Here is a 57,671-nt window from a genome sequence, read left to right as displayed (position 1 = left end):
CGGTGGTCCCCACGGGACAGGACGACGAGGACGAGCACCGCCCACTTGGACGTCACGTGGTCGAGGACGGACCGCGACGGACAGCTGCTGTTGAACGCGTCACCCGAGAACAGACCCGTGCGCCGTTCCACCTGCGTGCTCACCGTGCATCCACCTACTTACCCCTAGGTACGTACTTACCGATCGAAAGCATATCCGGCAGTGTGGCCACCGTCCACGACGAGATGGGGAGACAGCAATGATCATCGTGACCGGGGCGAGCGGGAAGCTGGGCGGCGCGGCCGTGCGGGCGCTGCTGGAGACCGTGCCGGCGGAGCGGGTGGGCGTGCTCGCCCGGTCCGCGGAGAAGGTCGCCGACCTGGCCGCGGCCGGGGTCCGGGTGCACGTCGGCGACTACGAGGACCCGGCCTCGCTGAAGGCGGCGTTCGCCGGTGCCGACGGTCTGCTCTTCGTGTCCGGCTCCGACGTGACCCCCGGGGTACGCGAGCGCCAGCACGGCAACGTGGTCCGGGCCGCGGCCGAGGCCGGCGTCGGGCACGTCGTCTACACCAGCGCCGTCGGGGCCGACCGGCCCGACGCGCCCGGCTTCCTCGCCGACCACACCGTGACCGAGGGCCTGCTGCGCGACTCCGGACTGCCGGTGACACCGCTGCGCAACAGCTTCTACTCCGACTCGTTCGTCAATCCGGCCGTGGTCGGGGCAGCGATCGAGGCCGGGGAGACGGTCGCCGCGGACGGCGGCAGGCCGCTGAACACCGCCACGATCGCGGACCTGGCGCGGGCGGCCGCCGTCGTCGTGGCGGGTGGGCCGGGCGAGCACGCCGGGCGCGCCTACGAACTGCGCGGTCCGCTGTGGACCTACGACGAGCTGGCCGCGACCATCGCCGCGGAGTCCGGGCGGCCGGTGACCCACCGCCGGATCCCGCTCGACGAGGCAGGTGACCTGGCCTTCCTGGGCGGACTCATCTCGTCGGGACTGTTCGCCGAGCCGTCGGACGATCTCGCGGCGCTGCTCGGCCGTCCGGCGACCGGGATGCCCGAGCTGGTCCGCGCCGCCCTGGCCTGAGCCGGGAACAGAACGACCGGCGCCGCGGTTGTGGTTGACGTATCAACCGAACGGGCCGGAAGGAGGCCGCACCGATGAGGATCGATGCGCTGTCCTGGATGACCGGGACGGAAGCAGGGCCTGCCGACCGGTGGGAGCACGCCGGGTACCTGTTCGACTCCGGCGACCCCGCGGGGGCCGCGACGGTGCTCGCCGAGCTCGTCGCCGAGCAGCCCGAGGCCACCGCGGTCCGGCTGCTGCTGGCCCGCGCGTACTACCACTCCGCACAGCTCGGCCGGGCCGAGACCGAGCTCCGCGAGCTGGTGGAGCGCGAGCCCACCGACGGTTACGCCCACCTGCTCCTGGGGCGCACCCTGCAGCGCCGTTCGCGTCACGACGAGGCCGCGCCGCACCTGCGGCTGGCCGAGGCGATGGGCGTCAGCGCCGGGTGACCGTGCTCGGCAGCGCCGGCTCCGACCGGCGCTGCTGGGGCACCACGACCGGGCCGGTGAGCCCGTCGACGACCGGGACACGGTCGACGAACAGCAGGTAGCCGCCGCAGGTGAGGGTGGCGAACAGCCCGAGCTCGACCGCGGCGTGCACCCCGTCGGACAGCATCACGATCATGCCGAGGTGCAGCCCGAGCCCGGCGACGACGGCGACCGGCCGCAGGCGCGACGACCACAGGCCGAACGCCACGAACAGCTCGGCGAGCACCGCACCGAAGGCCATCGGGACCAGGAACAGCGGGATCAGGACCGCCGACGGGACCAGCACCGAGTCCCACGCCCAGGACGCCAACCCGTTGCCGGACAGGAAGTCCGGGCGGATCTTCGAGAGCGCGGCGTAGACGTAGACGATCGTGATCTGCGCCCGCAGCACCAGCACCGGCGCCGCCCACACCCGGCCGGTCCCCTGGTCACGCCACGAGCGGACCGACCAGGCCGCGTCGGAGTCGGTGAACGACAGCAGGACCGCCACGGTGAACAGCAGGTAGGTGTGGTTGGAGTAGTAGCCCGCGCCCCAGACGAAGCCCGCGGTGCACGACCCGACCACCAGGGCCGCCACCCGCGCGTTCCACCCGACGACGAGGGCCAGCGCCGCCAGCCCCATCACCGCGCCGAGTGCGAGCCAGACCGGTGCGGGCAGCACCGGGCCGACCCCGAAGAGCGGCCCGGCCCGGGTCCCGAGCAGCGGGCTCACGCCGAGCTCCAGCGCCTTCGCCCCGGCGACGAGCCCGACCAGGATGCGGTACCCGGCCAGCGGCCGTGCGGGAAGCGTGTCGGGGATCCTCAGCACGACTGCTCCCGCTCCGGACGGCCGTCCCAGGTCCGGGACACCGCGGTGAGGTCGGGGTTCGCCGCGCACAGCAGGTCCGGGACCGTGGACCCGTAGTGGACGGTCCGCTGTGGCCACGGCAGCGCCCCCGTGTCGAGACTCCGGACGGCGCCGTCGGCGGTCCGTCCGGAGTAGGCGTAGTCGGTCGAGGAGGCGACGAACATGCTCCACGAGTAGCGGCGGGGCGGGTCGGTGGTGATCAGACCGACCGCGGGGATCACGGCCTCCACGACGACGACGCCCGCGAGCAGCCATCCCGCGGTCCTGCGCGTGAGTAGCGACACGTCCGTCCCATCGCGCAACGACGTCCGGGCGTTAGCCGGTCACTTCGGGTCGAGGGAGTAGATCCGGACCCAGTCCACCTCGTAGGTCGCCGGCTGCATGTTGCCACCGAAGAAGTTGTCGAGCTGGATCGTCAGGTGCCCGCTCGGCATGGCCTGGATGTTCCTGCGGCCGGACCGGGCGCCGTCGGAGACGGAGAACCACTCCTTGCCGTCGATGAAGCCCTTCACGTGGTCGGGCGTCCATTCGATCGCGACGTTGTGCCACTCGCTCAGCGGTGCGCCGCAGTTCTTCTCCTTGGCGTGCTCCTGCTGGACCGCGCCGCGTCCGTGCGGGTAGTGGATGAACGCCTCGGCGCACCGCTCGCCGGGGGCACCGTTCTCCAGGAAGTCGTACTCGCCGTCCTGGGGCCAGCGGTCCGACTGCGGCCAGATGATCAGCAGCGGGTGGTACTGCCTGCCGTTGTCCGGGCCGGTGCCCTCGGAGCGGACGCGCGCCTCCCAGCGGCCGTACTGCTGGTTGAACTTCGACGAGATCCAGGCCGAGTCGCCGTTGCGGAGCCCGGTCTGGACGAGCTTGCCGTCCTTCACGGTGGACCGGCTGGCGCAGCGGCCGCCGTTGCCGGCGTGACCGGGCCAGCACTCGCCGGCCTGGTTCCACTTCGCCGGGTCGGGCGGTCCGGTGTAGTCGAACTCGTCCGACGCCGGCAGCGGCGCCCCCCAGCCGTAGCGCTCGGCCGCGCTGGTGGCGCCGGGGCGGGGCCTGCTCTGGTCGGCCGGTCGGGCCGAGGGGTCGGTCACGGCGGGCTCCTCCGTGGGGGCAGCCGGGTCTCCCGGCGACGCGGGCTTGTCGACCGGCGGGGTGGCCGGCTCCGTGGACGGAGTCTCCGCCGGGTCGGGGGCGGGCTGCTCGGCCGGGGCCGTGGGGGTGTCACCCGGGGCCGGGGCGGGCGGGGTCGTTGCCGGCGGGGTCGTTGCCGGCGGGGTCGCCGGCTTCTCCACCGGAGCCGGCGTGTCGGCCGGAGCGGGCTTCTCCGCCGGTGCCGGCTTCTCCGCCGGGGCGGGCTTCTCCGCCGGGGCGGGCTTCTCCGCCGGTGCAGGTGTGTCGACCGGGGCCGGCTTCTCCACCGGGGCGGGCTTGTCCGCCGGAGCAGGCTTGGCTGCCGGAGAAGCGGCCGGCGGGCCTGCGGGCCCGGGGGCCGGAGCCGGTGCCGCAGCCGGAGCGGGCTTGGCCGCCGGAGAAGCGGCCGGCGGAGAAGCGGCCGGCGAGCCCGCGGGCCGGGCGGCCGGAGCCGGCGCCGCGGCCGGGGCGGCGGGCTTCCCGGCCGGTGCCGCGGGAACGGTGGGAGCGGTCCCGGCTGCCGGGACGGGCTTCGCCGCCGGGACCACCGCTGCGGCGGCCGGGTCCCGTGGGGCGGGCGCGGTCCCCGGCACGGTCGGAGCCGTGGCCGGAGGAGCCGGAGCGGTGGCTCCGTCCGCGGGCTTGCCGGAGGGCGCGGCGGGAGCGCCCAGGATGGCCCGCGCGGGCGGCACGGATCCGGAAGCGGCGGGACCGGAGCCGCCGGCCGGACCCGCGGGTGTGGCCGAGGTCGTCGTGTCCTCGGCGCCCCGCACGACGGTCTCGCTCGCCGTCGTGGCACCGGCGCCGGCGGCCCAGGACGACGATCGCAGAGCGGAGTCGACCGGGCCCTCCGAGGTCCCCGACGGGCTGGACGTCGGTTCGGCGAGCACTCCGAGTGCCTCCGGCGCCGCGGGCGGCGACGGCTGCGGGGCGACGCCGGACACGACGGGTGCGCTCGCAGCGGGCAGAGGCGCTCCGTCGTTCAACAGGAGCACCCCTCCGGTGAACAAGACAGCACTCACCGTCACCGCCGCCGCCGCGCTCATCACCGTGCGTCGTGCCAGTCCGTGCCTCATGGCCCCGTTCCCGTCCCATCGGTGTCCGCCTTGTCCGATATCGAGGAAACTAGAAGCACACAGTGCACAACAGCCACACCCGCCACTCTTATGAGGGATGAACTCACCCTCACGGCGGTCACCCGAATCCATCCGGCGCGCCGATTGCGCTGTGACACAAGGGAACGGGGGGATAATCGGGATCAGTGGGACGACGGGGATAAGCCCACTGCTCCGTTCGAGCGGTCGACGCGGTCCGCCGCTGGTCAGGGCCGGGTCGGCAGCGTCTCCGGTACGCGCCGCCGACCAGCATCGCGACCGGCGACAGCGCCCCGGTCACGGCGGACGCCGGCCCGTGGCTCCAGCCCACCGCGAGTGCTCCGGCGGTCGGTGGGGCCGTCGGCCGGAGTCGCTCCCGGCGCCGTGGAGACTGGGGTCGTGATCGACGATCCGATCGCCCGGCTGGAGCGGCTCGCCGGGCCGGAGGGCACCGCGCTGCTGAACCGGCTCGCCGTCGCCGACCGGGGCGGCGACGCCGCGCTGCGACTGGGTACCGCGTTGCGCCGCGAGCACGACGCCGAGCTGGTCGCCGACGCGATGGCCCAAGCCGACCTGCGCGACCGGGCGACCCGCAAGTTCGCACGGGCACGGCAGATGTGGTTCACCCGCGACGGGCTCGAGCAGGCGTCGTCGGAGGTGATCGCGCGGCACCGCGCCGCGCGGTTCGCCGGTCGCACGGTCTTCGACCTGTGTTGCGGGATCGGCGGGGACCTGGTGTCGCTCGTCGCCGCGGGGCACGACGTCACCGGCGTCGACCTCGACCCGGTGCACCTGTGGATGGCGACCCGCAACGCCGCGGTACACGGCGGGCGGGCCCGCACGGTGCGTGCCGACGTCCGCGATGTCGAGCTGTCCGGCGCCGACGGTGTCTTCGTCGACCCCGCCCGGCGCGCCGGCGGCGGCCGGCTGCGCACCGGGGAGTCCGAGCCGCCGCTGGAGTGGTGCGTCGGGCTGACCGGCCGGGTCGGCGCGGTGGGGGTCAAGGCGGCCCCGGGCATCGACCACGACACCGTCCCGGCCGGCTGGGAGATCGAGTTCCTCGCGCTCGGGCGCGAGCTGAAGGAGGCGTGCGCCTGGTCGCCGGCGTTGGCCGGGGCCCGCACGCGCGCCACCGTCGTCCACGACGACGGGGTGCACCAGCTCTCCGGCGAACCCGACCCGCCGGACGGGGACACCGGGATCGCGGTCGGCGAGCCGGGCGGGTGGCTGCTGGACCCGAACCCGGCCGTCACCCGCGCCGGACTGGTGTCGGCGCTCGCGCGGGCCACGTCGACGTCGCGGATCGACCCACGGATCGCGTTCCTGACCGGCGACGACGAGCCCCCGCCCACCCCGTTCGCCCGCCCGCTGCGGGTTCTCGACTCCCGCCCGTGGGACCAGAAGCGGCTGCCGCGTCTGCTGCGCGACCTGGACGTCGGAGCGGTCGACGTGCGCCGCCGCGGCCTGGCCGGCGACGTCGAGGCGCTCGCCCGCAGGCTGCGCGGCCGCGGGTCGCGGCACGCGACCGTGGTGATGACCCGGGTCGAGGACCGGCCGTGGGGCCTGGTCTGCGTGGAGCCCGGCAGCGCCTGATCAGGCGCGCCCGGGGAAGTGGATGAACTCCAGCGTGATGCCGTCCGGGTCGCGGAACTCCAGGGTGGCGTAGGCGGTCGGGTCGGTCCGGTCGACGACGCCGCCGTGCGCCACCGTGAGCGTGTCCAGCCAGGCGGCCCAGTCGTCGAGGGTGGCCCGGTCCGCGACGCCGAACGCCAGGTGGTCCAGGGCCCCGCGGACCGGGCTGCCGTCGCCGTCGGCGTGCAGCTCGATCATCACCCCGGTGACCGCGTCGAGCAGCAGGGCCGCCTTCTCCGGGTCGCCACCGCCCGCACCGTGGTGCGGGAAGGTCATCGGCAGCCGTTGAAGCCCGAGGACGCGCTGGTACCACAGCGCACTGGACTCCACGTCGGTCACGACGGCCGACACGTGGTGGAAGCCGGTGACCGCCGGTCGTTCGATGGCCGAACCCATGCGCGTCCTTCTCCTCGCCGGCCACCCGCGGGATGACCGGGCCTGCTCCTCGTCGCGGTGCAGTACACCACCGGCGCCCGCCCGGGGTGCGGACGGCCGCCGGCCCGTGCTCGTCCGCGCGGGTACCGGTACGTCCCGCCCGGTCGATGTGTGTCGCGTTGCCCGCCCCCGGCCGGGCGTGGAACCGTCGGGGCCGTGACGACGATCGCCGAGGTCCCCGAGTCCATGCGGTGCAGCGTGCTGCGTGCCGCCGGAGAGCTGCAGGTCCAGCAGCGCCCGGTCCCCCGCCCCGGCCCGCGCGAGGTGCTGGTGCGGGTCGCCTCGGTCGGCACCTGCGGCTCGGACGTGCACTACTTCCGGCACGGCCGGATCGGGGAGTTCGTGCTGCGTGAGCCGATGGTGCTCGGGCACGAGCCGTCCGGGCGGATCGTCGGCGTCGGCGAGGGCGTCGACACCCGCCGGATCGGCGAGCGGGTCTCGCTGGAGCCGGGCGTGCCGTGCCGGCGCTGCCGCTACTGCCACACCGGCGCCTACAACCTGTGCCCGGACATGGTCTTCTTCGCGACCCCGCCGATCGACGGCGCGTTCGCCGAGTACGTGACGGTCGCCGACGACTTCGCCCACCCCGTCCCCGAGCACGTCTCCGACGACGCCGCCGCGCTCCTCGAACCGCTCTCGGTCGCGCTGTGGGCGCATCACAAGGCGCGCACCGGGGCCGGGTCGCGGGTGCTCGTCGCCGGCGCCGGGCCGATCGGCCTGCTCGTCGCGCAGGTGGCCGCGGTGCTCGGGGCCTCGGAGGTCGTCGTCAGTGACCCGGACCCGGCGCGTGCCGCGCTGGCCCGCGACTTCGGGGCGACCGACGTCGTCGCCCCGGGTACCGACGTGTCCGGGGTGGACGCCTTCGTCGACTGTTCCGGGGTGCCGGCAGCGGTGCTGGGCGGACTGCCCGCGGTCCGCCCCGGCGGCACCGCGGTGCTGGTCGGGATGGGCGCCGACGAGATGACACTGCCGGTGTCGGCGCTGCAGTCCCGCGAGATCACCCTGACCGGCACCTTCCGCTACGCCAACACCTGGCCCACCGCAGTGCGCCTGGCCACCACCGGCGCGGTGGACCTGGACCGGCTGGTCACCGGGCACGTCGACCTCGACCACGTCGGCGACGCGCTGTCCCCCGACCCGTCGCAGGTCAAGGTGGTCGTGCGTCCGTGAGGCTCGCCGCCGGTCCCGGGTGGACCGACGTCGTCGCCGGGCTCGTGGGCGCCGCGCCCGCCGGCCCGGCCGGGAACAGGCTGGTCACCGTCGACGGCTTCTCCGGGGCCGGGAAGTCGACCCGGGCCCGGGAGCTGGCCGACCGGCTCGCCGCCCCGTTGCTCGAGGTCGAGGACCTGTGCCCCGGCTGGGACGGCCTGGCCAGGGTCCCGGCGCTGGCCCGGCGCGGGATCGGGGACCCGCTGGCCGCCGGGACGACGCTGCGCTGGACGTCGTGGGACTGGGTGCACGATCGGCCGGGGCCGGAGCGCACGCTCGCACCGGCACCCGTCGTCGTGCTGGAGGGCTGCGGGAGCGGCGCGGCCGAGCTCGCGCCGGTGACCGCGCTCGCGATCTGGGTGGACGCGCCCGCCGACAAGCGGGAGCGGCGGCTGCGGGATCGGGCGGACTGGCCCGGCTACGCCCCGTTCCGCGACGGCTGGCGCCGGGCCGAGCAGGAGCTGGCCCGCTCCGGGGGTGCCCCGGAGCGGGCCGAGGTCGTGCTGCACGGGTGAGCGCGGACGGGGCCCGGCACCACCCCCCACGAGGGTGCCGGGCCCTGCCGCGCCGTCAGACCCGGGCGCGCCGGACGACGAGGTAGCCGCCGACGGCGGCGAGCACTCCCACCAGCAGTGGGTAGCCGGCGAGCAGCAGCGGCACCGGCGTCCCGGTGAGGAACCGGCCGACCGCCGGCCATGCCTGCTGCAGCGTCACCAGCACCACGGCCACCCCGACGACCAGGCCGGCACCGACGCCCAGCGCCCACACCCCGAGCTGCCCCCAGCGCCGGAAGACCGCCCCGAACAGCAGGAACACCGCACCGATCACGAACATCGGGACCCAGTAGCAGAGCAGCGTCAGCAGTACGTTCTGCCCCGACAGGAACCCCACCGCGAAGAACTGCATCCCGACACCCCAGCCGCCGGTCGCCCCCTCGATCTCCAGCAGCACGGTCAGCAGCACCGAGTGCAGCAGGGTCTCGACGGCGAGCAGGGACAGCACCCCGGTGTAGAAGTGCCGCCGGGTGATGCCCAGGCTCAGCGCGAACGGCATCACCTGCGTCATCGCGATCAGGTACTGCGACCCCACGATGAAGAACATCGCGGTGAGCGCACCGGTGATCCCGCCGTCGGTGGAGCCGACCCCCGCCTGGACGGCCCAGAAGATGGCCAGGTTGATCGCGAAGATGACGGCAAGGATGACCCAGGGGATGCCGACCCGGTTGCGGGCGTCGACGAGGTTCATCCGGAGCACCGCGGCCAGCCTGCTCCCGGTGGTCACGGGACGGTCGACCTCGGCGACGGCAGCGGCGGCGGTCATGACAGGACCTTCCGGTCGGCGCGGGCGGCGGAGTTCTGCTGGGTGGTGCGCACGACGAGCTGCTGCAGCGAGACCGGCTCGAACTGCAGCTCCGGTGGCGTGGGCTCGGACGCGGCGCCGGAGAGCGTCACGCGCAGGAAGCCGCCCATCTGCTCGCGGTGCAGCTCGACGTGCCCGCCGGCGAACCGCTCGACGGCCTCGACCGGACCGGTCACGGTGACGGCGCTCCCCCGCAGGTCCTCGGCGTCGGAGTCGATGAGGATCCGGCCGCCGTCGATCAGGACGACGTGCTCGATCAGGTCGGACACCTCGTCGATGAGGTGCGTGGACAGCACCACGGTGCGCGGGTGCTCGGCGTAGTCGGCGAGCAGGCGGTCGTAGAACAGCTGGCGGGCGACGGCGTCGAGACCGAGGTAGGGCTCGTCGAAGAAGGTCAGCGGGGCCCGCGACGCGAGACCGATGATCACGCCCACCGCGGAGACCTGGCCGCGGGAGAGCTTCTTGGCCCGCCGGGTGCGCGGGAGCGCGAACTCCTCGACCAGCTGGTCGGCGAACGCCTGGTCCCAGTGCGGGTACACGGTCGCGGCGGCGCGCAGTGCGTGCCCGACGGTGTAGGAGTCCGGGTACTTCAGCGACTCGCGGATGAAGCAGGTGCGGGCGAGCACCGGTGCGTTCTCGTAGGGCTGCTCGCCGAAGATCTCGGCACGCCCGGAGGACGCGAAGTTCTGCGCGGTGAGGATCTGCATCGCGGTGGTCTTGCCGGCGCCGTTGCGGCCGAGCAGCCCGTGGATGTGGTTCTCCTCCAGCGCGAACGTCACGTCGTCGAGCGCGGTCACGTCGCTGCCGTAGCGCTTCGTGACGCCGTGCATGGCGATCACGTTCGTACTCATCGGTCGTCCCCCCAGACGTCGATCATCTTCTTGAGCTGCTCGGGGTCGATCCCGAGCTTGCGGGCCTCGGTGACCAGCGGCGCGATGTACTGCCGGGCGAAGTCCTCACGGCGGCTCTCCAACAACCGGGTCCGCGCCCCCTGCGCGACGAACATGCCGATCCCCCGTCTCTTGTAGAGCACACCCCGTGCGACCAGCTGGTTGAGACCCTTCGCCGCGGTGGCCGGGTTGATCCGGTGGAACGCGGCGAGCTCGTTGCTGGACGGAACCTGGGTCTCCTCCGGGTAGGTCCCGTCCACCACGGCGGACGCGATGTCCTCCGCGATCTGCGCGAACAACGGGCGGCCGTCGTCGATCACGGCGGCCTCACGGTGCCGCAGCTCGGTGGTTCATTACTCATGTAATGAACCATAGGACTAACAAGCCACCACGTCCAGGGGCGGCCGCTACTTTCCGCTCGGCAGAGCATTGCTCTCGTCGTCGACCATTGTTCATGCGGTGCTCTACGGTGACCCGGTGAACGCCTCCCGCACCGCCCGCGAGCGGGCCCGCGCCGAGCTCGTCTCCGAGATCACCGCGGCGGCGCGCCGCCAGCTGGCCGAGACCGGCGCGGCCGCGCTGTCCATGCGTGCCGTGTCCCGCGAGATCGGGATGGTGTCCTCGGCGCTGCACCGCTACTTCCCCACCCGCGACGACCTGCTCACTGCGCTGATCGTGCAGAGCTACGACGCCCTCGCCGACGCCCTCGCCGCGGCCGACCCCGGCTCCGGCCCGGCTGAGCACTGGCGGGCGATCGCGCAGGCCCTGCGCAGCTGGGCGCTGGCCAACCCCCACGAGTACGCGTTGATCTACGGCTCCCCCGTGCCGGGCTACCACGCGCCGACCGGCACCGTCCCCGTCGCGTCCCGGGTCCTGGAGCCGCTCGCCGGCGCCCTGGCCACCGCGCACGTCGCGGGGACGCTCGTCGACGCGCCCGAGCCGGACCCCGCGCTCGCCGCCGACGCCGACCGCATCCGCGTCGCACTGGGCCTCCCGGACCTGTCCGACGGGGCCGTGTTCGCCGCCCTCACCGCATGGACCGGGCTGCTCGGGCACCTGTCCTTCGAGCTGTTCGGTCAGTTCGAGAACGCCGTCGACGCCCGTGACGCGCTGTTCGCGGGCACCGTCGAGCGCCTGGGCAGGGTCGCGGGCCTGCTCTGAGCACTCCTCCGGTCCGGGAGCGGCGCCGCCCGATGCCGGTCGAACCGGCTCCGGGTGAGCAGCGCAGGTCAGCGGCGCAGGTCAGCGGCGCAGCCGCCCGGCGAGCCGGCCGAGACGTGCGCCCAGGTCGCCCGGCCCACCACCCTGCTCGACCCGGACGACCAGCGCCGTCGCCGCGACCGCCACCAGCAGCGCGACGATCAGGTCGCCGAACGGCCCCACCCCGAGGCGCCCACTCCCCAGCGCCGCGGCCGCGGTCCCGACCGGCGGCAGCCACGGCTGCGTCCCGGTCACCACGAGCACGACCAGCGCACCGATCAGCGCCACGCCCTCGTTGCGGATCACCGGCCGCGAGAACACCGACCCCACCGCGGCGCCGGTGATCCCGCAGGCCAGATGGGCGAGCAGGCCGTCGAGCAGGCTCCCGGTCGTCGCCGTGCCCCAGGCGGCGATCACGCCCCACACCACGGCGAGCAGCCCGAGCAGCGCCACGCCCGCCGTCGCGGCGATCAGCACGCCGGCCGCGACCGGCCACGGGCCACCCGCGGCGGACAGGGTGACGGCGCGGGAGTCGTCGTCCTCGGACTCGGCCAGCGTGTGTGCCAGCCAGGCCCCGACCGGATAGAGCAGCAGCGCGCTGGCCGCCCACGGCGCGGGCAGCGGGCCGGATGCCCCGCCGAACAGCACGGCGAGGACGCCGGCGTAGAGCACCAGCGGGGCGACGAAGCGTTCGGTGCGGCCGACGTCCTCGCCCAGCAGCATCGCGACGGCGAACGCCGAGCGCATCCGCCGCGTCACCGGCGACCTCTCGGGGGAGCCGGACGGACCGGGCGCACCGAACGGACCGCGCAGCCCGCGGCGAGCGCGGCCGCCAGCCAGGCGTCGCTCTCCGGGGCGGGGACCCGAACGGTGAACCGGCCCGGCGCCGCGCCCTCGACGCGGGCGGGCGGCAGCACCCGTTCCAGCAGCGGGCGGGGGTCGCCCGCGCAGGCCATGTCCAGGCGCATCATCGTCCCGGGCGGCGGCGCGGTCGGCAGCGGCACGGAGTCCGGGTCGGAGGCGGTCGCGATCCGGCCCTCACGCAGCCGGTGCAGGCGGGCGCCGGGCAGGCCCGCCGCGGTGCCGGTGTGGTCGGTCAGCAGGGTCGGGGCGGCCCGCGCGGCGAGCAGCCTGGTCAGGGCGTCCGCGGCGTCGTCGTCGAGGCCGTTCCAGGGCTCGTCGAGCACGAGCAGCCCTGGCTCGCAGGCCAGCGCCTGCACCAGCCCGACCTTGCGGGCGTTGCCGGTGGACAGGTCGGCCATCGGCTCGTCGTCGTCACCGTCGTACCCGAGCTCGGTCAGGAGTTCCTCGGCGCGGTCGGCGGCGTCGTCGATGTCCACGCCGCGCACCCGGGCGATGTGGTCGAGCCAGCGTCGCGGGGTCAGCTTGCGGGCGGCCGGGGAGCGGTCGGGCAGGTAGCCGACGACCTCGGGGACGTCCTCGACCTCACCCGCGGTCGGGGCGAGCGCGCCGGCGGCGACCCGCAGCAGCGTGGACTTGCCCGCCCCGTTGCCACCCCGCACGACGGTCGGCACGGCCGGGTCGATGTCGAGGTCGGCGCCGCGCAGCGCGACCACCCCCGACGGGTGGGTGTGGTGGATCCCGACCAGGCGCACCCGACCACCTCCACCGCTCGTCTCCCGCGTGCGTGACGATCAGGTTCGCACAGCGGCGCAGCCGTCCGGGCCGGCGGTGGCACGGCGGTACGGCCCGTGGCGAGGGCGGTACGCAGGGCTGTCGAGATCACCCGTTCGGCGCAGCCGGGCGTCGGCTCGGCGCGTTCAGCCGGTCCCGGCCGACACCGCGGCGTCGCGGTTGCGGCGCTGTCGGAGCTTTCGCACGACCAGCCACACGATCACCGCCGCGCCGAGCACGGCGACGACCCTGCTGATCGGCGACATGTAGACCTCGATGACCTCCCAGCGCTCACCGAGCGCGAAGCCGAGGGAGACGAACAGCGCGTTCCAGACACCGCTGCCGAGCGCGGACAACGCGGTGAACCGCAGCAGCGGCATCCGGGCGATCCCGGCCGGGATCGAGATGAGGCTGCGCACGATGGGGATGCAGCGCCCGCCGAGGACGAACCAGTTGCCCCAGCGCTCGAACAGCGCCAGCCCCTTCTCCAGGTCCTTCTGGCTGGAGACGACGAACCAGCGGCGGCCGCACAGCCGGTGCACCCGTTCGTAGCCGAGCCAGTGCCCCAGTGCGTAGAGCACGAGCGCACCGGCGACGGCACCCATCGTGGCCGCCGCCCAGACGCCGACGGGGCTCATCGCGCCGGTCGAGGCGCGGAAGCCGCCCAGCGGGAGGATCACCTCCGACGGGATCGGTGGGATCACGTTCTCCAGAAAGATCAACAACCCGATGCCTGCGGCGCCGAGCCGGTCCACGATGTCGAACACCCACTGCGTCACGCACCCCATGGTGCCTGAAGATCAGATCATCCGGTTGGTCCGGTTCGACCGGTCACGACGGGCGGGGCCGGATCCGCTCGACCGACGAGCAGAGCGGCGGGAGCGGCGCGCGGCGGACCCCGAACGCACGGACCCCCGCCGGCGAGGGGGCCGGCGGGGGTCGGTGTCGGACGGGGTCAGGCGGCCGCGGTGGCCGACTCCCCCTTCGCCGCGCGGTCACGCAGGGACTGCGGGACCTCGAAGCGCTCGCCGTACTTGGCCTTCAGCTCGTCGGCACGGGCCACGAAGCCGGCCGGACCACCGGGGTAGCCCTCGATGTACTGCAGCACGCCACCGGTCCAGGCCGGGAAGCCGATGCCGAAGATCGAGCCGATGTTGGCGTCGGCGACGGTGGTCAGCACGCCCTCGTCGACGCACTTCACGGTCTCGATCGACTCGATGAACAGCATGCGCTCGGACAGCTCGTGCAGGTCGACGTCGTGGTTCGTCGCACCGAACTGCTCGCGCAGGCCCGGCCAGAGGCGTGTGCGCTTGCCGTTCTCGTACTCGTAGAACCCGGCGCCGGAGCTCTTGCCCTTGCGGTCGAACTCGTCGACGAGCCGGTCGATCACCGGGTCGGACGGGTGCGGGGTCCAGGTGCCGCCGGCGGCCTCGACGCCCTTCCTCGTCTCCTCGCGGATCTTGCGCGGCAGCGTGAGGGTCAGCTCGTCCATCAGCTGCAGCACCGGGGCCGGGTAGCCAGCCTGCGACGACGCCTGCTCGATCGTCTGCGGGTCGATGCCCTCGGCGATCATCGCGACGCCCTCGTTGATGAAGGTGCCGATGACCCGGCTGGTGAAGAACCCACGGGAGTCGTTGACGACGATCGGGGTCTTCTTGATCCCCAGGGTCAGGTCGAACGCCTTGGCCAGTGCCTCGTCGCCGGTCCGCTCACCCTTGATGATCTCGACCAGCGGCATCTTGTCGACCGGCGAGAAGAAGTGCAGACCGATGAAGTCGTCCGGGCGGTCGACCCCCTTGGCCAGCTCGGTGATCGGCAGCGTCGAGGTGTTCGAGCACAGCAGTGCGTCGGCGTTGATGTACTTCGCGGCCTCGCGGAACACCTCCTGCTTCAGCTCCACGGACTCGAACACGGCCTCGATGACGACGTCGCAGCCGGCGAGGTCGGCGTAGTCGTCGGTCGGCAGGATCCGGCCGAGCAGCGCGTCGCCCTTCTCCTGCGTGGTCTTCCCGCGCGCGACGCCCTTCTCGACCAGGCCCTGGGAGTAGGCCTTGCCCTTCTCGGCGGCTTCCTTCGAGACGTCCTTGAGGACGACCTCCCAGCCGGCGAGGGAGCAGACGTAGGCGATGCCCGCACCCATCATCCCGGCGCCGAGCACCGCGACCTTGGTGGGCTGCCACTTCTCCGGCGCGCTCGGGCGGGACTTGCCGCCGTTGATCGCGTTCAGGTCGAAGAAGAACGCCTTGATCATGTTCTTCGCGACCGGGCCGGTGACGAGCTCCGCGAAGTAGCGGCCCTCGATCTTGAGCGCGGTGTCGAAGTCGACCTGGCTGCCCTCGACGGCCGCGGAGAGGATGTTGCGCGGCGCCGGCATCGGCGCGCCCTTGAGCTGCTTGCGCAGGTTCGCCGGGAACGCGGGCAGGATCGACGCGAGCGACGGGTTCGACGGCGTGCCGCCGGGGATCTTGTACTTCGGCCGGTCCCAGGGCTGGGTGGTGTGCTCGGGGTTGGCGAGCACCCAGGCGCGGGCCTTGTCGAACGCCTCCTCGCGGGTGGCCGCGAGCTCGTCGATCAGGCCCAGCTCCAGCGCCTTGGCCGGCTTGTGCCGCTGGCCCTGCGCGAGGACGTTCATGAAACCGTTCGCGATGCCCAGCATGCGGGTGACGCGGGTGACGCCGCCACCGCCGGGCAGCAGGCCGAGGCTGACCTCGGGCAGGCCGTAGACCACGCCCTTCGCGTCGACGCCGACCCGGTGGTGGGTGGCCAGCGCGATCTCCAGGCCCCCGCCGAGCGCCGCGCCCACCAGGGCGGACGCGACCGGACGGCCGAAGGTCTCCAGCGTGCGCAGCTGGCCCTTGACCTCGGCGACCATCGTGAGGATCTGCTCGGCGTCGTCGGGGCCGGCCGCGATGAGCTGGTCCAGGTTGCCGCCGGCGAAGAAGGTCTTCTTGGCCGAGGTGATGACGACACCGACGATGTCGTCCTTGTTCTTCACCAGGTCGTCGACGACCTCCCCCATGGCCTCGCGGTAGGCGTCGTTCATGGTGTTGGCGCTGCTGGCGGGATCGTCGAGGGTGACGACGGCGATGCCGTCGGCGTCCTTCTCCCAGCGGACGGCCTTCTGCTCACTCACTGCTGTTCAGTCCTTCCGAGATTCCGGGAGATTCAGACGCGCTCGACGATGGTGGCGATGCCCATGCCGCCGCCCACGCAGAGCGTGGCCAGGCCGCGGCGCAGGTCACGGCGCTCCAGCTCGTCGACGAGGGTGCCGAGGATCATCGCGCCGGTGGCACCCAGCGGGTGACCCATGGCGATGGCGCCGCCGTTGACGTTGGTGATGTCGTGCGAGATGTCCATGTCGCGCATGAAACGCAGCGCGACGGCCGCGAAGGCCTCGTTGATCTCGAAGAGGTCGATGTCGCCGACCGACAGCCCGGCCTTGGCCAGCGCCTTGCGGGCGGCGGGCGCCGGGCCGGTCAGCATGATGGTCGGGTCCGCGCCGGACAGCGCGGTGGCGACGATCCGGGCCCGCGGGGTCAGACCGTTGGCCTTCCCGGCCGCCTCGGTGCCGATCAGGGTCAGCGCGGCGCCGTCGACGATGCCGGAGGAGTTGCCCGCGTGGTGGACGTGGTCGATCTTCTCGATCCAGTGGTACTTCTGCAGCGCCACCGCGTCGAACCCGCCGTCGCGGCCCATCATCTCGAACGAGGGCTTGAGCCCACCGAGCGTCTCGACGGTCGCGCCGGCCCGGATGTGCTCGTCGCGGTCGAGGACGGTCACCCCGTTGCGGTCCTTCACCGGGACGATCGAGTTCGCGAAGCGGCCGTCGGCCCACGCCTTGGCCGCACGGGTCTGCGACTCCACGGCGAAGGTGTCGACGTCCTCGCGGGACCAGCCCCCGAGGGTGGCGATGAGGTCGGCGCCGATGCCCTGCGGCACGAAACCGGTGCGGTAGTTGGTGTCGGGGTCCATCGCCCAGGCGCCACCGTCGGAGCCCATCGGCACGCGGCTCATGGCCTCGACGCCACCGGCGAGGACGAGCTCCTCCATGCCGGAGCGGACCTTCTGGGCCGCGGTGTTCACGGCCTCCAGGCCGGACGCGCAGAACCGGTTGAGCTGCACACCGGCGACGGTGTCGGGCAGCCCGGCCGCGATCGCGGCGGTCTTGGCGATGTCACCGCCCTGGTCGCCGATCGGCGAGACGACACCGAGTACCAGGTCGTCGATGGTGTTCGTGTCGAGCTGCGGGTTCCGCTCGCGGACCGCGTCGATCAGGCCGGTCACCAGCGAGATCGGCTTGACCTCGTGCAGCGAACCGGAGGCCTTGCCCCGGCCGCGGGGTGTGCGGATCGCGTCGTAGATGTAGGCCTCGGGGATCTCGCTCATCCGAACCTCTCGTGGGTGGTCGGCGCCGGGGCGGCCGGGCGGCACTGCCCCTACTTACTAGTAGCTTTTGTTACAGTAGCACTGTCACATGGGTCAAGACGGCCGTCGAAGAACGTGACAGCGACCATGTCACACCACCACTGTCGCATGGGACGCCCGGCCCGTAACCTGCGGTCATGTCCGCCGCCACCGATGCCTCGACCGACGACGGCTCCCCCGAGCTGCTCACCGTCGACCAGCTCGCCGAGCGGACCGGCATCTCGGTGCGCACCATCCGCTTCTACGCCGGCAAGGGGCTCATCCCGGCGCCCCGGTTGCGCGGCCGCACCGGCCTCTACGACGCGGCGCACCGCGCCCGGCTGGAGCTGATCGGCGAGCTCACCGGGCTCGGGTTCACACTGGCCGCGATCGAGCGGCAGCTGGAACAGGTGCCGCTGGAGACCGCGCCGGAGGAGCTGGCACTGCAACGGGCGCTGCTCACCCCCTGGCTGCCCGAGGTCGACGAGGAGCTCGACCGCGCCGGCCTGGACCGCCGCGCCGGGCGTCGCCTGTCCGACGACGAGGTCACCACCCTGGAGCAGCTCGGCGCCCTGACCCGGCTGCCGGACGCGGGACCGGACTCCGTGCGGCTGCACGGGATGGTCGCGCTCGGTTCGGCACTGCAGGCGCTGGACGCGGGCCTGCCGCCGGAGCTGTGGAAGCGCTCGCACGACCTCATCGAGCGGCACACCTCCGCGCTCGCCGAGGACCTGATGACGCTGTTCCAGGAGGAGGTCCTGCAGCCCTACCGGGACCGCGGCCGCCCCGCCGAGGAGCGACGACGGCTGGCCGCCGCGTTCTCCCGGCTCAAGCCGATCACCGTGCAGGGCGTCGTCGCCGCGTTCGGGCGGGCGGTCAACCGGGCCATCCGCGAACGCGTCGACTCCGGCCGCGCCGCGGCCGACCGACAGGAGGGGTGACCGCGACGGGGCGGTCGTAGCATCGGTCCATGGCGAACTTCGAGTTCCCGGTCCGGGTGCGCTACCACGAGGTCGACGCCCAGGGCGTGGTGTTCAACGCCTGGTACCTCGCCTGGTTCGACGAGGCGATGACCGAGTTCCTGGAGCACCGCGGCCTCACCTACCGGGCGATGCTCGACGCCGGCTACGACGTCCAGCTCGTCCACACCGAACTCGACTGGCGGGCCGGGGTCGGGTGGGGCGAGAACGTCGTCGTCGCGGTGTCGACGGCGCGGATCGGCCGGACCAGCTTCGCGCTCGACTTCCAGGTCCGCGCCCTCGACGACACGGGCGAGCGCACCGTCACCTGCGACTGCCGCACCGTCTACGTGGTGATCGCCGTCGACGGCAGCGGCAAGCAGGAGATCCCGGCGCTGATCCACAACGCGCTCGGCGACCCCGAGCCGCTGATGCCGCTGCGGCCCTGATCCGGTCAGGTGCCGCGGATCCGCCCGCGGACCTCGCCGAGGGACATCCGGCCGCCGTCGCGGGCGGGCGCGGTCGCGGTCATCACGACCTCGTCGCCGTCCTCCAGCCAGGTGCGTGAGGCACCACCGGGGAGCGCGACCGGGTCACGGCCGTTCCAGGACAGCTCCAGCATCGAGCCGAACTCTCCGCGCTCCGCACCGGAGATCGTCCCCGAGCCGAGCAGGTCACCGGCGCGCAGCCCGGCCCCGCCCGAGGTCAGGTGGGCCACCATCTGTTCAGGGGACCAGTACAGGTCCCTTGCCGGCGGGGACGCGATCAGCTCGCCGTTGAGGTGCACGGCGAGGTCGAGGTCCAGGCCGAGCGCGGGGCCGGTCGGGGTGAGGTAGGGCAGCGACGCGGGCTCGTGCACGGGCAGCGGGACCCGGGCCGCGGACAGCTCGTCGAGCGGGGTCACCCAGGCCGAGATCGACGTCGCGAACGACTTGCCCAGGTGCGGGCCGAGCGGGCGGGACTCGAAGAACTGGATGTCGCGGGCGGACCAGTCGTTGAGCAGCACGACACCGAAGACGTGGTCGGCGGCGTCGTCGATCCCGACCGGTCCCGGTACCGGTCCGCCGAGGACGAAGCCGAGCTCCGCCTCGAAGTCGAGCGTGGCGCAGGGGCCGAAGTCCTCGGGCCCACGCTGTCCCGACGGACGCGCGACCGGCGTCCCGGTGACCCGGACCGTGCCGGAGCGGCCGTGGTAGCCGACCGGCATCCGTCGCCAGTTCGGGGTGAGCGGGTCCGAGGCGTCCGGGCGGAAGATCAGTCCGGCGTTCCGCGCGTGCTGCTCGCAGGCGTAGAAGTCGACGTAGTCGGCGACGGCGAAGGGCAGCACCGGGACCAGTCCCTCGTCGGGCAGGCGGTGCGCGGCGGCCCGCTCGTGGTCCGCGCGCCACTCGCGCAGCCACTGGACGACCTCGCGCCAGGCCGGGGCGCCGGCGTCGAGCAGCCGGGTCAGGTCGGGCGCGGTCAGCAGGTCCGGGTACGGGCCGCGCTGCGCGGTGACGAGCGAGCCGACGTCGAGCAGACCGCCGTCGGGCAGCGGGCAGGCGATGCGGGAGCCGCCGGGGCGTCCCTTCCCGGCGACGGCGCCGAGTGCGAGGGCGGGAACGGGCGGCGGCGCGGTCGTCACGGTCCCCGACCGTAGGCGATGCGGAGACGGCGCGGGCGGGGAACTCACCGTGACGGTCGCACGTTACGACCGTTGTGCCCGGTCCGTCCGGATCGGGCGGGAACCGGACTCGAACCGGAACGCAGGAGGACACCCGCAGATGGGTCTGCTCGACAAGCTCAAGGAGCGCCTCACCGGAGGCGCGCAGGCACCGCAGCAGCAGGGCTTCGGGGGTGCGGGGCCGCAGGGGCCCGGCCCGACGGCGCAGCAGGGTTTCGGCGCGGCACCGCAGCAGCAGGACCCCGACCAGCAGGCGATCGAGCGTTACCGCTACATGCTCCGCACCGCACCGCCCGAGCAGGTGGAGCAGGCGCACGCGGAGGCGTTCGCGAAGCTGACGCCCGAGCAGCGGCAGAAGGTGCTCGAGGACGTCGGCGGACAGGTGCCCGAGGCCGAGCGGGCCCGCTCGACCGATCCGCAGGAGCTGGCGCGGATGGCGACCCGCGCGGAGATGCGCAACCCCGGCACCATGGAGCGGTCGCTGGGCGGCGGCCGCGGGCCCGGAATGGGCGGCATGATCGCCGGGTCGCTGCTGGCCGGTGTCGCCGGCGCCTTCATCGGCACGGCGATCGCGGGCGCGATGTTCGACGACGCCGGCGCCGGTGAGGACGTGGCCGCGGCCGAGGAGCCCCCGGCCGAGGAGCCGCCCGCCGAGGACCCCGGTTTCGACGACGGCGGCGGGTTCGACATGGGCGGCGACTTCGACTTCTGAGCCCACCCGGGACGGCCTCGGCCCACGCGATCCGTGGGCCGGGGCCGTTCTGTTCCCCCACATGCCGAAACACCTGTTGCAGGGCCGGAGCCGACCTGGCACCGTCCGGCCACCCATGCCAGAGTCGCCATCCGAGCATCCGTCCCGAGCGGACGGCGTCGAGGACGAGTGGAGTACGAGTTATGGCACAGCAGGTACGCGGCGTCGTGGCCCGCGCCAAGGGTGAGCCGGTCACCGTCGAGACGATCAACGTGCCCGACCCCGGTCCCGGCGAGGCCGTGGTGCGGATCCAGGCCTGCGGGGTCTGCCACACCGACCTGCACTACAAGCTCGGCGGCATCAACGACGAGTTCCCCTTCCTCCTCGGACACGAGGCCGCCGGCATCGTCGAGACGGTCGGCGAGGGCGTCACCGACATCGAGCCGGGCGACTACGTCGTCCTGAACTGGCGTGCTGTCTGCGGCCAGTGCCGGGCCTGCCGGAAGGGCAAGCCCCAGTACTGCTTCGACACCCACAACGCCACCCAGAAGATGACCCTGACCGACGGCACCGAGCTGTCCCCCGCACTCGGGATCGGCGCGTTCATCGAGAAGACCCTGGTCCACTCCGGACAGTGCACGAAGGTGAACCCCGACGCCCCCGCGAAGGTCGCCGGGCTGCTGGGCTGCGGCGTCATGGCCGGCCTCGGCGCCGCGGTCAACACCGGCCAGGTCGGTCGCGGCGACTCCATCGCCGTCATCGGCTGCGGCGGCGTCGGTGACGCCGCCATCGCCGGAGCCACACTCGCCGGCGCCACCACGATCATCGCCGTCGACACCGACCCCCGGAAGCTGGACTGGGCCCGCGGGTTCGGCGCCACCCACACCGTCAACGCCAAGGACACCGACCCGGTCGAGTTCATCCGGTCGGTCACCGACGGCAACGGCGCCGACGTCGTCATCGAGGCCGTCGGCCGCCCCGAGACCTACAAGCGGGCCTTCTACGCCCGCGACCTCGCCGGCACCGTCGTCCTGGTCGGCGTCCCGACCCCGGACCTGCAGGCCCCGGAGATCCCGCTCATCGACTACTTCGGCCGCGGCGGCGCCCTGAAGTCCTCCTGGTACGGCGACTGCCTGCCCAGCCGCGACTTCCCGATGTACGTGGACCTGTTCCTGCAGGGCCGCTTCCCGCTCGACAAGTTCGTCACCGAGGAGATCGGGATCGATGACATCGAAGAGGCCTTCGAGAAGATGCACGCCGGTGAGGTCCTCCGCTCGGTGGTGATCCTCTGATGCCGGGCCCGACCGACTCCCCGATCGACCACGTCGTCACCTCCGGCACGTTCAACCTCGACGGCGGCTCCTTCGACGTCGACAACAACGTCTGGATCATCGGTGACGACCGCGAAGTGTTCGTCATCGACGCCGCCCACGACGCCGACGCCATCGCCGCCGCCGTCGGGGACCGCCGTGTCAAGGCCGTCGTCTGCACCCACGCCCACGACGACCACGTCAACCAGGCGCCCGCCCTGGCCGACCGGTTCTCTGCGCCGATCCTGCTCAACCCGGCCGAGCAGGTGCTGTGGGACATGACCTGGCCCGACCGCAAGCCCGACCAGGAGCTCGCCGACGGTCAGGTCCTCTCCGCGGGCGGGATCGACCTGACCGTGCTGCAGACCCCCGGCCATTCGCCGGGCTCGTCCTGCCTCTACGCCCCCGAGCTGGGCATCGTCTTCACCGGCGACACCCTGTTCCAGGGTGGACCCGGCGCCACCGGACGCTCCTACTCATCGTTCGACACCATCATCGAGTCCATCCGCACCACCCTGCTCACCCTGCCCGCCGACACCCGAGTGCGCACCGGACACGGTGACCCCACCACCATCGGCGACGAAGCACCCCACCTCGACGAATGGATCCGCAACGGATCCTGACCTCACCCCGACACCCCCACCGCGGCCCGGCCCCTCACACCCAGGGGCCGGACCGCAGCGGTTCGCACGCCGAGATGCAGCTCAGCGGGCTCGGACGAGCCACGGATCCCCCTGAGCTGCATCTCGGCGACCGGTCGAGCGGACAGCGCGGACCGAGGACGGCGCGGAGCCAGGGCGCGGGACGCGCCGCGACGCGTGCGTCTGACACGGTGGGGCGTGCCCCGCTCGCTGTCGTCGCTCCCGTTCCGTCTGCTCCTCGCCTCGACCGCACTCGCGTTCGGCGGCTACGCCCTGCTGCTCCCGGTCGTCCCGCTGTGGGTGTCCCGGGGCGGTTCCGGCGAGTTCGGAGCGGGGCTGAGCACGGGCGTACTGATGGCGGCCACCGTCGGCACCCAGCTGCTGGTGCCCGCGATGCTGCGCCGGGTCGGGCACCGTCCGGTGCTGGTCGCGGGGTCGCTGCTGCTCGGGCTCCCGACGCCGTTGCTCGCGCTGACCGCCGACCTCGCCCCGGTGCTGGCGATCTCCGCCGTCCGCGGGATCGGGTTCGGGATGGCCACGGTCGCCGGGAGCGCGCTCGTCGCGGAGCTGGTCGAGCCGTCCGCGCACGGTCGCGCGGCGGCGCGCTACGGCTACGCGGTCGGCCTGCCCCAGCTGCTGTTCCTGCCGGCGGGCGTCGCGGTCGTCGACGCGCTGGGGTTCACCGGGGTGTTCCTGCTGGCCGGGATCACGCCGGTCGCCGGGGCGCTGGTGGTGGCGTTCGTGCGGGGGCCCCGGCGGGCCCCCGCACCCCGCCGCGACGACGCCGTCCCGCACCCCCGCGAGCCCCGCAGGCGACTCCCCGCCGCACCGGTGCTCGCGATGCTGGGTTGCTCCACCGCACAGGGCGGCGTGATCACCTTCGCCCCGCTCGTCGCGCCGGGGGCGACGGTCGCGGTGCCCGCCGCGCTTTTCGCCACTGCGCTCGGGGCGCTGCTCGGCCGCGGCGTCGCGGGCACCCTCACCGACCGCAGCGGACGTCCCGGGGCCCTGTTGCCGGTCGGGACCGCGTGCGCCACGGTCGGGCTGCTCGGGGTGCTCGCCACTCCGTTCGCGTCGGTCCTGCTGGTGGCGGGGGCGGTCGCCGTCGGCGCCGGGTTCGGGCTCGTGCAGAACGACGCCATGGTCGCCCTGTTCGCCGCCGCCGGACCGTTGCACTACGGCCCGGCCAGCGCCGTCTGGAACATCGCCTACGACGCCGGGACCGGCCTGGGGGCGACCGGCCTCGGAGCGATCGCCGAGCCCTTCGGCTTCGCCGCCGCCTTCGGCACGACGGCCGCGGTGCTGTTCCTGCTCACCCCGGCCGTCCGCCGTCGTCGCGCCTGACCACCGCCACGAGGACCCCGGAGCGACGCCACCGGCAGGAGCGTCGCGTGGCAGGACGGGCCCCGGGGCCGGGCACGCCCCACCCCGACGGGAGCGGGTCAGGCCTTCGGAATCGCCCGCTGCAGCTCGGGGACGACCGCGTCGAGCACGGACGGGAGGCTGAGCACGGTCTGCCAGGCGAAGGCCAGCTCGGTGGCCCCCTCCAGGAACACGGAGCGCCCGTCGCGCATCGCGGGCAACCGCGACAGCAGCGGATCCCCGACGACCGTCGCCTTCCCGCCGGGGGTGAACGACAGCTGGTCCCAGACGATGAGGTCGTGGTCGAGCTCGCTCGCCTGCTCGAAGCTGAACTCGGTGTAGAACTTGCCTGCGGCCAGCTGGTCGATCCGTGGTGGCACGGTGAACCCCAGCTCGGTGAAGAACCGTGAGCGGGGGTCGTGCGAGGAGAACACGCTGATCTTGTCCGCGCTGCGGCTCGCGACGACGACCGAGCGCCCCTTCCACTGCGGATCGGCGTCGCGGGCGGCGACGAACCTGGCCTCCAGGTCGGTGACCAGCTTCTCGGCCTCGGCCTCCTTGCCCAGCGCCCGCCCGGTCTCGCGGGTGTACTCCTGCCACGGTGCGCCGTAGTCGTCGAACCCCCGCGGTGGTCCGACGGTCGGTGCGACGGCGCTCACCACCGGATAGTTCTGGGCGTCGAGGTCGGAGTAGAGGCCGATCACCAGGTCGGGGCGCTGGGCCGCGATCTTCTCGGGCTCGATGGAGGACATGTTCAGGACCGCCGGTGCCGCGCCCACCGCCTGCGCGGCTGCCCGGGCCCACGGCTGCACGACGACCTTCTCGTCGCCGTACCAGTAGCGGGCCGCCACCGGCGCCACCCCGAGCGCGAGGATCGCGTCGTGGTCGGTGTAGCCCACGGACACCACGCGCTGCGGGGCCTGTGGGATCGTCGCCGCACCGAGCTTGCCCTCGATCGTCACCGGGAAACCGGCGCTCCCCGTCGCGGCACCGGCGCCGGTCTCCGACCTGCCGCCCCCGCCACACCCGGCCAGTACGGCGCCACCGGCAGCAGCCAGCGTCGTGAGCAGCATCTGCCGTCGGCTGAGTCCCATGTCTGTCCCCTTCGCTCGTCCGGCGGAAGGATAGGACACGTCATGAGGGTTGCCTCTCCTGTATTCAGGTGGGGCTCAGCACTCCTCGACGGCGAGGACGGACGGTGGCGCAGCCGAGGTCGAACTTGTGCACCCGCGCTGCGGTGCCGCCGAGCAGGGCGGCGCGCACGTCGTCGTCGAGCTCGGGAAACCGTCCGCGCAGCTCATCGGGATAGCGGAAGGTCATGAGGTCGCGGATCAGCCGCGCCGGACGCACCAGCGGGTAGCCGCTGCCGAACATCAGCCGGTCCGGGCCGTAGGCGGCCAGCAGCTCGCCGAGCGCCTCCGCGGCAGGCACCCGGTGTCGCCGCAACGCGATCAGCAGGTCGGTGAGCAGCACGTAGACGTTGGGCACGCGGGCCAGCCGGATCAGCGACGCGGTCGGGGCGCAGGCGGCACCCACCACGAACCGGATCTTGGGCAGGGCCGCGGCCAGCGCGGCGACCTCGGTGACGTCGACGGCCCCGGCCGGCAGCGGCCCCGCGCTGCGCACCCGGACCGGCAGGGCGGACCCGGCGCGGACCGGCTCGGCCCACTCCGGCCACCGGGGCCGCGGAGCCGCCTCCCCCTCGGCGACGACGCCCGCGTGCGCCCAGTCCGGTGCCGCGCGCGACGGTCGCGCGGTCGGTGCGATCCCGATGTGGACCACCCCGGCGCCGGCCTGCTCCGCCCGGATCAGGGTGCGTCGCAGCCACGGTGCCCGCAGGGACAGCGCGGTCTCCGGACGACGGGCGGGCAGCACGGTCAGCGCGCGCAGACCGTCGCGACCGACCCGGGCGCCGATGCCACGGGCGCGGGCCCGGTCGGCGGGGTCGAGCTCGCCGGCCAGCGCGAGCCGACCGGGGTGCTCGGCGGCGAGCTCGGCGTGCCAGGCAGGCGCGGCGAACCCGAGAACGAACAGGTCCTCGAACCCGGCCGGGACCAGCACCGCGCGGTCCACCGCGGACAGCACGTGCGCGGCCAGTGCCTGCGGCGTGACCAGCTCGAACGCGTCCGCCGACAGCGGCCGCGGCGAGGGGTCCACCATCCGGTGGCGGTGCAGCAGGTCGGCGACGAACTGCTCCCCCGCCGGGCCCGACTGGTTGTGCGGCCTGCCGTCCCAGCCGTGCACCTGGGCGTCGACGACCGCCGGGAGACCACCACGCCCCGGGGGCGCTGGGCAGCACCGGTCCACGACGACCACCTCTCCACTGTCGCGGAGCGGCCCGGCACGCGCAGCGCGTGCCGGGCCGCTCCCCTGGGTTCCCTGTGACCGGGCTGGCCGGTACCTACCCGACCGACGGGCCGAGCCCCATCGACTGGGGCGTGCTCGAGTCCGGGCTGGGCTGCGGGATGCCCTCGTCGAGCTGGCCGAACTCGGTCATGAGGGCCTTGTTCCAGGGCGTGACCTCCTCGGCCACCAGGGAGTTGGTGGTGAGGATCAGCCCGGCGACCGAGGCGCCGTTCTGCAGGGCGGAGCGCACGACCCGCAGCGGGTCGATGATGCCCATCTCGACCATGTCCCCGTAGCGGCCCTCCAGGGCGTCGAAGCCGTCGTCGACGCCCATGGTGGTGACCTGCTTGACCACCTCGTCGCCGTCGTAGCCCGCGTTGGAGGCGATGAGGTGCACGGGCTCGGTGAGCGCCTGCCGGACGATCTCGACGCCGATCCGGTAGTCCCCGGTCACGTCCAGCTCGTCGAGGGCGGGCTCGGCGTGCAGCAGCGCCGCGCCGCCACCGGCCACGATGCCCTCGGCCACCGCGGCCCGGGTCGCCTGCAACGAGTCGTCCACACGGTGCCGGATCTCGCGGGCCTCGGCGTTGGTCGGTGCCCCGACCGAGATGATCGCGGCCTTCCCGGACAGCCGGGCGATGCGGTCGGAGAAGAAGTCCTCGTCGGTGCCGATGGTCGCGCGGGCCAGCTCGGCGCGCAGCTGCGACAGCCGGTACTCCAGCTTCTGCTTGTCCCCGCCACCCCCGATGATCGTGGTGCCCTCGCTGGTGACCCGCACCTGCACGGCGCGCCCCAGGTGCTCGACGTCGATCTGCTCGAGCGAGAACGAGGAGCTCTTGGAGTGCACCTGCCCGCCGCAGAGCGCGGCCATGTCCTCCAGCAGGTGGATGCGCTTCTCACCGAAGCCGGGCGCCTTGATCGCGACGGCCTGGAAGTGTCCGTTGACGTGGTTGTGGACCAGCATCTGCAGGGCGGTGCCCTCGACGGTCTCCGCGACGATGACGAGCGGGCGCCGGTCGTTGCGCATGATCCGGTCCAGCACCGGCATGATCTGCTGGACGTCCTTGATCCTGTGCGCGGTGAAGAGGATGTAGGGGTCGTCGACGATCGCCTCGAGCGTGCCGGGGTTGGTCACCATGTACGGCGAGACGTAGCCGTTGTCGAACTCGAAGTCCTCGACGAAGTCCACCGAGACGCCCGGCAGCGGGGTGTCGTCGACGGTGACGACGCCGTCGTCGCCGACGGTGTGCAGCGCCTTCGCGACGACCCGGCCGATCGTGTAGTCGTCGTTGGCCGAGATGGAGGCGACGCGGGCGTAGTCCTCCTCGGTGCTGACCGGGTGCGACACCGTCTGGAGGCGGTCGACGAGCGCGTTGACCGCGATGTCGATGCCCCGCTTGACCAGCACCGGGTTGCCACCGCCCTCGATGGCGCTCATGCCCTGCTTGACGATCGCCTGGGCGATGACGGTCGCGGTCGTGGTGCCGTCGCCGACCGTGTCGTTGGTCTTGACCGCCGCTTCCTTGACCAGCTGGGCGCCCATGTTCTCGAAGGGGTCGCGCAGGTGGATCTCGCGGGCGATGGTGACGCCGTCGTTCGTGACCTCGGGCGAGCCCGTGATCTTCTCCAGGATGACGTTGCGGCCCTTGGGGCCCAGCGTGCTCTTGACGGCTTCGGCCAACTGGTCGACGCCGGCCTGAAGCAGATGACGGCCCTCGGCGCCGAAGCGGAGTTCCTTGGCCATGGTGGGTCCTCCCGGAGAGAGTCGGTCCAGGTGCGCGGGTGTGGATCAACGTGCGCAGCCGAGGCGCCGTCCAGGCGCGCTGCGCGGGTGGAGCGCACCGCCCGGGCCGTCGCCGACCGTGGCGGGCCGGGGACGGGTCGTCGTCCCGGGCGGTGCGATCCGGGTGAGGAGCGGGTACTACACCGGCTTCAGGTCGAAGTCGATGTACTCGGCGGCGTCCTCGGGATTGGCGAACATGATCGTCTTGTCGTCCAGGTGGACCATCCGCCCGTAGTGGGTGGACATGTTCTCCTCGAACTGGGCGGCGTCGAACCAGCCCTCCTCCTGACCGGCCTCCTCGTCCATCGCCTCGTAGTCGAGCTCGAACTTGCCGGTGCCGTCGACGCGGATCATCGAGGGCAGGTGCTGCACGGTCACGTTGTCCTGACGGTTTAGGACCGTCGCGATGACCGCGCCGATCTGGTTGTTCATCAGCGTGAATCCGCACATGTTCGACGCGGTGCTGTCCTGCTTGAACGGGCTGTCCGTGCTGGTCACTGCTTCAGCTCCTCGGGGACGTCGAGACCGAGATCGCTGCAGATCCCGGCGAACCGGTTCTTGGCGCGGTCGAGGGAGTCCTCGAACGTCGGCGGCTTGGAGTCCGACTGGGACCACATCGGCTGCATCGTCCGGGCGGCCTCCAGCGCCTGCGGCACGTAGGTCCGGAGCCAGCCGCCCATGAGCTCCCGGTTGTGGTCGGCGAACTCGCGGTCCTGGGTGAGCGGCGCGAAGCAGGCGATCGACCAGCGCAGGTCGCGCTGGGCGTAGTCGAACTCGCCGGCACCCATGACCGTCGGGGTCACGTAGTCACCGTTGGTGGCGGCGGACTGCATGACCAGGTTCGACCGGAACAGCTCACCGACCAGGGGCTCGAACACGCAGTTCGCCGCGAAGATCGCCTCGCCCCAGTCGTCCTGGACCGCGGTGAGGGCCTCGGTCATCCTGCGGGCGCCCTGCCACTCCGGCGCGTTGTCCCACGCGTCGAGGTGGGCGGTGCCGTCGAACCCGTCGATCTCCTCGGACAGCGTCAGGTTGTAGAGCGCGAGGTCCTGGGCGAACCGGATCTTGCGGGTGGAGTTCGCGGCGAGCGCGGTGTTGTGCATGTTCGTCGGCGCGGACCGCTCGTTGGACGCGAAGACGTAGAGGCCGAGGATGTGCTCGATGTGCATCCAGGCGCCCACGTTGCGCTCGACGAAGCGCACCCAGTTCGGGTTCCACAGCTCGAACGCCTTCGCGTTGCGTGCGTTCTCGATGTTCTGGGTGAGCTGGCGGACGACGTTCGCGTTGTACCGGAAGAGGCTCTGCTCCCACTCCTCGTTCGGGTCACGGAACTCGTGCCAGCCGTGGGCCGGCCAGTTCTTCACGTGCAGGCCGCCGGTGCCGACGCCGCGCTGCGGCTCGGGCTCGTCGACGCCCCAGGCCTTGAGCTTGGTCCAGTGCAGCGGGTAGCCGCCCTCGCCGTTGGCGAAGCCGTAGATCCAGCCCTGGGCGAGGTAGTGCCGCGGGTCCGGCTGGACCTCGACGGTGGTGTCCTCGTACAGCGTCTGCTTGCGCTTGGCGGGCGCGTAGTAGTTGTAGCGGCGCGCGTTCGAGCTCGAGTCGGGGAACTCCCGCGCCCCGGCCTCCGCGTCGGTGAAGACGGGCTTGGGAACGCTGCGCTGCGAACCGGACGACGTGTCCTGCGTGGTGGGGGACTGAGTCATTGCTGTCCGTCCTCGCCTTCTTGCTCACCGGTCGTGGTGAACTTGTCGTAGAAGATGTTGGTCTCACTCACACCCAGCTGGGTCAGCGTCGCGATCGCCGCGTCGACCATCGGCGGGGGACCGCAGACGTAGGCATCCGCTCCCTTCAGATCGGATTCGTTGCGCCTGACCACCTCCGTGATCAGGCCGGTCTCGCCGGCCCAGTCCGCGCCGCCGTCGACATCGGACAGGGCGGGGACGTACCGGAAGCCGCCCAGCTGGGGCGCCAGTTCGGCGATCTCCTTCTCGAAGCAGAGATCGGCCGCGGTGCGCGCGCCGTAGTAGAAGGTGGCCCGTCGTTCGACCCCGCCCTCGGCCATCGCCCGCAGCAGGCCCAGCACCGGCGCCATCCCGGCGCCACCACCGACGAAGACGATCGGCGAGCTGCGGTTCTGCCGGAGGGTGAAGGTGCCGAAGGGCGCCTCGACGTCGAGCCGGTCACCGGGGGCGGCCTGCTCGTCGAGCCAGGTCCCGAACAGCCCGCCCGGGTAGACCTTGATGACGAACTCGTAGGTGCCGTCCCGGTTCGGGGTGTTGGCCATGGAGAACGAGCGGCTCTCCTCGGTCCCGGGGCAGACGAGGTCCATGTACTGCCCGGGGAAGAACTTGATCTCCGACGGCTCGACCAGCTTGACGGTCAGGTGCCGCATGTCGTGGGTGACGGCCTCGACCGACACCACCTCGACCACGCCCTTGGTGAGGGGCAGGCCGGAGCGGATGATCTCCTCGTCGTAGTTGGTCAGCTCGATGACCAGGTCCTCGTAGGCGTGCGCCCGGCACAGCAGGGTGTGCCCCTCGTCCTTCTCGTAGTCCGGCAGCGCGAACGTCGAGTAGCTGTCGTACTCGATGTCCTCGCCCTCCAGGACGAAGGACTTGCAGGCCGAGCACTGGCCCTCCTTGCAACCGTGCATGAGCTGGACGCCCTGCTCGGCCGCGGCACGGAGGATGTTCTGGTCCTCGTCGACCTCGATCTCGATGCCGACGGGCTCGAACCGCACGACGTGTTTGTCGCCCACGAGCGCAGACCACCTCTCTTGGCGTGACGAATGGCGTGAGAAAAAAGACCAATCGGACAGACGTGGGCAGGCGTCGCCCCGGGCCCCGCCCGACGGACAGGGGTCCCGGGGTGACCCGGCCGGGGAAGACGCCCCCCCCCCCGGCCGGGCCGCGGGAAGAGAGCCCCGTCATGGAGTGACGGGAACCCTCTCCCCTCGCCTGACCCGCGCTCAGGCGTCGGTGGGCGCGGGCCGGCCTCCCGGCCCCTGGCGGTTGTAGTCCGCCACGAACGCCTCGCGCTCGGCGTCGCTCATCTCGTTGAGGATGACGTTGGGGCTGGCCAGGTGCGGCATGCGCCGCATGTGGTCCAGCGTCCACATCTTCTTCGGGTCGAGATCGAGGTGCGGCTGAGCGGTCAGCGTCTTGCCGTCGTCACGGACGAAGCCCATGTCCTGGATGACGTCGGCCCAGTTCCAGCCGTGGTAGAGCGTCTCCCACTCGCGGTGCCCCACGAGCTTGCCCATGTTCGGGGTCTCGCGACCCTGGTACACGGGCCGGAAGGCCTCGGCGTCGGTCCAGCGGCAGACCTCGTGGCAGTACGTGCGCCACTGGCCGTCCACCTTGTCGACGACCATGTCCTCGCGCACCAGACACGGGACCATGCAGGTCCAGCAGCGGTGCGGGTACACGTAGTCGACGTCCTCGGCCACGATGGCGTGGTGACCGTTCGGCTTGGCGAGGCGGTTGTAGTTCTCCCACCACTTGCCGTACCGGTCGTACCAGCCCGGGTACTTGTACTCGAACCACTCGAAGTCGGTGTCGGTCATGCCGTCGATGCGCCAGTAGTTGGCACACCAGCCGGTGGCGAAGAACTGCGCGACCTCGTGGACGTAGCCCTTGTTCCAGATCTGGTTCCAGGACTCCTCGACCAGGTCGTGCGGGATCACCAGGCCGTACTTCTCGAGCGGCAGCAGGTAGCTGCGGTAGTAGTCGTCGTAGATCCAGCGGCGCCACATCTCCGCGTAGGACTCACGGTCCTTGCGGCGGTCCTTCGTGCCGTACTCGATGAAGGTGCCGATGGCGGCGTCGACGACGCGGTGGTTGTTCCACCACGCGTAGCGCAGGTCGCGCTCGAGCAGCTGGCGGTTGTCCTCGTCCGACAGCGCCATCAGGAGCGTGGCGTAGCCGTTGGAGATGTGCCGCGACTCGTCGGACTGCACCGAGTGGAACACCGTCGGCAGCAGGTAGTCACCGTTGGCGGCCGCCTCGGCCGGCATCGCCACGAACAGGGTGTTCGTGAACGCGGTCTCCGCGACGATGGTCAGGTAGATCGACGCGGCGGTGATGGCGTCACCGGTGATGAACCCCTCGGCGAACTGGCGGCCGATCGTGCCGCAGTAGTCCGACTGGAAGTTCCGCAGCGAGTTGTTGAAGCCCGCCGGGTCGATGTAGTTGTTCATGTAGAGGCGCTTGAGGTTCTGCTGGATCGTGCTGTGCCGAACCTCGTCGATCATCTGGATCGCCTGGCCGTTGTGCAGCTCCGGGTTCGGAACCACGTGGAACAGCATCGGCATCGAGCGCGCCGCCGAGATCTCCGGCAACGGGATGATCGACAGGAAGAGCTTCTGCCACTCCAGCCAGCGCTCCTGCACCTGCCGGAACATGTTGCCGCGGATGGCACCGTCCTGGGCGCCGTAGACGCGGTGGTCCTTCTCCTCCTCCATCGGGAAGTACGAGCGCAGGACCTGCTTGAGCGGGTCCTTCTTCGCCGCCTTCTTGAAGGTGTAGTCGGTTCCGTACTTCATGTACGGCTCGTGGTACTGCGGCTCCCAGGAAAGCTCCTGGATCTTCTGGTGAGCCTTCGCCAAACTCTGCCGACTCACGTCGTCTCCTCACGGTGGTGGGTTGTGGTCGGATCAGCGGGCGAGCGCGGGTAGCCCGATGTCGTGGTCGAACGCGGAGGTCGGACGACCCGGTGACGTGGGTGGATGCCGCGGCGCCGGTGCCGTCTGTCCTCCGTGCTGCGAATCACACATGGTCCGGCAGGCATTCGAGGTCTCAATATGAGACTCTTCCGCGCCGCCACCTGTGGTGATCTTGCTCTCACGGCGCGTACCGTCGCCGTGGCCACGGGATCCGGGCAGGTCACCGCTGTCGCACGCGGATCCCCGGTGGTCGTGTCCCGAGCTCGACACTGGCAAGGAGGCCGTGTGTGAGACCCCTGCCCGACGGCGCGCAGGGCGCCACCCGGGCGGGCCGGCCGACGCCGCGCCCGCGACAGCCCGGGGACGGATCTGACGTCTCCGCCACCGGCTCGGCGCCCACACCCGTGTCCAGGACCGCCACCAGCACCGCGGCCAAGCGGATCGCTGCGGCCCGCGAGGCGTTCCTGCACCACGAGCAGATGCGTGAGGACGCGGTCCGCCCACCGATCCTGGCGTCCTGGATCCGGTCGCGGGACAGCGACGTGGCGCCGGACTCCATCGACCTGCCCGAGGTCGGCCGCGAGACCGACAGCCCCCTGGTACGGGCGGCCACCCCGATCGTCTCCGAGCTGTGCGACCAGTTCGCCACCGAGCCGGTCAGCCTCATCCTGTGCGACTCCGACGGTGTCGTCCTCGACCGCCGGACCGGTGACTCCGCGCTGCGTCAGCACCTGGACCGGGTGTGGCTCGTCCCCGGTTTCTCCTACGCCGAGCAGCACGTCGGCACCAACGGCATCGGCACCGCGCTGGAGGGCAGGCGGCCGACCGAGGTGTTCGGGCACGAGCACTTCGTCGAGCACCTGGAGGACCTGGCCTGCGCCGGCGCTCCGATCCGGCACCCGGTCACCGGCAAGATCCTGGGCGTCATCGATCTGACCTGCTGGCGGACCGAGGCGAATGCGCTGATGGTCGCCACCGCCGCCACGACGGCCCGCCGCATCGAGGAGGCGCTGCTCGCCGCGTCCGGGCGGCACGAGCTGACGCTGCTGCACGACTACCTGACCGCGGTCCAGCGCGGGGGCGACTCCGCGGTGCTCGCCGTCGGCGACGACCTCGTGATGATGAACGACCGCGCCCGCGAGCTCATCGCCCCCGGCGACCAGGCCCTGCTGCTGGCCGGGGCGACCGACGCGCTGCGGGCCGGGCGCAACCGCCAGCTCGTCGTCGACCTGCCGAGCGGGGCGACCGCGCGCGTGCAGTGCCGGCCCAGCTGGAACGAGGCGGGCTCGGCGGGCGGCATCCTGCAGGTGAGCCTGACCCACCGCGAGACCGTCGGCCGCGGCTCCGCGACCCCGACGATCACCACCGCGCTGCCGACCGCCGTCGGCTCGGGGGCGTTGTGGACCAAGTGCGCCCAGGCCGTGGACCGGCACTTCCGCACCAACGAGTGGCTGGTGCTGCAGGGCGAGCCCGGCTCCGGCCGGACCACGCTGGCCCGCGCCACCCACCACCTCCACTCCCCCGCCGGGCACGTCCGCGTGCTCGACGCCGGCGACGTGGGCCCGCGGTGGTTCTCCGAGGTGACCGACGAGCTCGGCGGTGGCGGCGGGACGCTGGTGCTGCGCGAGGTCGACCGGCTGCCCCCGGCCGCCGCGGCGGCGCTCGCCGACGTGCTGGAGCCGCACCGCGAGTCGACCGACCCGGAGCGGGCCTGGGTCGTGGCGACCCGCGGCAGCTCCCGGACGACCGACTCGCCCGAGCTGGCGTCGCTGCTGGACTGCTTCCCACGCACCATCGAGGTCCCGCCGCTGCGCCACCACGTGGAGGACGTCGCCGAGCTGGTGCCCTACCTGCTCGCCCGGCTGACCCGCGGCGCCGACCTGACCTGTGCCCCGGAGGCCCTGCGGGTGCTCATGCGCCACCGGTGGCCGGGCAACGTCGAGCAGCTCTACCAGGTGCTGCGCAAGGTCGTGAGCCGTCGCCGGACCGGGGTGATCCGGCTGGAGGACCTGCCACCGGAGACGCGGGTGCTGGCCCGGCGGGTACTGACCCCACTGGAGTCGATCGAGTGCGACGCGATCGTCGACGCCCTGCTCGACGCCGACGGCAACAAGGCCGAGGCGGCACGTCGGCTCGGGATGAGCCGGGCGACGATCTACCGCAAGATCCGCGGCTACGGCATCGCGACGCCGGAGGGTGCGGGGATGGCCCGGTAGCGGGCCGTCGCGCAGGCAGACGTCGGCGCGCGGTGAGGTCCGTCCGGGTAACGACGGCGCTGCTGCGACGGCGGTACCCGGACGCGCCCCACTGACCCGGGGCTGTTGATCTACGGTCCGTGCCCATGACGGGAACGGACATCACCGCACCCTGGCCGGACTCCGCGTTCCCCGCGGACCCCTATCCGGGTGCCCGGCCGCCGTGCTCGTTCCTGCACGTCGACGGCCGCACCCACCCCCTGACGGCCGACCCGTCGACGCCCTCGGGATGGCGGGTCGACGGCCGTTGTCTCGACGACGTGCTCGCCGGACGGAACGCGCCGACGATGGCCGGACGGGTGCCGCTGCTGGCCTACGGCTCGAACGCCTGCCCGTCGAAGATCTCCTGGATGCGCGGGGAGCGCGGGCTGACCGGACCGGTCGTCGTGCTGCGGGTGCGCACCGAGGGCCTGGCGGCGGTGTGGTCGGCCGGCCGCCGGGTCGTCGACGACCAGCGCCCGGCCACCCTCGCCGCCGTCGGCGGGGCGGTCGAGGAGCACACCGTGTGGCTGGTCGCGCCGGAGCAGTTCGCCGCGCTCGACGCCGTCGAGGGCCGCGACGCCGACCCGCCGCGCTACCGGCTGGCCCGGGTCGCGACCGGGCGGGTCACGCTCGTCGACGCCGCCGGGGTGCTGGACCGGCCGTGGGCCTACCTCGCCCCGGAGGTCCCCACCGGCGACGCCCGCACCGACCGCCGTCCGCTGCACGTCGACGGGGCCCCCGTCCGCTGCACCGACCTCGGCCAGGCCGGGGCCGTCGCGCTGGCCGGGGCCCCCGGCCCGGACGGTCTCGACGCCACGACCGTCGACGGTGTACCCGTGCCGGAGCAGTGGCCGTCACGGGTGTTCGTCTACGGCACCCTCATGCCCGGCCGCCGGGCCTTCGGGATGCTGCGCGGGCACGCCTCCGACGTGGTGCCCCAGCCGGTGGTGCTGCCGACCGGCGCGGTCGCCGACACCGGCCGCGGGTACCCCGCGCTGACCCTCGACACCGGCGACGGGGTGCCCGGCTGGGTCGTCGAGCTGGCCGCCCCGGAGACCGCGCTGGCCGCGCTCGACGCCTACGAGGGCCCGGCGTACGCGCGCTCGCGGGTGGTCCTCCACGACGGCACCGTGTGCTGGGCCTGGGTGTGGACCGCGGCGCGGGACGGCCACGTGCCGCTGCCGCACGGCTGGTCCCTGCCCTGACACCGACCGGGCCCGTCCCCGACGGGGACGGGCCCGGTGTGGACCGGTGCTACGGCTCAGGAGGCGGTCTTCGCGGCCTGCCGTGCGCGGTGCTCGGCGAGCCCGGGGATCTCCCGGCCGGAGATCGACACGCCCTTCGTCTCGATGACGAAGTAGAGCGCGATCATGCCGATCACGCAGGCGCCCATCATGTAGTAGGCCGGGAACAGGACGTCACCGGTTCCCTCGATCGCCGACTCGTTGATCAGCGGCGCGGTGCCGCCGAACGCCGCCGTCGCCACGTTGTAGGAGATCGCCATGCCGGCGAAGCGGACGTGGGTCGGGAACATCGCCGGGAACGTCGCGGAGATCGTCCCGAGCTGGAGCAGGTAGATCAGCCCGAGCACGGTGAATCCGAGGATCGCCAACGGCACGCTCACCGCCATCAGCATGTACATCGGGATCGCCAGCACGAAGATGCCGACCAGCGAGATCCACCAGCACGGTTTGCGGCCGATCCGGTCCGACAGCGCCCCCGCGAAGGGGATCAGCAGCATCATCACGACCTGGCCGACCACGGCGACCGTGTCGGCGCTCGCCGAGTCCATCGACAGCGTCGTCTGCAGGTAGGTCGGCATGTAGGTCAGCAGCGTGTAGTTGATGACGTTCAGCGCGATGACCAGCCCGAACAGTGCGAGGATCGGCTGCCAGTAGCGGACGAGGAGGTCCTTGAGCGCGCCGGTCGCGGCGGACTCGGACTCGCCGGCGGCCTCCAGGTCACGGAACACCGGGGTGTCCTCGAGCTTGGTCCGGATGTAGAGGCCGATCATCGCCAGCGGCAGGGCGATCATGAACGGGATGCGCCAGCCGTAGTCGAGCATGGCCTGCTCGCCGATCGCGGTCTCCAGGCCGAAGACGACCAGCACCGCGAGCGTGAAGCCGGCCAGGGTGCCGAACTCCAGGAAGCTGCCCCAGAACCCGCGCTTGCGGTCCGGCGCGTACTCCGCCATGAAGGTGGCAGCGCCGCCGTACTCACCGCCGGTGGAGAAGCCCTGGATGATCCGCAGCAGGAACAGCAGCGCCGGGGCGGCCCAGCCGATCGTCTCGTAGGACGGGATGACGCCGATCAGGAACGTCGCGACGCCCATCAGGATGATCGTCATCGACAGGACCTTCTGCCTGCCGATGCGGTCCCCGAGCGGCCCCCAGACGAAGCCGCCGAGCGGTCGCAGGATGAAGGAGATCGCGAAGCCCAGCAGCGTTCCGAGGTAGCCCAGTTCGCCCGGGAAGAACGCGTTCGTCAGTTCGACGGTCAGGTAGGCGTAGATGCCGTAGTCGAACCATTCCGTCGCGTTCCCGATCGCCGACGCGGCGACCGCCCTCCGCAGTACGGAGGGCTCCACGTCGTTCTCGCCACTCTGTTGACCAGCATCTGCCGGAACCGATGACATTCGAGGACCCCCACTCACGCAATGCGTAAACCGCTACCGGAAGCGCATTTCGTTACACGATCGACATATCCCAGCACCATTGCGGTGTGCGGAGCCTACAGAGCGGAAAGGGGACCTGCCACCCACGCCCGCTGATCGAGACCGGTGCGCGACCTCCGCTCCGTGTAGCGTCGCCGGCGTGCTGGCGATCGACGGCCTCGCCAAGCGGTTCGGCCCTGCCACCGCCCTCGACGAGGTGAGCTTCACGGTCGGTGCGGGCGAGGTGTTCGGCTTCGTCGGCGGCAACGGGGCGGGCAAGACGACGACGATGCGGATCGTGCTGGGCGTCCTGGACGCCGACGCCGGTGCGGTCACCTGGAAGGGCGCGCCGCTCGGTCCCGCGGAACGCCGCCGGATCGGGTACCTGCCCGAGGAGCGCGGTCTCTACCCGCGGATGCGGGTCGCCGAGCAGCTCGTCTACCTGGCCCGGCTGCACGGGATGTCACGGTCGGAGGCCCAGGCGGCCACCGAGACCTGGACCGAGCGGGTCGGGCTGGCCGGGCGCCGCGGCGACGAGGTGCAGAAGCTGTCGCTGGGCAACCAGCAACGGGTGCAGCTGTGCGCCGCGCTGGTGCACGACCCCGATCTGCTGGTGCTCGACGAGCCGTTCTCCGGACTGGACCCGGCGGCTGTCGACACCCTGGGGGCAGTGCTGCGCGAGCGCGCCGCGGCCGGGGTGCCGGTGGTGTTCTCCTCCCACCAGCTGGAGCTGGTGGAGCGGCTCTGCGACCGGGTCGGCATCATCTCGGCGGGCCGGATGGTGGCGGTCGGCACGGTCGACGGGCTGCGCGCCGGTGCCGCCGACCGCTACGACGTCACCGGCCCGCCACCGGGCTGGGCCGACGACCTCCCCGGGGTGCGGGTCCTCGACGTCGACGGTGCCCGCACCCGCGTCGAGCTGGCGCCGGGCACCGACGACCAGGCGCTGCTGGCCGCGGCGCTGGCCGCCGGGCCGGTGCACGCGTTCGGTCCGTACCGGCCGCCACTGACCGAGCTGTACCGCGACGCCGTGCGCGACCGCGCCGTCCCGGCAGACCCCGCCCTTCCCACGGACGGCGCCCTCCCCACCGACCGCGCCCTCCCCACGGACCGCGCCCTCCCGACGGACCACGCCCGATGAGGACGGTGCTGCTCGTCGCGCGGCGCGAGATCACCACCCAGCTGCGGTCGCGGACGTTCGTCGTCGGGATCCTGCTGATGCTGCTGGTGTTCGGCGGCTACGGCGCGGTGATCGTGTTCGCCGGGGCGCAGGGCTCGTCGTCGTCGCTGGTGCTGGACGGGCCGGCCCGCGAGCTGCGCGGCCAGCTGCAGGGCACAGCGGACCGGCTGGGCACCACGCTGCGCGTGACCGAGGCCGGGAACCGCGACACCGCGGAGTCGATGGTCCGCACCGGCGAGGCCGACGCGATGCTCACCGGGGCACCGGGGACCTACCAGCTCGTGGGCCTCGACGACGTCGCTCCCGGGCTGCGGTCGCTGGTCGCCGACGTGGTGGAGCAGCAGGCCGTGCGCGAGTCGCTGCTCGCCGCGGGCGCCGACCCGGACCGGGTGAGCACGCTGTCCGGGGTCGGTGTGCGCACCCTCGAACCGGTCGACACCGAGCTCGGGCAGCGCATCGGCACCGCGTTCGTGGTGACGTTCCTGCTATTCTTCTCGGTGACCGCCTACGACGCGGCCGTCGCACAGGGGGTGGTCGAGGAGAAGGCCGGGCGCGTGGTCGAACTGCTGCTCGCGACCGTCCCGGCGCGGCAGCTGCTCGCGGGGAAGGTGCTCGGGCTCGGCCTGGTCGGGCTGCTGCAGCTGCTCATCCTCGGCGGGGTGGGCGCGGCCGTCGCGGTGGGCACGGGTGTGCTCGCGGTCCCGGCGCTGCTGCTGCCGACGCTGGTGTCCGCGCTGGCCTGGTACCTGGTCGGGTTCTTCCTGTTCGCGACGCTCTATGCGGCGGCGGGCGCGCTGGTGTCCCGGCAGGAGGAGCTCCAGTCGGTGACCGCGCCGATCGCCATCGTGCTGCTCGTGCCGTTCCTGCTCGCCGTCGCCGTGCTGCCCGTGGACCCGCGCAACCCCGTCACCACGGTGCTGTCGTTCGTGCCGTACCTGTCGCAGACGCTCATGCCCGCGCGCACCGCGCTCGGCGTCACCGCGTGGTGGGAGCCGGCTCTCGCCTATCTGCTGGCGCTGGCCGCGCTCGCCGGGATGGTGCTGCTGTCGGCGCGCGTGTACCGCAACTCGGTGCTGCGCACCGGGGCGCGGGTCCGCTGGCGGGACGCGCTCAGGGCCGGGCGGCCTTGACCTGGTCGTAGCGGGCGAGCGCGTCCTGACGCTCGGCCTTGTGGTCGACCATCGGCTCCGGATAGCCCTCCGGGATGCCGCCGGGCAGCTTCCACGGCTGGTGCACGGCCTTGCCCCCGACCTCGGCGAGCTCGGGCACCCAGCGGCGCACGTAGTCCCCGTCGGGGTCGAACCGCTCGCCCTGGGTGATCGGGTTGAAGATCCGGAAGTACGGCGACGCGTCCGTCCCCGACCCGGCCGTCCACTGCCAGCCGTGCTGGTTGGAGGCCAGGTCGCCGTCGACGAGCAGCGCCATGAAGTGCCGTGCGCCGCGCCACCACGGAAGGTGCAGGTCCTTGACCAGGAACGACGCGACGATCATCCGCACCCGGTTGTGCATCCACGCCTCGCCCCGCAGCTGGCGCATCCCGGCGTCGACGATCGGGAAGCCCGTCCGGCCATCGCACCAGCGCTCGAAGTCGGCGTCGGCGGCCTTCCCGGTGCGCAGCGGCAGGTGGTCGAAGGCCTTGTCGTAGTTCTCGCGCGCGGAGTCCGGGCGCCGGTACAGCACGTCGGCGTAGAACTCCCGCCAGGCGATCTCGGTGCGGTAGGCCTTCACCGAGTCCCCCTTCTGCTTCGCCAGGTCCGCGAGCAGCGTGCGCGGGTGGACGCAGCCGTACTTGAGGTACGGCGACATGCCCGAGGTGCCGCGCTCGGCCGGCAGGTCGCGGGCGGACCCGTAGTCCGCCACGCCCTCGTCGAGGAAGTCCGCCCAGCGCGCCCGCGCCGCGGACTCCCCCGCCTCGGGCAGCGCGGCCTCGACCGGCCGGTCGTCGGGGATCTGCACCGCGCGGGGTCCGCCGCTCTTGTCGGCGGGGTCCATCCACGTGCACGTCGACGCGTCGGTCCCGGCCGGGGCGCGCCAGCCGTGGTCGGCCCACGCCCGGCTGAACGGGGTGAACACCTTGAACGGCCCGCCGGTGCCCTTCTCCACCCGGCCGGGTGCGACGGCGTAGGGCGAGCCGGTCCGGACGAGCTCGACGCCGTCCTCGGCGAGTGCCTTCTCGACCTGCTCGTCGCGCTCGCGGCCGTAGGGGCCGTAGTCCGCGGCGACGTGCACGGTCTGCGCGCCGACGGCCGTCGCGATCCGCGGGACGACGTCGGCCGGGTCCCCCTTCACCACGAGCAGCTTCCCGCCCAGGGCCTCGTCGAGCTCGCGCAGGCAGCCGTAGAGGAAGTTCGCCCGCGCGGCGCCGGAGGGTGCCAACAGCGCCGGGTCCAGCACGAACAGCGCGAGCGCGCGGTCGGCGGCGTCGGCCGCGGCGAGGAAGGTGGGCTGATCGGCGACCCGGAGGTCTCGTCGGAACCAGACGACGGCAGTGCTGGGCGCCATGCCGGTCGACGCTAGCGCCGCCGGGCCCCACCCGCCCGCCGAGCCGCGTCCCTCCCCCGGTCGCGCTCCCGGCCCCCGGAACGCACGAGCGGGCCGTCCGTACGACGAGGTCGTACGGACGGCCCGCTCGTGCAGAGAGGCCGGTGCGGTGGTGCTACGTGGTCAGCGCTGGCCGACCGGGACGTAGAGGCGCTCCGCGGAACCGGTGTAGAGCTGGCGCGGACGCCCGATCTTGTTCTGCGGGTCGTTCATCATCTCGCGCCAGTGCGCGATCCAGCCCGGGAGCCGGCCGAGCGCGAACAGCACGGTGAACATCTTCACCGGGAAGCCCATCGCCCGGTAGATGACGCCGGTGTAGAAGTCGACGTTCGGGTACAGCTTGCGCTCGACGAAGTAGTCGTCGGCCAGCGCCTTCTCCTCGAGCGTCATCGCGATGTCGAGCAGCGGGTCGTTGACGCCGAGCTTCTTGAGGATCGTCTCGGCCTGCTCCTTGACGATCTTCGCGCGCGGGTCGTAGTTCTTGTAGACCCGGTGCCCGAAGCCCATCAGCTTCGCGCCCTGCTCCTTGTTCTTGACCCGGCTGACGAAGTCGTCGACGTTGCCGCCCTCGACGTCCTTGATGCGGGTCAGCATCTCCAGCACCGCCTGGTTGGCGCCGCCGTGCAGCGGGCCGAACAGCGCGTTCACGCCGGCGGAGATGGAGGCGAACAGGTTGGCCTGGCTGGAACCGACGAGACGCACCGTCGAGGTCGAGCAGTTCTGCTCGTGGTCGGCGTGCAGGATCAGCAGCGTGTCGAGCGCGCGGACCATGTCCGGGTCCAGCTCGTAGGGCTCGGCGGGGAACCCGAAGGTCATCCGCAGGAAGTTCTCGACGAGGCCGAGGGAGTTGTCCGGGTACAGGAACGGCTGCCCGACGGACTTCTTGTAGGCGTAGGCGGCGATCGTGAAGACCTTCGCCATCAGCCGGACGGTGGAGAGCTCGACGGCCTCCTCGTCGTGCGGGTCCAGCGAGTCCTGGTAGAAGGTCGACAACGCGCTGACCGCGGACGACAGCACCGGCATCGGGTGCGCGTCACGCGGGAAGCCCTCGAAGAAGCGCTTCAGGTCCTCGTGCAGCAGGGTGTGCCGGCTGATCCGGGTGGTGAAGGCGTCGAGCTGCTGCTGGCTCGGCAGCTCGCCGTAGATCAGCAGGTAGCTGACCTCGAGGAACGTGGAGTTCCCTGCCAGCTGGTCGATCGGGTAGCCGCGGTAGCGCAGGATGCCGGCGTCACCGTCGATGTAGGTGATCGCCGAGGAGCAGGCCGCGGTGCTGGTGAAGCCCGGGTCGAAGGTGACCAGGCCGGTCTTGCCGAGCAGCTTGCTGACGTCGACGGCCTGCGACCCCTCCGTCGGGGTGTGCACCGCGGTCTCGAACTCGCCGCCCGAATACCGGAGTACGGCGGTGTCGGACTTGGCGGCGGTCTCGTCGGACATGTGGAGGTTCCCTCTCACAGCGGGGATCAATCGGGTCTCGGGCACACGCTAGCCCGCCGGGGCGAATCCGCAGAACGCGGCGACGATTCTCACCCTCCGTCGCGGGGCGCGCGGTAGCGGAGGAACTCCGGGAAGCGCCACACGCACAGCAGCACGCCCACGATCACCGCGGCGCCGCCGAGCGTCGCGGTGACACCGGGCCCGATCAACGACGCCGCCGAGCCGTGCCACATGTCGGCCAGCCGGGGCCCGCCCGCGACGACGACGATGAACACGCCCTGCATCCGGCCGCGCATCTCGTCGGTCGCGACGGTCTGCAGCATCGAGGACCGGTAGACCGAGCTGACCAGGTCGCCGGCGCCGGCGACGGCCAGCGCGAGCACCGCGAGGAACAACGACCCGGTCAGGCCGAACACCAGGACCCCACCGCCCCAGACGCACACCGCGACCACGACCGCGACGCCCTGGCGCTGCACCTTCTGCAACCAGCCCGACAGCACGCCGCCGGCGACCATCCCGATCGGGATCGCCGCGTACAGCAGGCCCTGCTGGACGCCCCCGTCGGCCGTACCGCCGAAGGTGTCCACCGCCATCTGTGGGAACAGCACCCGGGGCATGCCCAGCCCCATCGCGATCACGTCGACCAGGAACGAGACGAGCAGGATCCGCTGGGTGCCGACGTAGCGGAAGCCGTCGACGACCGAGCGCAGGCCCACCCGCGGCCGAGCGCCGTCGACGCGCTGGGCGGAGCTCGGCAGCGCGGGCAGCCGCCAGGTCGCCCACAGCGTCGCCAGCAGGAAGACCGCGTCGACCAGGTAGAGGGTCGACAGCCCGATGAACGGGATCAGCACCCCGGCCAGGAGCGGCCCGAGCACCGCGCCGACCTGCACGACGGTCATGTTCAGCGCGTTCGCGGCGGGCAGCTGCTCGGCGGGCAGCAGCCGCGGGATGACCGCGCTGCGGGTGGGCTGGTTCATCGCGAGCATCGCCGACTGGAACGCGAACAGCACCAGCACGACCCACACGTTCCCGGCGCCGCTGGCCGAGACCACCCACAGCGCCAACGAGCTCAGCGCGATGCCGGACCCGGTGAACAGCAGCATGACCCGCCGGTCGACGGCGTCGGCGACCGCGCCGCCCCACAGCCCGAACACCACGAGCGGGACCAGGCCGAACAGACCGGTCAGCCCGACGTAGGCCGACGACCCGGTCAGCTGGAAGATCTGGATCGGCACGGCGACGACCGACAGCTGGGCGCCGATCACCGTCACGATCCCGGCCGCCCACAGCCGCCGGTAGGCGGGCGTGCGCAGCGGGGTGGTGTCGGCGAAGGTCGACCGCAGCAGCCCGGTCAACCGCGACGCGCGGGTGCGGACCGTCGGCCCCTCGTCCGCGGGCGCGGGGACGGGGCGGGTCGGGGTGTCCCGTTCCGCGCCCGGCACGGGCTGCGTCGGCCCCTCGCCGGGATCGTTGCGCGTGCTCACGATGTCAAGGTGTACACGGACGCCCCGACATCATGCCTCCGGGTTGCCCCTAGGGGGCGAGCCGGCGCACCGACCAGGAGTCGTCGCGGCCGACCTCGAACCGCAGCCGGTCGTGCATCCGGTCGGCGCGGCCCTGCCAGAACTCGACCTGCCACGGCACGATCCGCCAGCCACCCCAGTGCGGCGGTCGCGGGATCTCCTCGACGCCCTCGAAGCGGCGGGTGACCCCGGCGAGCGCCTGGTCGAGGACCGTGCGCCCGGCGACGATCGTCGACTGCGCCGACGCCCACGCCCCCAGCTGTGACCCGCGCGGGCGCAGCGCCCAGTAGGCGTCGGACTGGGCCTCGGAGCAGCGCTCGACGCGACCGGAGAGCTGCACCTGACGCTGGAGGTCGTACCAGGGGAAGGTGACCGAGGCGACGCGCGTGCGGTTGAGGTCGTGGCTCTTGGCGGAGGTGTAGTTCGTGTAGAACACGATGCCGCCGGCGTCGAGGCCCTTGCACAGGACGGTGCGCGACGACGGCAGCCCGTCCGGGTCCGAAGTCGCCAGCACCATCGCGTTCGGCTCGGTCAGCCCGGCCTCACGGGCCTGCTCCAGCCACGCGGTGAGCTGTTCGTACCAGGTCGGAGCCAGGTCGTCGACGTCGAGCGGTCGGCTCGCGTAGTCGATCCGCATTCTCTCCAGCGCGGGTGCGTCCGTCATCGGTTCCCCTCACTCACGGTCGGTGCCGCCGACGACCGTAGGCACGCGCCCGCCTCCCGCGCACCCGCCGTTCGGTCCCCGACCGCCCGGATCACCCATTGACGTCGTTGCATCCCGCAATCAATAGTCGATCCGTACCCACCCGATCGGGGGGATGGTGGGTACGTACGACGACCCCCGCTCGGATGACGAGAGGGAAGACGATGCGTGTGACGAGGATGTTCGCGCCGGTCGCGACGGCGCTGGCCGTACTGCTCACCGGGGCCGTGGCGCTCGCGCCGGTGGCGGCGCCGTCGGCGGCGGGGACGGGGACGGTGGCTGCCGCGGCGGCGGCGCCGGAGCGGGAGGCGACCGCGACGGTGCGCACGGTGTCGTGCGGCAAGATCGACCGGGCCGCCTACGCGCCGATCGGCGGAAAGTGGAGCCGCACCTACAACGGCAGCTGCGGACACATCGCCCGGCAGAGCAAGCCGTACATCACGGTGTCCTGGGAGGTCCCGAACTTCTCCTCCGGCCAGGCCTGCGTCAAGGCCCGCGGGTTCCGGTGGAGCGACGGCAAGGAGTACTGGGTGTCACTCGGCTGCGGCAAGAGCGGTCACGGGACGGTGCACTGGGGCAAGGCGGGGACCCAGATCATCGCCACCACCGCGGTCAAGGCGCTGAGCCAGAACATCGTCACCGGGGTCCCCGTCTACTTCACAGACTGACCCCCGGCGCGCGGACCGTGTGCGGGGCGTCCCGCCGCCCCGCACACGGCCACCGTTCACGAACGGGTATCCGGTTCGTGATCGACACCACCGGCCGGTCGCGTTGCCCCGCCCCGGCCGTTCGGAGCAGGGTGGCGGCGACGATCCGAGCCGAAGGAGACCCGGTGACCGAGACGCTCGCGCACGAGGTGCCCCCGCCGCCCCCCGGATTCAGGTCCGGGCTGGAGGGCCACGTCGCGTTCCGCACCGAGATCGCCGAGCCCGACAAGGACGGCGGCTCGCTGCGCTACCGCGGCGTCGACCTGGAGGACCTCGCCGGCACGGTGACCTTCGGCGACGTCTGGGCGCTGCTGGTCGACGGCCGCTTCGGGCAGAGCCTGCCGCCGGCGGAGCCGTTCCCGATCCCGGTGCACACCGGTGACGTGCGGGTCGACGTGCAGGCCGCACTCGCGATGCTCGCCCCGTACTGGGGCTACCGTCCGCTGCTCGACATCGACGACGCCGAGGCCCGCGACAACCTGGCCCGCGCCTCGGTGATGGCGCTGTCCTACGTCGCCCAGTCCGCCCGCGGCATCGGCGTGCCCGCGGTGCCGCAGTCGCGCATCGACGAGTGCTCCACGATCACCGAGCGCTTCGTGACCCGCTGGCGCGGCGAGCCCGACCCGCGCCACGTCGCCGCCGTCGACGCCTACTGGGTGTCCGCCGCCGAGCACGGCATGAACGCCTCGACCTTCACCGCCCGGGTGATCGCCTCCACCGGTGCCGACGCCGCCGCGTCGCTGTCCGGCGCGATCGGCGCCATGTCCGGCCCGCTGCACGGCGGTGCCCCGGCCCGGGTGCTCCCGATGATCGACGAGGTCGAGCGCACCGGCGACGCCCGGGCGCTGGTCACGGGCCTGCTGGACCGCAAGGAGAAGCTCATGGGCTTCGGGCACCGGGTCTACCGGGCCGAGGACCCGCGGGCCCGCGTGCTGCGCCGCACCTGCCAGGAGCTGAACGCCCCGCGCTACGAGGTGGCCGCCGAACTGGAGCGCACCGCGCTGGCGATCCTGCGCGAGCGACGCCCGGACCGCCCGATCGAGACCAACGTCGAGTTCTGGGCGGCGGTGATCCTCGACTTCGCCGAGGTCCCGCCGCACATGATGCCCGCGATGTTCACCTCGGCCCGCACCGCCGGCTGGTCGGCGCACGTCATGGAGCAGAAGCGCGAGGGCAAGCTCGTGCGCCCGAGCGCGCAGTACATCGGACCGGGCCCGCGCAGGCCGCAGGACGTCGACGGCTGGGACTCGGTCTCCGCCCGCTGATCCCCCTTCCCCGGGGGAACTCCCGTGGCCGAGTGCGCTACGGCCGTTCCCCCGGTGGGGGGCCGACCGCCCCGGAGCGGCGGCCCCGCTGGTCGTGGTGCAGCAGCGCCGGCGCGGCGACCGAGACCGGGAGCACCAGGCCCAGCAACAGGACGTAGGCCACCCCGGCGACGGCCAGCCCGAGCGTCGGGCTCACCGTGAACATCAGGGCGAAGGTCACCGCGAACACCGGGATCATCACCACGGTCGCGGCCGCCGCCACGGTCAGCCCGACCAGCACCAGCACGCCGAAGCAGCGCCACCAGGCACCACGGACCAGCTCGACCGACCGCCACAGCGCATCCCGCGCACCGAGGCCCTCGGCGACGACCGCGGGCGACGCCAGGGACAGCAGGATCGCGATCCAGGTCTGCGCGGCGTAGACCACGACGACGAGGAGCAGCCCGGCCGCCGCGGCCACCCCGCCCGCACGCCACAGCGGCAGCGCGACGAAGGCACCGACCGCGATCGGGACGAGCCCGATCACCAGCTGCGCCAGCTGGACGCCGTAGAGGGCGGGCAGCCGGGGGCGGCCCTGTGCCCAGGCCGCGGCGATCCCGGTCCGCGAGCCGTACACCGCCGACGTCACCGCCGGGAGGACCGCGGCGAGCACGAGCGGCGCCACGGCGGCCGCGACGAGCCCGAAGGGCAGGCCGGACAGCGTCGCTTCCAGGAACGTCCCGACCAGGTCGAACGGGTCCGCCGGCTGCAGTGCACCGACCGGCTGCAGCAGCCACAGCGTCCCGAGCACGACGACGGCGTAGAGCAGGCCGGGCAGGACCGTCCACGGGGTCCGGCGCAGGAACCGCCACACCCCGCCCACGATCTCCCCCGCGTCCAACGGTCGCAGCGGCACGATCCCCGGCTGCGACGGCACGGGCTCCCCCGGGCCGGGATGGTTCTCGGTCACGACTCGCCCCTCTCGTCGACTCCCCGTGTCGTACCGGACACGGGGCACGTCGGTGGCGGATCGGGACGATCGTGAGCAGATGGTGATCAGCCGGCGGGCGACGGCACGGGGGCCCGGTGGCGCCGGATCGCCAGCGACAGCCCGGCCGCGACGACGCAGAGGACGGCGCCGCCGTACCAGGCCATGTCGTAGCTGCCCAGGGCGTCGCGGACCAGACCCGCGACGAGCGCGGCGAACGCCGCTCCGATCTGGTGCGAGGCGAAGATCCAGCCGAACACCACCGCCGAGCGGGCACCGAAGGCCTCGCGGGCCAGCGCCATCGTCGGCGGGACGGTCGCGACCCAGTCCAGGCCGTAGAACACGACGAACGCGAGCATGCTGGCGTTCAGGTCGGTCCCGAAGAGCGGCGGGAGCAGGAACAGCGACAGCCCGCGCAGCGCGTAGTAGGCGCCCAGCAGCAGCCGCGGGTCGATCCGGTCGGTCAGCCAGCCGGAGAAGATCGTCCCGAGCAGGTCGAAGATGCCGACCAGGGCGAGCAGGGAGGCCGCCGTCGTCGCGGGCATGCCGTGGTCGTGCGCGGCCGGGACGAAGTGGGACTGGACCAGCCCCGCCGTCGTCGCGCCGCAGATGAAGAACCCGCCGACGAGCAGCCAGAACGTGCCGGTGCGCGCGGCGTCGGCCAGCGCCCGCACCGCCAGCCGCGCGGCGCCCGTGCGCTGCGGCGCGACGACGTCGGCCTCGGTGCCGCCGTAGGGCAGGACCCCGACGTCGGCGGGCCGGTCCTTCAGGAACAGCCACACCACCGGCACCACGGCCAGAGCCGCGGCGGCGGTGATCAACGCCGCGGGCCTCCACCCGCCCGACTCGACGACGGCCGCGACCAGGGGCAGGAACACCAGCTGCCCGGTGGCGGCGGCGGCGGTGAGGACCCCGGAGACGAGGCCGCGGCGGGCGACGAACCAACGGTTCACCACGGTCGCGACCAGCGCCATCGCCATCGAGCCGGTGCCCAGCCCGACGACGACGCCCCACAGCAGCACCAGCTGCCAGACCGCCGTCATGAACACGGTCGTGCCGGCGCCGACCGCGACCATGACCAGCGCGGTCGCGACCACGCGGCGCACGCCGAAGCGCTCCATCAGCGCCGCCGCGAACGGCGCGGTCACCCCGAACAGGGCGAGGTTCACCGCGAGCGCGAAGGAGATGGACCCGATGCCCCGGCCGAACTCGGCGTGCAGCGGCTCGACGAGCACCCCGGGGGTGGACCGGAACCCGGCCGCGCCGAGCAGGGCGAGGAACGTCGCCCCCGCCGCCCACCAGGCCGGGTGCACCCGGCGTGCTCGTGTGTCCGCCGTCGTGGGCGCCGTCGTCATGGGGGTCATCGTGCGGGGGCGCTGCGGCGCACAACAGTGGCCGGACGGACGACATGTGCAAGAATTCGGCCATGCACCGGGTCGGAGTGCTCGCCGTCGACGGGGTGATCGCCTTCGAGCTCGGCATCCCCGAACGGATCCTCGGCACCACGACCACGGCGGACGGCACCCCGCTCTACGACGTGCGGGTCGCCACCGTCGACGGCGGCCCGGTCCGCACCAGCGCCGGGTACCGGGTGCTGCCCGAACACGGGATCGACGTGCTGGAGCGCGCGGACACCCTGGTGGTGCCGGCCGTGCGCGGCCCGAACACCGACGACCCGGGCGAGGCCGTCCTCGGTCTGGTGCGCCGGGCCGTGCACCGCGGCGCACGGGTCGTGGCGATCTGCACCGGCGCGTTCACCCTGGCTGCCACCGGTGTGCTCGACGGCCGCCGCGCCACCACACACTGGGCGCACGTCGACGCCTTCCGCGCGCTGTACCCGCAGGTGGAGCTGGACCCCGACGTGCTGTTCGTCGACGACGGCGACATCCTCACCTCGGCGGGCGTGGCCGCGGGCATCGACCTGTGCCTGCACCTGGTCCGCCGCGACCACGGCGCCGCGGCGGCCACCGCGACCGCGCGGCGCAACGTCGTCGCGCCGTGGCGGGAGGGCGGGCAGGCCCAGTTCGTCGCCTCGCACGTCCCCGACCCCGGCGGCCCGGCCACCGACGCCGTCCGGGAGTGGGCGCTGCACCGCCTCGACCGGCCGCTCACGGTCGAGGAGCTGGCGGCGCAGGCGTCGATGAGCGTGCGGACCTTCACCCGGCGCTTCCGCGCCGAGACCGGCACCAGCCCTGCCCGCTGGCTGGCCGCGCGCCGCCTGGAGCTGGTGCGCCGCCTGCTGGAGACGACCGACCTGCCCGTCGAGCAGGTCGCCGCGCGCGCCGGGTTCGGCACCACCGCGGCGCTGCGGCAGCGGTTGCACACCGAGATCGGGATGGCGCCGCTGGCGTACCGGCGCGCCCACCGGGCACCCGCCGGCGCGTGATCCGCGCGGCACTGGGCGCACGTCGCCACGGGTACTGCTGCGACACTGGGACCGTGACCTCTCCTGCCGATCTGAAGATCCCCGGCGATCTCCTTCCGCAGGACGGCCGCTTCGGATGCGGTCCGTCCAAGGTGCGCCCCGAGCAGCTGTCCGCTCTCGCCGCGACCGGCGACTCCCTGTTGGGCACCTCGCACCGGCAGAAGCCGGTGAAGGAGCTCGTCGGACGGGTGCGCTCGGGCCTGGCCGAGCTGTTCTCGCTGCCCGACGGCTACGAGGTCGTCCTCGGCAACGGCGGCTCGACCGCGTTCTGGGACGCGGCGGCGTTCGGCCTGGTCCGCGAGCGGTCGCTGCACCTGACCTACGGCGAGTTCTCGCAGAAGTTCGCCGACACCACCACCGGCGCGCCGTTCCTGGCCGACCCGGTGATCGTCAAGGCCGCCCCCGGCAGCGCGCCGGAGCCGGTCAGCGACCCGTCGGTCGACGTCATCGCCTGGGCCCACAACGAGACCTCGACCGGCGTCGCCGTGCCGGTCAACCGGCCCGCGGGCACCACCGACGACCAGCTCGTGCTGATCGACGCGACCTCCGGCGCCGGCGGGCTGCCGGTCGACATCACCCAGTCCGACGTCTACTACTTCGCCCTGCAGAAGGGCTTCGCCTCCGACGGCGGCCTGTTCCTCGCGATCATGAGCCCGAAGGCCCTGGAGCGGGTCGCCGAGCTGGCCGCGTCGGACCGCTGGATCCCGCCGTTCCTGTCGCTGGCCACCGCCGTGGACAACTCCGGCAAGGACCAGACCTACAACACGCCGTCGCTGGCGACGCTGTTCCTGCTCGAGGACCAGGTCCGCTGGATGAACGCCCGCGGCGGGCTCGACGGCTGCGTCGCACGCACCCGCGACTCCTCCGACCGGCTCTACAGCTGGGCGGACAAGAGCAGCTTCGCGACGCCGTTCGTCACCGACCCTGCACACCGGAGCCTGGTGGTCGGCACGATCGACTTCGACGACGCCGTCGACGCCGCCGCGGTGGCGACGGCGCTGCGCGCGAACGGGATCGTGGACACCGAGCCGTACCGCAAGCTGGGCCGCAACCAGCTGCGGATCGGGATGTTCCCGGCGGTCGAGCCGTCGGACGTCTCGGCACTGACCGCGTGCATCGACTGGGTCGTGGAGCGGCTGGGTTCCTGACACCTGCTCGTCGACGAACCGCGACGGCCGTCCCCACCTGGGGGCGGCCGTCGTCGTGTGTGGGGGTTGCGTCGCCACGCAGCGTCGTTGCGTGATCGATAGCAACTCGTTGTAGTCACACGCGCACCACCCGCCCCAATTCCCTCGTGCGTCACGAACTGTGCGACGCTGAGCACGGTCAGTGAGAAAGGTCCGGTGGTCCCCCGGGCGAGTAGGTGTTGTCGACCAGGCAGAACTCGCCCGGCGCGCCTCACCCGGCACGGACCCCTCGCCATCTACCGTCACCCGGACGGGGACGACAGCAGGAGGTCAGGTCGATGCGCGCGTTGCGGGTCGTGGGGGTGACCGGGGACGGCTCGGTCGTCCTCGAAGACCCGGGCCGCCGCGAGCGCTACACAGTGCCGGCCGACGAGCAGCTGCGGGCCGCGGCACGAGGTGACGTGACCCGGCTCGGCCAGATCGCGATCGAGTTGGAGAGCCAGTTGCGCCCACGGGAGATCCAGGCCCGCATCCGGGGTGGCGCGTCGGTCGACGAGGTCGCAGCCGCGGCCGGCGTCCCGACCCAGAAGATCGAACGCTTCGCCTATCCCGTCCTGCTCGAGCGGTCGCGGACCGCCGAGCTGGCCCAGAGTGCGCATCCGCAGCGCGCCGACGGCCCCGACTCACGCACGCTCGGTGAGACCGTCGCGCACACCTTCGGCCTGCGCGGACAGGACTACGCCGGGGCCGGCTGGGACTCCTGGAAGGGCGAGGACGGCAAGTGGGTCGTCGTCCTGACCTGGCAGACCGGCCGCTCGGACAACGCCGCGCACTGGGCGTTCCAGCCCGGTGCGCACGGTGGCACCGTCGTCGCGCTGGACGAGCACGCCTCCGACCTCGTCGAGGGTCTGCCCGCACGTCCACTGCGCCCGCTCGGGTCGGTGGTCGACATGGCCCGCGACGAGGACCACGCCTCCGAGGCGCCGACGACCGCCGCTCCCGCGCGCGCCGTCGCGGCGGCCGGCGGGCAGCAGCCCGAGGCCTGGGCCGGGCGCGGGATCGCGCCCGAGCAGCGACGGGCGAGCCCGCCGCCGCCCCGGACCCGCGTCGAGACACCCGGTCGCACCGTGGGCACCCGCCCGGACGACACCCGGGCCCCGGCCGCCGCGGCGCCGGTGGTCCCGAAGCGCGTCGAGCAGGTCGAGGGCGCCGAGGGCACCGACGGGCCCGGGTCGGCCGGCGCGACCGGCACCGCGCAGACCGGCACCGCGCAGACCGACGACGGGGCTGTCTCGACCGGCGCTCCTGCGACGGCGGACGCACTCCCCACCGGGACGAACCCGGCAGGCGCCGGTCCGAGCGACACCTCGTCGAGCGGACCCACCTCGAACGGTGTGTCCGCGGACGGCGCGACCCCGGGCCGCACGACCTCCGGCGACGCGAACTCGACCGGCTCGGACGGCGTGGACCCGGTCGTCCCGGCCCCGGCGGCCACCGCCACGGACGCGGACGCGGACGCGACGGCCGCAACCGGTAGGGACTCGTCGGCCACCGGGCCCGTGCACGACGCGACGGCCGCGGCCGCCTCGCCGGCGGCGACGTCGACGGGATCGGGCACCTCGGCGTCGGAAGCCGACGCAGCGGGCACCCCGGTCCCGGCCGGCACGTCACCGGCCGCCACCGCACCGGCCACTCCCGAGGACACGACCGCGGAGGCGGCGGCGAGCACCGCGGGGGCGTCTCCTGCGGCGCCGTCCACCGCTGCACCGTCCACCGAGGCGCAATCCGCTGGGAAGCCCGCGGGCACCGACACGGACTCCGCCGCGGCGAGCCCCGCGACCGACGACCGCGGGACCGCCACGGACGGCGGGGCTGCCGACGAGCGCACCGAGGCACTCGCCGCGGCCACCACCGAGACCCCGGCCGCGTCGGCGCAGGATACGGACCCCGCTCCGGCACCGGACGCCGAGAACGCGGCCCCGCGCCGCCCGTCCACCGCCGGATCGCGGCGGACGAAGAAGGGCAAGCCGGTCATGCCGTCGTGGGACGAGGTCCTACTCGGCGTCCGCGGCCAGCGCTGACACCTTCCCGCACGGGTTCCGGGCTCCCACACCGGATGCGGTCCCGTGTGGGAGCCCGGATCCGGTGTGGGACGACGGCCGGGGTCAGCCCCCGCCGGTGACGGCGTGGAAGGCGACGGCGGCGGCCGTCGCGACGTTGAGCGAGTCCACGCCGCTCGCCATCGGGATCCGGACACGGCGGTCGGCGGCGGCCAGTGCCTCGTCGGTGAGGCCGGGGCCCTCCGCGCCCAGCAGCAGGGCGACCTTCCGGCCGCCCAGGCCCGCCGTGGCGAGGGGCTCGGCGTCGGAGGCGGGGGTGAGCGCGGCGACGGTGAACCCCGCCTCCCGCAGCCGGTCCAGTGAGGCGGGCCACGCGCCGTCGAGGGTCGTGAACGGGACCCGTAGCACGTGCCCCATCGAGACGCGGACGCTGCGCCGGTAGAGCGGGTCCGAGCAGCCGGGGCCGAGCAGGATCGCGTCGACGCCGAGGGCGGCGGCGTTGCGGAACAACGACCCGAGGTTCTCGTGGTCCCCCACCCCCTCGCAGACCGCCAGCGTGCGGGCGCGGGCCAGCACGTCGTCGAGGGACGGCGCGGGAGCACGGTCGGCGACGGCGAGCACCCCCCGGTTCAGGTGGAACCCGACCGCGCGGGCCATCGTGTCGGCGTCGGTCGCGTAGGCCGGCACGTCGACGCCGGCGAGGTCGTCGGAGAGCTCGTGGAGGCGGCGCGGGACCCCCAGCAGGGACCGCACCGGATACGGAGAGTCGAGCAGACGACGCACGACGACGACACCCTCTGCTATCACCAGCCCGCGCCCACCGGGCCGATCGGGGCACCGATCGGCGGTCGTGAGGTCGCGGTAATCGTCGATACGGGGGTCGTCGGGGTGCTCGACCGTGGTGAGTATGGCCACGACGCCCGATCGTCCCACGTCACTGACCGTTCGCCGCGTCTGGTCGCCCGGTCAGCCGGTACCGCCCGGTCCGGCGATATGACACGGTGTAGTGCCGCCTCCCTCGGCACGGTCCTCCGCCGTGCGGGTGAGGAGGCGCTCCCCGTTCGATGGAGGTCGGTTCGCGCATGGGTCAGGTGGTCGACCGGACGACGTTCAGCCGGCGCGACCGCCAGCGATACCGGATCAAGGTGCAGCGCTGTCTGGACACTCTCGGTGACCTCCTCGGCAGCTACCCGTTCTCCGACACGGAGCCGATGACCGGCGTGGAGATCGAGTTCAACCTGGTCGGTCCGGAGCTGGCGCCGTCGCTCAACGGGACCGACGTCCTGGACACGATCAGCTCCGGCGAGTGGCAGACCGAGCTCGGCCGCTGGAACCTCGAGCTGAACCTCCCGCCGCGCCCGCTGCCCGGCGACCAGTGGCGCCAGTTGGAACACGAACTGCTCGACCTGCTCGCGGGCGCCGGGGCGAAGGCCGGGGACCTGCGCACCCAGCTCGTCATGATCGGGATCCTGCCGACGCTGGACCCGGGGCACATGACCGCCGAGGCGATCTCCCCCGAGGACCGCTACGAAGCGCTCAACGACCAGATGCTCACCGCGCGCGGTGAGCCGATCCGGATCGACATCGCCGGCTGCTCGCCGGAGGAGCGGGTCAACGCCGACTTCGACACGATCATCCCCGAGGCGGCCTGCACGTCGATGCAGCTGCACTTGCAGGTGTCCCCCGCGAACTTCGGGCGCTACTGGAACGCCGCGCAGTGCCTGGCCGGTGTCCAGCTGGGGCTCGGGTCGAACTCGCCGTTCCTGCTCGGGTCGCAGCTGTGGTCGGAGACCCGGATCCCGCTGTTCGAGCAGTCCTGCGACGTCCGGACCCCCGAGTTCCACAACCAGGGGGTACGGCCACGGGTCTGGTTCGGCGAGCGCTGGATCGACTCGGTGCTGGACCTGTTCTCCGAGAACGCCCGCTACTTCCCGGCGCTGATGCCGCTGACCTCGGACGTGGACCCGGCGACGCAGATGCGCGACAAGGGGTTCCCGGACCTGCCGGAGCTGACCCTGCACAACGGCACGATCTGGCGCTGGAACCGGCCGATCTACGACAGTACGGGCGACACCCCGCACGTCCGGCTGGAGAACCGGGTGCTCCCCGCGGGGCCGACGACCGTCGACATGGTCGCCAACGCGCTGTTCTTCTACGGCCTGCTCCGCACCCTGGTCGAGGCCGACCAGCAGCTGTGGCGGGCGGTGTCGTTCGAGGCGGCACGGGAGAACTTCCAGACCGCGGCCAAGCACGGCATGCACGCTCCGCTGTACTGGCCCGGCACCGGCTGGGTGCTCCCCGACGAGCTCGCCCTGCGCAAGCTGCTCCCCCTGGCGCACGAGGGGCTCGCCCGCTGGGGTGTCTCCGGCGCGGTCTGCGACCGGTACCTGACGGTGCTGGAGCGGCGCTGCGTCACGCGTCAGACCGGGTCGTCGTGGCAGATCGACACCGTCGCCGCGCTGGAGGCGCGGGGCGCGGACCGGATGACCGCCCTGCGCGGCATGCTCGAGCGCTACCTGGCGCACTCGACGGCCAACCAGCCCGTCCACACCTGGGAGATCCCCGACTGATCGGCTTCGCCATCGCGAAGCATTCTCCGCGACCGGGCCCGCTCACCACCCTCCCGTTCCTACCGTCCCCCTCCGCACACCCGCCCCGGGTGCGCGTACGGGACGGAGGGACATGTCCATCCAGCACCAGCCCGACCGGCGTCGATGACCCGGGCGACGACGATGTCCCCGTTCCGGCTGTTCGGCCGCACCTCCCGCGACGAGCACCTCCTCGACGACGGTCCCGACCCCTGGCTCGACGACCCGGCTCCCGCACCGGCGCCGCGGCCCGTCCCGCCCCGGGCCCGGAAGGCCTTCCCGGCGCCGTCGACGGGCGGAATGCCCCCGGCGCCGACGACGGGCACGGCGGCGCTGCCCACCGAGGGTCCCGCGACCGCGGCGGCGCGACCGGCGCTCTGGACGCCGCGGCGGCCGCCGCAGGAGCCGATCGCCGAGCCGGAGCCGGTCACCGATCCCTTCGGCTTCCCGCCGGTACCGCCCCCTGCCGCCGCCACCTCGACCCCCGCTCCCGTCTCCGACGAGGTCACTGCCGCCTGGGCGGCCTGGGCGCCTGCCGCGGTGTCCCCGGCCGAGGGCGGGGCGGATCGTGCAGCGTCCGGAGCCGCGTCGCCGGCACCCGTCACGACGACCGCCACGCCACCCACCACGACGACCGGCACGACGACCGGCACGACGACCGGCACGACGACCGCGGCGCCCGGTCCGGCGCCGTCGGGCCCCGAGCACGGTCCGGCTGCCCGCCCCGCCGGAGCCCCGGACGCCTCGACCCGGACCGCGCCCGGCACCGCGGCCCCGTCATCCGCCCCCGCCGACCCCTCGGCCGGTTCCCCCGACCCGTCACTCAGCTCTCCCGCCCCGTCACCCAGCTCCGCCGCCCCGCCACCCGATCCTGCCGAGCCGTCGCCCAGCCCCGCTGACCCGTCACCCGGCCACGCCGACCCCTCCTCCGGCCGCTCCGACCCGTCGCCGGTACCAGCCGGGGCGCGGCCCGCCACCGGCTCCCCCGTCGGGACCGCCCCGCCGTCCCTCGTCGACCCCGCCGAGGCGTCCGCGCTGGCCGGGGGGGCCTTGGGTCTGTAACGAGAACGGTGGTTCCGGCGATGTTGTCAGTAGTGCTCGGCGCCCGGCCAGCGGTCACCGAAAGTGATGGCGAAGGCGTTGAGGACTGGCTTCCAGCGCATCATCCATCGGGTGTGGCCTCGTCCGGTCGGGTCGAGGCTGCGGGTGACAAGGTACAGACATTTCATCGCGGCCTGCTCGCTGGGGAAATGCCCTCGCGCTCGGACCGCTCGCCGGTAGCGGGCGTTCAACGATTCGATCGCGTTCGTCGTACAGATCACCCTCCGGACCTCGATGTCGTAGTCGAGGAACGGCATGAACTCGGTCCAGGCGTTACGCCACAAACGTATCATCGCCGGATAGGCTCGCCCCCACTCGTCATCGAGATCATCCAGCGCGGCTGCAGCGGCATCGGCGGTGGACGCGGTGTAAATAGCTC

The 57,671-nt window shown here is 72.9% G+C and carries 52 protein-coding genes and 1 pseudogene (1 of these 53 running past the window's edge); 23 read left to right on the top strand and 30 right to left on the bottom strand.

From position 1 onward, the window contains the following. Positions 1–131: part of a helix-turn-helix domain-containing protein coding region (locus FVA95_RS12960; protein WP_205015842.1), annotated on the bottom strand (this coding region is incomplete at its 3' end). The annotated region extends 257 nt beyond the left edge of the window; the window shows 131 of its 388 annotated nt. A 107-nt stretch (positions 132–238) separates the two neighbouring features. Here FVA95_RS12960 and FVA95_RS12955 point away from each other — a divergent pair. Next, positions 239–1,066 carry an NmrA family NAD(P)-binding protein gene (locus tag FVA95_RS12955; protein ID WP_149664435.1) on the top strand — a complete coding sequence of 276 codons (828 nt, stop codon included), beginning with the start codon at positions 239–241 and terminating at the stop codon, positions 1,064–1,066. Between the two features lie 74 nt (positions 1,067–1,140). Further along, a complete protein-coding gene (locus tag FVA95_RS12950) occupies positions 1,141–1,497 on the top strand; it encodes a tetratricopeptide repeat protein (protein WP_240051451.1) in 357 nt (118 codons plus the stop codon). Here FVA95_RS12950 and FVA95_RS12945 read toward each other — a convergent pair. The 3 genes from FVA95_RS12945 to FVA95_RS12940 are packed head-to-tail and all read right to left on the bottom strand — an operon-like array spanning position 1,484 to position 4,527. Then, positions 1,484–2,344, bottom strand: a complete 861-nt coding sequence (locus tag FVA95_RS12945) for an HTTM domain-containing protein (protein WP_161992295.1) — start codon at positions 2,342–2,344, stop codon at positions 1,484–1,486. The two genes, FVA95_RS12950 and FVA95_RS12945, sit on opposite strands and share 14 nt — an antisense overlap. Then, positions 2,338–2,667, bottom strand: coding sequence for a hypothetical protein (locus FVA95_RS30835; protein WP_161992294.1), 330 nt, complete (start codon positions 2,665–2,667; stop codon positions 2,338–2,340). Before FVA95_RS30835 ends, FVA95_RS12945 begins: the two co-directional genes overlap by 7 nt. 39 nt (positions 2,668–2,706) lie before the next feature. Beyond that, positions 2,707–4,527, bottom strand: coding sequence for a family 16 glycosylhydrolase (locus tag FVA95_RS12940; RefSeq protein WP_149664433.1), 1,821 nt, complete (start codon positions 4,525–4,527; stop codon positions 2,707–2,709). 471 nt (positions 4,528–4,998) lie between these two features. Between FVA95_RS12940 and FVA95_RS12935 the strand changes: the two genes are divergently transcribed. Beyond that, entirely contained in the window at positions 4,999–6,192 is a 1,194-nt protein-coding gene (locus tag FVA95_RS12935; protein WP_240051450.1) for a class I SAM-dependent methyltransferase, read from the top strand. Here the strand turns inward: FVA95_RS12935 and FVA95_RS12930 are convergent, their stop codons facing one another. Beyond that, positions 6,193–6,627 carry a VOC family protein gene (locus FVA95_RS12930; protein WP_149664431.1) on the bottom strand — a complete coding sequence of 145 codons (435 nt, stop codon included), beginning with the start codon at positions 6,625–6,627 and terminating at the stop codon, positions 6,193–6,195. A 195-nt stretch (positions 6,628–6,822) separates the two neighbouring features. On the opposite strand from FVA95_RS12930, the gene FVA95_RS12925 reads away from it, so the two are divergent. Both FVA95_RS12925 and FVA95_RS12920 read left to right on the top strand, forming a co-directional pair. Beyond that, on the top strand, positions 6,823–7,836 hold the full coding sequence (locus FVA95_RS12925) for an NAD(P)-dependent alcohol dehydrogenase (protein WP_240051449.1): 1,014 nt from the start codon (positions 6,823–6,825) through the stop codon (positions 7,834–7,836). Further along, the gene (locus FVA95_RS12920; RefSeq protein ID WP_149664430.1) at positions 7,833–8,390 is read left to right on the top strand and encodes a hypothetical protein; all 558 of its coding nucleotides are present in this window, start codon (positions 7,833–7,835) and stop codon (positions 8,388–8,390) included. The genes FVA95_RS12925 and FVA95_RS12920 overlap by 4 nt, the downstream gene beginning before the upstream one ends. A 55-nt stretch (positions 8,391–8,445) precedes the next feature. Here the strand turns inward: FVA95_RS12920 and FVA95_RS12915 are convergent, their stop codons facing one another. From FVA95_RS12915 to FVA95_RS12905, 3 genes are read right to left on the bottom strand one after another with little or no spacing between them, the layout of a single operon-like run. Next, complete coding sequence (locus tag FVA95_RS12915; protein WP_149664429.1) at positions 8,446–9,195, bottom strand: hypothetical protein; 750 nt, start codon at positions 9,193–9,195, stop codon at positions 8,446–8,448. Continuing rightward, a complete protein-coding gene (locus FVA95_RS12910; RefSeq protein ID WP_149664428.1) occupies positions 9,192–10,085 on the bottom strand; it encodes an ABC transporter ATP-binding protein in 894 nt (297 codons plus the stop codon). Before FVA95_RS12910 ends, FVA95_RS12915 begins: the two co-directional genes overlap by 4 nt. Next, on the bottom strand, positions 10,082–10,441 hold the full coding sequence (locus tag FVA95_RS12905; RefSeq protein WP_149664443.1) for a GntR family transcriptional regulator: 360 nt from the start codon (positions 10,439–10,441) through the stop codon (positions 10,082–10,084). Before FVA95_RS12905 ends, FVA95_RS12910 begins: the two co-directional genes overlap by 4 nt. Positions 10,442–10,601: 160 nt before the next feature. Here FVA95_RS12905 and FVA95_RS12900 point away from each other — a divergent pair, with 160 nt between their 5' ends. Continuing rightward, positions 10,602–11,285: a TetR/AcrR family transcriptional regulator gene (locus tag FVA95_RS12900; protein WP_149664427.1), complete on the top strand. Its 684-nt coding sequence runs from the start codon at positions 10,602–10,604 to the stop codon at positions 11,283–11,285. Between the two features lie 81 nt (positions 11,286–11,366). Here FVA95_RS12900 and FVA95_RS12895 read toward each other — a convergent pair whose 3' ends face one another. The 5 genes from FVA95_RS12895 to FVA95_RS12875 all read right to left on the bottom strand — a co-directional run bounded on the left by FVA95_RS12895 (position 11,367) and on the right by FVA95_RS12875 (position 17,345). Continuing rightward, entirely contained in the window at positions 11,367–12,083 is a 717-nt protein-coding gene (locus tag FVA95_RS12895) for a hypothetical protein (RefSeq protein ID WP_149664426.1), read from the bottom strand. Next, positions 12,080–12,940: an ATP-binding cassette domain-containing protein gene (locus FVA95_RS12890; protein WP_149664425.1), complete on the bottom strand. Its 861-nt coding sequence runs from the start codon at positions 12,938–12,940 to the stop codon at positions 12,080–12,082. Before FVA95_RS12890 ends, FVA95_RS12895 begins: the two co-directional genes overlap by 4 nt. A gap of 165 nt (positions 12,941–13,105) precedes the next feature. Next, positions 13,106–13,738, bottom strand: a complete 633-nt coding sequence (locus tag FVA95_RS12885) for a DedA family protein (protein WP_240051448.1) — start codon at positions 13,736–13,738, stop codon at positions 13,106–13,108. 176 nt (positions 13,739–13,914) lie between these two features. Continuing rightward, positions 13,915–16,092 carry a 3-hydroxyacyl-CoA dehydrogenase NAD-binding domain-containing protein gene (locus FVA95_RS12880; protein WP_149664424.1) on the bottom strand — a complete coding sequence of 726 codons (2,178 nt, stop codon included), beginning with the start codon at positions 16,090–16,092 and terminating at the stop codon, positions 13,915–13,917. Positions 16,093–16,124: 32 nt separating this feature from the next. Then, positions 16,125–17,345: an acetyl-CoA C-acetyltransferase gene (locus FVA95_RS12875; protein ID WP_205015840.1), complete on the bottom strand. Its 1,221-nt coding sequence runs from the start codon at positions 17,343–17,345 to the stop codon at positions 16,125–16,127. A gap of 176 nt (positions 17,346–17,521) precedes the next feature. Here FVA95_RS12875 and FVA95_RS12870 point away from each other — a divergent pair, with 176 nt between their 5' ends. Both FVA95_RS12870 and FVA95_RS12865 read left to right on the top strand, forming a co-directional pair. Further along, on the top strand, positions 17,522–18,304 hold the full coding sequence (locus tag FVA95_RS12870; protein ID WP_020627547.1) for a MerR family transcriptional regulator: 783 nt from the start codon (positions 17,522–17,524) through the stop codon (positions 18,302–18,304). 29 nt (positions 18,305–18,333) lie between these two features. Next, entirely contained in the window at positions 18,334–18,771 is a 438-nt protein-coding gene (locus FVA95_RS12865; protein WP_149664423.1) for a thioesterase family protein, read from the top strand. A 5-nt stretch (positions 18,772–18,776) separates the two neighbouring features. Here FVA95_RS12865 and FVA95_RS12860 read toward each other — a convergent pair whose 3' ends face one another. Further along, positions 18,777–19,946 (bottom strand): fumarylacetoacetate hydrolase family protein, encoded by a 1,170-nt coding sequence (locus tag FVA95_RS12860; protein ID WP_149664422.1) that lies wholly within the window; start codon positions 19,944–19,946, stop codon positions 18,777–18,779. A gap of 139 nt (positions 19,947–20,085) precedes the next feature. Here FVA95_RS12860 and FVA95_RS12855 point away from each other — a divergent pair, with 139 nt between their 5' ends. The 4 genes from FVA95_RS12855 (at position 20,086) to FVA95_RS12840 (ending at position 23,971) form a co-directional block, all read left to right on the top strand. Further along, positions 20,086–20,697 (top strand): hypothetical protein, encoded by a 612-nt coding sequence (locus tag FVA95_RS12855; RefSeq protein WP_193564345.1) that lies wholly within the window; start codon positions 20,086–20,088, stop codon positions 20,695–20,697. Between the two features lie 182 nt (positions 20,698–20,879). Further along, positions 20,880–21,968: an S-(hydroxymethyl)mycothiol dehydrogenase gene (locus tag FVA95_RS12850; RefSeq protein ID WP_149664421.1), complete on the top strand. Its 1,089-nt coding sequence runs from the start codon at positions 20,880–20,882 to the stop codon at positions 21,966–21,968. Further along, positions 21,968–22,609: an MBL fold metallo-hydrolase gene (locus FVA95_RS12845; protein WP_149664420.1), complete on the top strand. Its 642-nt coding sequence runs from the start codon at positions 21,968–21,970 to the stop codon at positions 22,607–22,609. Before FVA95_RS12850 ends, FVA95_RS12845 begins: the two co-directional genes overlap by 1 nt. A gap of 216 nt (positions 22,610–22,825) precedes the next feature. Continuing rightward, positions 22,826–23,971, top strand: a complete 1,146-nt coding sequence (locus FVA95_RS12840) for an MFS transporter (protein WP_149664419.1) — start codon at positions 22,826–22,828, stop codon at positions 23,969–23,971. A gap of 98 nt (positions 23,972–24,069) precedes the next feature. Here FVA95_RS12840 and FVA95_RS12835 read toward each other — a convergent pair whose 3' ends face one another. From FVA95_RS12835 to FVA95_RS12805, 7 genes are all read right to left on the bottom strand, one after another. Continuing rightward, on the bottom strand, positions 24,070–25,083 hold the full coding sequence (locus FVA95_RS12835) for an iron-siderophore ABC transporter substrate-binding protein (RefSeq protein WP_149664418.1): 1,014 nt from the start codon (positions 25,081–25,083) through the stop codon (positions 24,070–24,072). A 64-nt stretch (positions 25,084–25,147) separates the two neighbouring features. Continuing rightward, a complete protein-coding gene (locus FVA95_RS12830) occupies positions 25,148–26,305 on the bottom strand; it encodes an amidohydrolase family protein (protein ID WP_149664417.1) in 1,158 nt (385 codons plus the stop codon). A gap of 85 nt (positions 26,306–26,390) precedes the next feature. Then, a complete protein-coding gene (gene groL / locus FVA95_RS12825) occupies positions 26,391–28,079 on the bottom strand; it encodes a chaperonin GroEL (protein WP_149664416.1) in 1,689 nt (562 codons plus the stop codon). Between the two features lie 177 nt (positions 28,080–28,256). Continuing rightward, positions 28,257–28,616, bottom strand: coding sequence for a propane 2-monooxygenase effector subunit MimD (gene mimD, locus FVA95_RS12820; RefSeq protein WP_368667323.1), 360 nt, complete (start codon positions 28,614–28,616; stop codon positions 28,257–28,259). Continuing rightward, a complete protein-coding gene (locus tag FVA95_RS12815; protein WP_020622162.1) occupies positions 28,613–29,821 on the bottom strand; it encodes a toluene hydroxylase in 1,209 nt (402 codons plus the stop codon). The genes mimD and FVA95_RS12815 overlap by 4 nt, the downstream gene beginning before the upstream one ends. After that, the gene (locus tag FVA95_RS12810; protein WP_149664415.1) at positions 29,818–30,876 is read right to left on the bottom strand and encodes a 2Fe-2S iron-sulfur cluster binding domain-containing protein; all 1,059 of its coding nucleotides are present in this window, start codon (positions 30,874–30,876) and stop codon (positions 29,818–29,820) included. The genes FVA95_RS12815 and FVA95_RS12810 overlap by 4 nt, the downstream gene beginning before the upstream one ends. 210 nt (positions 30,877–31,086) lie before the next feature. After that, on the bottom strand, positions 31,087–32,724 hold the full coding sequence (locus FVA95_RS12805) for a methane monooxygenase (RefSeq protein ID WP_043276429.1): 1,638 nt from the start codon (positions 32,722–32,724) through the stop codon (positions 31,087–31,089). A 461-nt stretch (positions 32,725–33,185) separates the two neighbouring features. Here FVA95_RS12805 and FVA95_RS12800 point away from each other — a divergent pair, with 461 nt between their 5' ends. Both FVA95_RS12800 and FVA95_RS12795 read left to right on the top strand, forming a co-directional pair. Then, entirely contained in the window at positions 33,186–34,997 is a 1,812-nt protein-coding gene (locus tag FVA95_RS12800; RefSeq protein ID WP_240051447.1) for a sigma-54-dependent Fis family transcriptional regulator, read from the top strand. Positions 34,998–35,122: 125 nt separating this feature from the next. After that, positions 35,123–36,223 (top strand): gamma-glutamylcyclotransferase, encoded by a 1,101-nt coding sequence (locus FVA95_RS12795; protein WP_240051446.1) that lies wholly within the window; start codon positions 35,123–35,125, stop codon positions 36,221–36,223. Between the two features lie 56 nt (positions 36,224–36,279). On the opposite strand, the gene FVA95_RS12790 is transcribed toward FVA95_RS12795, so the two are convergent. Beyond that, positions 36,280–37,605: an MFS transporter gene (locus tag FVA95_RS12790; protein ID WP_240051445.1), complete on the bottom strand. Its 1,326-nt coding sequence runs from the start codon at positions 37,603–37,605 to the stop codon at positions 36,280–36,282. 226 nt (positions 37,606–37,831) lie between these two features. Between FVA95_RS12790 and FVA95_RS12785 the strand changes: the two genes are divergently transcribed. Both FVA95_RS12785 and FVA95_RS12780 read left to right on the top strand, forming a co-directional pair. Continuing rightward, a complete protein-coding gene (locus tag FVA95_RS12785) occupies positions 37,832–38,812 on the top strand; it encodes an ABC transporter ATP-binding protein (RefSeq protein ID WP_149664413.1) in 981 nt (326 codons plus the stop codon). Next, positions 38,809–39,981: an ABC transporter permease gene (locus tag FVA95_RS12780; RefSeq protein WP_149664412.1), complete on the top strand. Its 1,173-nt coding sequence runs from the start codon at positions 38,809–38,811 to the stop codon at positions 39,979–39,981. Before FVA95_RS12785 ends, FVA95_RS12780 begins: the two co-directional genes overlap by 4 nt. Here the strand turns inward: FVA95_RS12780 and FVA95_RS12775 are convergent. From FVA95_RS12775 to pdxH, 4 genes are all read right to left on the bottom strand, one after another. Then, entirely contained in the window at positions 39,962–41,353 is a 1,392-nt protein-coding gene (locus tag FVA95_RS12775) for a deoxyribodipyrimidine photo-lyase (RefSeq protein WP_149664411.1), read from the bottom strand. The two genes, FVA95_RS12780 and FVA95_RS12775, sit on opposite strands and share 20 nt — an antisense overlap. A gap of 162 nt (positions 41,354–41,515) precedes the next feature. Next, positions 41,516–42,826 (bottom strand): citrate synthase, encoded by a 1,311-nt coding sequence (locus FVA95_RS12770; RefSeq protein WP_060713456.1) that lies wholly within the window; start codon positions 42,824–42,826, stop codon positions 41,516–41,518. Positions 42,827–42,915: 89 nt separating this feature from the next. Then, the gene (locus tag FVA95_RS12765) at positions 42,916–44,310 is read right to left on the bottom strand and encodes an MFS transporter (RefSeq protein WP_240051444.1); all 1,395 of its coding nucleotides are present in this window, start codon (positions 44,308–44,310) and stop codon (positions 42,916–42,918) included. A 49-nt stretch (positions 44,311–44,359) separates the two neighbouring features. Continuing rightward, the gene (gene pdxH, locus FVA95_RS12760) at positions 44,360–45,013 is read right to left on the bottom strand and encodes a pyridoxamine 5'-phosphate oxidase (protein WP_020626955.1); all 654 of its coding nucleotides are present in this window, start codon (positions 45,011–45,013) and stop codon (positions 44,360–44,362) included. A gap of 203 nt (positions 45,014–45,216) precedes the next feature. Here pdxH and FVA95_RS12755 point away from each other — a divergent pair, with 203 nt between their 5' ends. Continuing rightward, entirely contained in the window at positions 45,217–45,720 is a 504-nt protein-coding gene (locus FVA95_RS12755; RefSeq protein WP_149664410.1) for a hypothetical protein, read from the top strand. A 164-nt stretch (positions 45,721–45,884) separates the two neighbouring features. Continuing rightward, positions 45,885–47,024, top strand: a complete 1,140-nt coding sequence (locus FVA95_RS12750) for a citrate synthase 2 (RefSeq protein WP_149664409.1) — start codon at positions 45,885–45,887, stop codon at positions 47,022–47,024. Between the two features lie 37 nt (positions 47,025–47,061). Here FVA95_RS12750 and FVA95_RS12745 read toward each other — a convergent pair whose 3' ends face one another. Beyond that, positions 47,062–47,973 carry a hypothetical protein gene (locus tag FVA95_RS12745; protein ID WP_149664408.1) on the bottom strand — a complete coding sequence of 304 codons (912 nt, stop codon included), beginning with the start codon at positions 47,971–47,973 and terminating at the stop codon, positions 47,062–47,064. Positions 47,974–48,059: 86 nt separating this feature from the next. Next, complete coding sequence (locus tag FVA95_RS12740) at positions 48,060–49,346, bottom strand: MFS transporter (RefSeq protein WP_149664407.1); 1,287 nt, start codon at positions 49,344–49,346, stop codon at positions 48,060–48,062. A gap of 71 nt (positions 49,347–49,417) precedes the next feature. Here FVA95_RS12740 and FVA95_RS12735 point away from each other — a divergent pair, with 71 nt between their 5' ends. From FVA95_RS12735 to sepH, 3 genes and pseudogenes are all read left to right on the top strand, one after another. Further along, on the top strand, positions 49,418–50,377 hold the full coding sequence (locus FVA95_RS12735; protein WP_205015839.1) for a GlxA family transcriptional regulator: 960 nt from the start codon (positions 49,418–49,420) through the stop codon (positions 50,375–50,377). 53 nt (positions 50,378–50,430) lie between these two features. Continuing rightward, positions 50,431–51,564 (top strand): phosphoserine transaminase, encoded by a 1,134-nt coding sequence (gene serC, locus FVA95_RS12730; protein WP_149664405.1) that lies wholly within the window; start codon positions 50,431–50,433, stop codon positions 51,562–51,564. A 317-nt stretch (positions 51,565–51,881) separates the two neighbouring features. Further along, positions 51,882–52,769: pseudogene (sepH, locus tag FVA95_RS34325) on the top strand (septation protein SepH); the annotation flags it as partial. 939 nt (positions 52,770–53,708) lie between these two features. Here sepH and FVA95_RS12720 read toward each other — a convergent pair. After that, positions 53,709–54,518, bottom strand: a complete 810-nt coding sequence (locus tag FVA95_RS12720; protein WP_149664404.1) for an RNA methyltransferase — start codon at positions 54,516–54,518, stop codon at positions 53,709–53,711. 167 nt (positions 54,519–54,685) lie between these two features. On the opposite strand from FVA95_RS12720, the gene FVA95_RS12715 reads away from it, so the two are divergent. Together FVA95_RS12715 and FVA95_RS30830 are read left to right on the top strand one after the other, a co-directional pair. Further along, entirely contained in the window at positions 54,686–56,173 is a 1,488-nt protein-coding gene (locus FVA95_RS12715; RefSeq protein WP_161992293.1) for a glutamate--cysteine ligase, read from the top strand. Between the two features lie 144 nt (positions 56,174–56,317). Then, positions 56,318–57,253, top strand: coding sequence for a hypothetical protein (locus tag FVA95_RS30830; protein ID WP_161992292.1), 936 nt, complete (start codon positions 56,318–56,320; stop codon positions 57,251–57,253). Between the two features lie 26 nt (positions 57,254–57,279). Here FVA95_RS30830 and FVA95_RS12705 read toward each other — a convergent pair. Further along, the coding region (locus FVA95_RS12705; RefSeq protein WP_193564307.1) for a transposase at positions 57,280–57,671 on the bottom strand (392 nt) is incomplete at its 5' end.

Origin of the sequence: Pseudonocardia sp. EV170527-09 (assembly GCF_008369905.1) — a bacterium.
Classification (GTDB): Bacteria; Actinomycetota; Actinomycetes; order Mycobacteriales; family Pseudonocardiaceae; genus Pseudonocardia.
Note: the sequence above shows the minus strand (reverse complement) of the source record. Positions and strands in the feature narration are given on the sequence as shown.

Bases quoted from the DNA above. Each gene is read 5' to 3' on its own strand.
- FVA95_RS12955 (WP_149664435.1), top strand. From the start codon at position 239: ATGATCATCGTGACCGGGGCGAGCGGGAAGCTGGGCGGCGCGGCCGTG.
- FVA95_RS12950 (WP_240051451.1), top strand. From the start codon at position 1,141: ATGAGGATCGATGCGCTGTCCTGGATGACCGGGACGGAAGCAGGGCCT.
- FVA95_RS12930 (WP_149664431.1), bottom strand. From the start codon at position 6,627: ATGGGTTCGGCCATCGAACGACCGGCGGTCACCGGCTTCCACCACGTG.
- FVA95_RS12915 (WP_149664429.1), bottom strand. From the start codon at position 9,195: ATGACCGCCGCCGCTGCCGTCGCCGAGGTCGACCGTCCCGTGACCACC.
- FVA95_RS12910 (WP_149664428.1), bottom strand. From the start codon at position 10,085: ATGAGTACGAACGTGATCGCCATGCACGGCGTCACGAAGCGCTACGGC.
- FVA95_RS12875 (WP_205015840.1), bottom strand. From the start codon at position 17,345: ATGAGCGAGATCCCCGAGGCCTACATCTACGACGCGATCCGCACACCC.
- FVA95_RS12870 (WP_020627547.1), top strand. From the start codon at position 17,522: ATGTCCGCCGCCACCGATGCCTCGACCGACGACGGCTCCCCCGAGCTG.
- FVA95_RS12865 (WP_149664423.1), top strand. From the start codon at position 18,334: ATGGCGAACTTCGAGTTCCCGGTCCGGGTGCGCTACCACGAGGTCGAC.
- FVA95_RS12855 (WP_193564345.1), top strand. From the start codon at position 20,086: ATGGGTCTGCTCGACAAGCTCAAGGAGCGCCTCACCGGAGGCGCGCAG.
- FVA95_RS12850 (WP_149664421.1), top strand. From the start codon at position 20,880: ATGGCACAGCAGGTACGCGGCGTCGTGGCCCGCGCCAAGGGTGAGCCG.
- FVA95_RS12845 (WP_149664420.1), top strand. From the start codon at position 21,968: ATGCCGGGCCCGACCGACTCCCCGATCGACCACGTCGTCACCTCCGGC.
- FVA95_RS12835 (WP_149664418.1), bottom strand. From the start codon at position 25,083: ATGGGACTCAGCCGACGGCAGATGCTGCTCACGACGCTGGCTGCTGCC.
- groL (WP_149664416.1), bottom strand. From the start codon at position 28,079: ATGGCCAAGGAACTCCGCTTCGGCGCCGAGGGCCGTCATCTGCTTCAG.
- FVA95_RS12815 (WP_020622162.1), bottom strand. From the start codon at position 29,821: ATGACTCAGTCCCCCACCACGCAGGACACGTCGTCCGGTTCGCAGCGC.
- FVA95_RS12795 (WP_240051446.1), top strand. From the start codon at position 35,123: ATGACGGGAACGGACATCACCGCACCCTGGCCGGACTCCGCGTTCCCC.
- FVA95_RS12780 (WP_149664412.1), top strand. From the start codon at position 38,809: ATGAGGACGGTGCTGCTCGTCGCGCGGCGCGAGATCACCACCCAGCTG.
- FVA95_RS12775 (WP_149664411.1), bottom strand. From the start codon at position 41,353: ATGGCGCCCAGCACTGCCGTCGTCTGGTTCCGACGAGACCTCCGGGTC.
- FVA95_RS12770 (WP_060713456.1), bottom strand. From the start codon at position 42,826: ATGTCCGACGAGACCGCCGCCAAGTCCGACACCGCCGTACTCCGGTAT.
- pdxH (WP_020626955.1), bottom strand. From the start codon at position 45,013: ATGACGGACGCACCCGCGCTGGAGAGAATGCGGATCGACTACGCGAGC.
- FVA95_RS12755 (WP_149664410.1), top strand. From the start codon at position 45,217: ATGCGTGTGACGAGGATGTTCGCGCCGGTCGCGACGGCGCTGGCCGTA.
- FVA95_RS12740 (WP_149664407.1), bottom strand. From the start codon at position 49,346: ATGACGACGGCGCCCACGACGGCGGACACACGAGCACGCCGGGTGCAC.
- FVA95_RS12735 (WP_205015839.1), top strand. From the start codon at position 49,418: ATGCACCGGGTCGGAGTGCTCGCCGTCGACGGGGTGATCGCCTTCGAG.
- FVA95_RS12715 (WP_161992293.1), top strand. From the start codon at position 54,686: ATGGGTCAGGTGGTCGACCGGACGACGTTCAGCCGGCGCGACCGCCAG.
- FVA95_RS30830 (WP_161992292.1), top strand. From the start codon at position 56,318: ATGACCCGGGCGACGACGATGTCCCCGTTCCGGCTGTTCGGCCGCACC.